General features: G+C 66.6%; 53 protein-coding genes and 1 tRNA gene (1 of these 54 running past the window's edge). 28 read left to right on the plus strand and 26 right to left on the minus strand.

Annotated elements, in window-relative coordinates; translation table 11 throughout:
• Positions 1-837, minus strand: an 837-nt coding sequence (gene sseA / locus AC07O0_RS24955; RefSeq protein ID WP_494626709.1) for a 3-mercaptopyruvate sulfurtransferase, incomplete at its 3' end; no start/stop codon positions are given.
• 50 nt (positions 838-887) lie between these two features.
• Positions 888-1,604 (minus strand): alanyl-tRNA editing protein, encoded by a 717-nt coding sequence (locus AC07O0_RS24960; RefSeq protein WP_494626711.1) that lies wholly within the window; start codon positions 1,602-1,604, stop codon positions 888-890.
• A gap of 158 nt (positions 1,605-1,762) precedes the next feature.
• Between AC07O0_RS24960 and AC07O0_RS24965 the strand changes: the two genes are divergently transcribed.
• Complete coding sequence (locus tag AC07O0_RS24965) at positions 1,763-2,572, plus strand: SDR family NAD(P)-dependent oxidoreductase (protein WP_494626713.1); 810 nt, start codon at positions 1,763-1,765, stop codon at positions 2,570-2,572.
• Positions 2,573-2,611: 39 nt separating this feature from the next.
• Here AC07O0_RS24965 and aac(3) read toward each other — a convergent pair whose 3' ends face one another.
• Positions 2,612-3,442, minus strand: a complete 831-nt coding sequence (aac(3), locus tag AC07O0_RS24970; RefSeq protein ID WP_494626715.1) for an aminoglycoside 3-N-acetyltransferase — start codon at positions 3,440-3,442, stop codon at positions 2,612-2,614.
• A complete protein-coding gene (locus AC07O0_RS24975; RefSeq protein WP_494626717.1) occupies positions 3,439-4,908 on the minus strand; it encodes a cryptochrome/photolyase family protein in 1,470 nt (489 codons plus the stop codon). The genes aac(3) and AC07O0_RS24975 overlap by 4 nt, the downstream gene beginning before the upstream one ends.
• A 143-nt stretch (positions 4,909-5,051) precedes the next feature.
• Between AC07O0_RS24975 and AC07O0_RS24980 the strand changes: the two genes are divergently transcribed.
• Positions 5,052-5,642 carry a DUF2345 domain-containing protein gene (locus tag AC07O0_RS24980; protein ID WP_494626719.1) on the plus strand — a complete coding sequence of 197 codons (591 nt, stop codon included), beginning with the start codon at positions 5,052-5,054 and terminating at the stop codon, positions 5,640-5,642.
• 8 nt (positions 5,643-5,650) lie between these two features.
• Here the strand turns inward: AC07O0_RS24980 and AC07O0_RS24985 are convergent, their stop codons facing one another.
• The 3 genes from AC07O0_RS24985 to AC07O0_RS24995 form a co-directional block, all read right to left on the minus strand.
• Entirely contained in the window at positions 5,651-6,337 is a 687-nt protein-coding gene (locus AC07O0_RS24985) for a glycine-rich domain-containing protein (protein ID WP_494626721.1), read from the minus strand.
• Positions 6,338-6,351: 14 nt separating this feature from the next.
• On the minus strand, positions 6,352-9,537 hold the full coding sequence (locus AC07O0_RS24990; RefSeq protein WP_494626723.1) for an efflux RND transporter permease subunit: 3,186 nt from the start codon (positions 9,535-9,537) through the stop codon (positions 6,352-6,354).
• 73 nt (positions 9,538-9,610) lie between these two features.
• Positions 9,611-10,744 carry an efflux RND transporter periplasmic adaptor subunit gene (locus tag AC07O0_RS24995; RefSeq protein ID WP_494626725.1) on the minus strand — a complete coding sequence of 378 codons (1,134 nt, stop codon included), beginning with the start codon at positions 10,742-10,744 and terminating at the stop codon, positions 9,611-9,613.
• A 257-nt stretch (positions 10,745-11,001) separates the two neighbouring features.
• Between AC07O0_RS24995 and gatB the strand changes: the two genes are divergently transcribed.
• From gatB to AC07O0_RS25020, 5 genes are all read left to right on the plus strand, one after another.
• On the plus strand, positions 11,002-12,480 hold the full coding sequence (gene gatB / locus AC07O0_RS25000; protein ID WP_494626727.1) for an Asp-tRNA(Asn)/Glu-tRNA(Gln) amidotransferase subunit GatB: 1,479 nt from the start codon (positions 11,002-11,004) through the stop codon (positions 12,478-12,480).
• Between the two features lie 265 nt (positions 12,481-12,745).
• Complete coding sequence (locus AC07O0_RS25005) at positions 12,746-13,252, plus strand: GNAT family N-acetyltransferase (protein WP_494626729.1); 507 nt, start codon at positions 12,746-12,748, stop codon at positions 13,250-13,252.
• Entirely contained in the window at positions 13,249-13,641 is a 393-nt protein-coding gene (locus AC07O0_RS25010) for a hypothetical protein (protein WP_494626731.1), read from the plus strand. The genes AC07O0_RS25005 and AC07O0_RS25010 overlap by 4 nt, the downstream gene beginning before the upstream one ends.
• A gap of 1 nt (position 13,642) precedes the next feature.
• Complete coding sequence (locus AC07O0_RS25015; protein WP_494626733.1) at positions 13,643-14,104, plus strand: GNAT family N-acetyltransferase; 462 nt, start codon at positions 13,643-13,645, stop codon at positions 14,102-14,104.
• A 113-nt stretch (positions 14,105-14,217) separates the two neighbouring features.
• On the plus strand, positions 14,218-14,925 hold the full coding sequence (locus AC07O0_RS25020; RefSeq protein ID WP_494626915.1) for a glutathione S-transferase N-terminal domain-containing protein: 708 nt from the start codon (positions 14,218-14,220) through the stop codon (positions 14,923-14,925).
• 143 nt (positions 14,926-15,068) lie between these two features.
• On the opposite strand, the gene AC07O0_RS25025 is transcribed toward AC07O0_RS25020, so the two are convergent.
• Positions 15,069-15,443, minus strand: coding sequence for a DUF2147 domain-containing protein (locus tag AC07O0_RS25025; protein ID WP_494626735.1), 375 nt, complete (start codon positions 15,441-15,443; stop codon positions 15,069-15,071).
• A gap of 362 nt (positions 15,444-15,805) precedes the next feature.
• On the opposite strand from AC07O0_RS25025, the gene AC07O0_RS25030 reads away from it, so the two are divergent.
• Positions 15,806-16,075 (plus strand): sel1 repeat family protein, encoded by a 270-nt coding sequence (locus AC07O0_RS25030; RefSeq protein WP_110492436.1) that lies wholly within the window; start codon positions 15,806-15,808, stop codon positions 16,073-16,075.
• Between the two features lie 90 nt (positions 16,076-16,165).
• Entirely contained in the window at positions 16,166-16,588 is a 423-nt protein-coding gene (ndk, locus tag AC07O0_RS25035; RefSeq protein WP_326873968.1) for a nucleoside-diphosphate kinase, read from the plus strand.
• A gap of 74 nt (positions 16,589-16,662) precedes the next feature.
• Here the strand turns inward: ndk and AC07O0_RS25040 are convergent, their stop codons facing one another.
• Entirely contained in the window at positions 16,663-17,487 is an 825-nt protein-coding gene (locus AC07O0_RS25040) for a MipA/OmpV family protein (protein ID WP_494626737.1), read from the minus strand.
• A gap of 226 nt (positions 17,488-17,713) precedes the next feature.
• Between AC07O0_RS25040 and AC07O0_RS25045 the strand changes: the two genes are divergently transcribed.
• A complete protein-coding gene (locus AC07O0_RS25045; protein WP_494626739.1) occupies positions 17,714-19,804 on the plus strand; it encodes a molybdopterin-containing oxidoreductase family protein in 2,091 nt (696 codons plus the stop codon).
• A 124-nt stretch (positions 19,805-19,928) separates the two neighbouring features.
• Positions 19,929-20,288: a hypothetical protein gene (locus tag AC07O0_RS25050; RefSeq protein WP_494626740.1), complete on the plus strand. Its 360-nt coding sequence runs from the start codon at positions 19,929-19,931 to the stop codon at positions 20,286-20,288.
• A 12-nt stretch (positions 20,289-20,300) separates the two neighbouring features.
• Here AC07O0_RS25050 and AC07O0_RS25055 read toward each other — a convergent pair whose 3' ends face one another.
• Positions 20,301-20,957 (minus strand): glutathione S-transferase family protein, encoded by a 657-nt coding sequence (locus tag AC07O0_RS25055; RefSeq protein WP_494626742.1) that lies wholly within the window; start codon positions 20,955-20,957, stop codon positions 20,301-20,303.
• Between the two features lie 184 nt (positions 20,958-21,141).
• On the opposite strand from AC07O0_RS25055, the gene AC07O0_RS25060 reads away from it, so the two are divergent.
• Positions 21,142-21,888, plus strand: coding sequence for a helix-turn-helix transcriptional regulator (locus AC07O0_RS25060; protein WP_494626744.1), 747 nt, complete (start codon positions 21,142-21,144; stop codon positions 21,886-21,888).
• Positions 21,889-21,915: 27 nt separating this feature from the next.
• Here AC07O0_RS25060 and AC07O0_RS25065 read toward each other — a convergent pair whose 3' ends face one another.
• The 3 genes from AC07O0_RS25065 to purM all read right to left on the minus strand — a co-directional run bounded on the left by AC07O0_RS25065 (position 21,916) and on the right by purM (position 25,154).
• The gene (locus tag AC07O0_RS25065; RefSeq protein ID WP_494626746.1) at positions 21,916-23,316 is read right to left on the minus strand and encodes an SEL1-like repeat protein; all 1,401 of its coding nucleotides are present in this window, start codon (positions 23,314-23,316) and stop codon (positions 21,916-21,918) included.
• Positions 23,317-23,466: 150 nt separating this feature from the next.
• On the minus strand, positions 23,467-24,087 hold the full coding sequence (gene purN, locus AC07O0_RS25070) for a phosphoribosylglycinamide formyltransferase (RefSeq protein WP_494626748.1): 621 nt from the start codon (positions 24,085-24,087) through the stop codon (positions 23,467-23,469).
• Positions 24,084-25,154 (minus strand): phosphoribosylformylglycinamidine cyclo-ligase, encoded by a 1,071-nt coding sequence (gene purM, locus AC07O0_RS25075; protein ID WP_494626750.1) that lies wholly within the window; start codon positions 25,152-25,154, stop codon positions 24,084-24,086. Before purM ends, purN begins: the two co-directional genes overlap by 4 nt.
• Before the next feature lie 183 nt (positions 25,155-25,337).
• Between purM and AC07O0_RS25080 the strand changes: the two genes are divergently transcribed.
• From AC07O0_RS25080 to AC07O0_RS25090, 3 genes are all read left to right on the plus strand, one after another.
• The gene (locus AC07O0_RS25080) at positions 25,338-25,868 is read left to right on the plus strand and encodes a CDP-alcohol phosphatidyltransferase family protein (protein WP_494626752.1); all 531 of its coding nucleotides are present in this window, start codon (positions 25,338-25,340) and stop codon (positions 25,866-25,868) included.
• 74 nt (positions 25,869-25,942) lie between these two features.
• Complete coding sequence (locus tag AC07O0_RS25085) at positions 25,943-27,037, plus strand: AI-2E family transporter (RefSeq protein WP_494626754.1); 1,095 nt, start codon at positions 25,943-25,945, stop codon at positions 27,035-27,037.
• On the plus strand, positions 27,024-27,722 hold the full coding sequence (locus tag AC07O0_RS25090) for a P-loop NTPase family protein (protein ID WP_494626756.1): 699 nt from the start codon (positions 27,024-27,026) through the stop codon (positions 27,720-27,722). Before AC07O0_RS25085 ends, AC07O0_RS25090 begins: the two co-directional genes overlap by 14 nt.
• Positions 27,723-27,726: 4 nt before the next feature.
• Here AC07O0_RS25090 and AC07O0_RS25095 read toward each other — a convergent pair whose 3' ends face one another.
• Together AC07O0_RS25095 and AC07O0_RS25100 are read right to left on the minus strand one after the other, a co-directional pair.
• Positions 27,727-28,953, minus strand: a complete 1,227-nt coding sequence (locus tag AC07O0_RS25095; RefSeq protein WP_494626758.1) for an acyl-CoA desaturase — start codon at positions 28,951-28,953, stop codon at positions 27,727-27,729.
• Positions 28,954-29,034: 81 nt separating this feature from the next.
• Positions 29,035-29,664 (minus strand): hypothetical protein, encoded by a 630-nt coding sequence (locus AC07O0_RS25100; RefSeq protein ID WP_494626760.1) that lies wholly within the window; start codon positions 29,662-29,664, stop codon positions 29,035-29,037.
• A 160-nt stretch (positions 29,665-29,824) separates the two neighbouring features.
• Here AC07O0_RS25100 and AC07O0_RS25105 point away from each other — a divergent pair, with 160 nt between their 5' ends.
• The 3 genes from AC07O0_RS25105 (at position 29,825) to ppx (ending at position 34,371) form a co-directional block, all read left to right on the plus strand.
• On the plus strand, positions 29,825-30,511 hold the full coding sequence (locus AC07O0_RS25105) for a TetR/AcrR family transcriptional regulator (RefSeq protein ID WP_494626762.1): 687 nt from the start codon (positions 29,825-29,827) through the stop codon (positions 30,509-30,511).
• Between the two features lie 145 nt (positions 30,512-30,656).
• A complete protein-coding gene (locus AC07O0_RS25110; protein ID WP_494626764.1) occupies positions 30,657-32,873 on the plus strand; it encodes an RNA degradosome polyphosphate kinase in 2,217 nt (738 codons plus the stop codon).
• The gene (gene ppx / locus AC07O0_RS25115) at positions 32,809-34,371 is read left to right on the plus strand and encodes an exopolyphosphatase (protein WP_494626766.1); all 1,563 of its coding nucleotides are present in this window, start codon (positions 32,809-32,811) and stop codon (positions 34,369-34,371) included. Before AC07O0_RS25110 ends, ppx begins: the two co-directional genes overlap by 65 nt.
• 15 nt (positions 34,372-34,386) lie before the next feature.
• Here the strand turns inward: ppx and AC07O0_RS25120 are convergent, their stop codons facing one another.
• Together AC07O0_RS25120 and rnd are read right to left on the minus strand one after the other, a co-directional pair.
• A complete protein-coding gene (locus tag AC07O0_RS25120) occupies positions 34,387-35,190 on the minus strand; it encodes a bestrophin-like domain (RefSeq protein WP_494626768.1) in 804 nt (267 codons plus the stop codon).
• 98 nt (positions 35,191-35,288) lie between these two features.
• Complete coding sequence (rnd, locus tag AC07O0_RS25125; protein ID WP_494626769.1) at positions 35,289-36,428, minus strand: ribonuclease D; 1,140 nt, start codon at positions 36,426-36,428, stop codon at positions 35,289-35,291.
• Positions 36,429-36,570: 142 nt separating this feature from the next.
• Between rnd and aspS the strand changes: the two genes are divergently transcribed.
• The 5 genes from aspS to AC07O0_RS25150 are packed head-to-tail and all read left to right on the plus strand — an operon-like array spanning position 36,571 to position 41,032.
• The gene (gene aspS, locus AC07O0_RS25130) at positions 36,571-38,349 is read left to right on the plus strand and encodes an aspartate--tRNA ligase (RefSeq protein ID WP_494626917.1); all 1,779 of its coding nucleotides are present in this window, start codon (positions 36,571-36,573) and stop codon (positions 38,347-38,349) included.
• Positions 38,350-38,356: 7 nt separating this feature from the next.
• Positions 38,357-38,728, plus strand: coding sequence for a hypothetical protein (locus AC07O0_RS25135; protein WP_494626771.1), 372 nt, complete (start codon positions 38,357-38,359; stop codon positions 38,726-38,728).
• Between the two features lie 6 nt (positions 38,729-38,734).
• The gene (locus AC07O0_RS25140; protein WP_494626773.1) at positions 38,735-39,037 is read left to right on the plus strand and encodes a hypothetical protein; all 303 of its coding nucleotides are present in this window, start codon (positions 38,735-38,737) and stop codon (positions 39,035-39,037) included.
• A gap of 43 nt (positions 39,038-39,080) precedes the next feature.
• Entirely contained in the window at positions 39,081-39,977 is an 897-nt protein-coding gene (locus AC07O0_RS25145; protein WP_494626775.1) for a glycosyltransferase family 2 protein, read from the plus strand.
• Positions 39,974-41,032: an acyltransferase family protein gene (locus tag AC07O0_RS25150; protein WP_494626777.1), complete on the plus strand. Its 1,059-nt coding sequence runs from the start codon at positions 39,974-39,976 to the stop codon at positions 41,030-41,032. The genes AC07O0_RS25145 and AC07O0_RS25150 overlap by 4 nt, the downstream gene beginning before the upstream one ends.
• Here AC07O0_RS25150 and AC07O0_RS25155 read toward each other — a convergent pair.
• Positions 41,004-41,612 carry a CatB-related O-acetyltransferase gene (locus AC07O0_RS25155; RefSeq protein ID WP_494626919.1) on the minus strand — a complete coding sequence of 203 codons (609 nt, stop codon included), beginning with the start codon at positions 41,610-41,612 and terminating at the stop codon, positions 41,004-41,006. The two genes, AC07O0_RS25150 and AC07O0_RS25155, sit on opposite strands and share 29 nt — an antisense overlap.
• Positions 41,613-41,718: 106 nt before the next feature.
• The gene (locus AC07O0_RS25160) at positions 41,719-43,557 is read right to left on the minus strand and encodes an aq_1923 C-terminal domain (RefSeq protein ID WP_494626779.1); all 1,839 of its coding nucleotides are present in this window, start codon (positions 43,555-43,557) and stop codon (positions 41,719-41,721) included.
• 280 nt (positions 43,558-43,837) lie between these two features.
• Between AC07O0_RS25160 and AC07O0_RS25165 the strand changes: the two genes are divergently transcribed.
• The 4 genes from AC07O0_RS25165 (at position 43,838) to AC07O0_RS25180 (ending at position 46,180) form a co-directional block, all read left to right on the plus strand.
• Positions 43,838-44,326, plus strand: a complete 489-nt coding sequence (locus tag AC07O0_RS25165; protein ID WP_494626781.1) for a DUF192 domain-containing protein — start codon at positions 43,838-43,840, stop codon at positions 44,324-44,326.
• A 95-nt stretch (positions 44,327-44,421) separates the two neighbouring features.
• Positions 44,422-45,582 (plus strand): patatin-like phospholipase family protein, encoded by a 1,161-nt coding sequence (locus AC07O0_RS25170; protein ID WP_494626783.1) that lies wholly within the window; start codon positions 44,422-44,424, stop codon positions 45,580-45,582.
• 84 nt (positions 45,583-45,666) lie between these two features.
• Positions 45,667-45,855: a hypothetical protein gene (locus AC07O0_RS25175; RefSeq protein WP_494626785.1), complete on the plus strand. Its 189-nt coding sequence runs from the start codon at positions 45,667-45,669 to the stop codon at positions 45,853-45,855.
• A 248-nt stretch (positions 45,856-46,103) separates the two neighbouring features.
• A tRNA-Pro gene (locus AC07O0_RS25180) sits at positions 46,104-46,180 on the plus strand.
• Between the two features lie 304 nt (positions 46,181-46,484).
• Here AC07O0_RS25180 and AC07O0_RS25185 read toward each other — a convergent pair.
• The 7 genes from AC07O0_RS25185 to AC07O0_RS25215 form a co-directional block, all read right to left on the minus strand.
• Positions 46,485-47,465, minus strand: coding sequence for an ABC transporter ATP-binding protein (locus AC07O0_RS25185; RefSeq protein WP_494626787.1), 981 nt, complete (start codon positions 47,463-47,465; stop codon positions 46,485-46,487).
• Positions 47,462-48,502 (minus strand): ABC transporter ATP-binding protein, encoded by a 1,041-nt coding sequence (locus AC07O0_RS25190; protein WP_494626789.1) that lies wholly within the window; start codon positions 48,500-48,502, stop codon positions 47,462-47,464. The genes AC07O0_RS25185 and AC07O0_RS25190 overlap by 4 nt, the downstream gene beginning before the upstream one ends.
• Positions 48,503-48,505: 3 nt before the next feature.
• Positions 48,506-49,405 carry an ABC transporter permease gene (locus AC07O0_RS25195; protein ID WP_494626791.1) on the minus strand — a complete coding sequence of 300 codons (900 nt, stop codon included), beginning with the start codon at positions 49,403-49,405 and terminating at the stop codon, positions 48,506-48,508.
• The gene (locus AC07O0_RS25200) at positions 49,405-50,358 is read right to left on the minus strand and encodes an ABC transporter permease (RefSeq protein WP_494626793.1); all 954 of its coding nucleotides are present in this window, start codon (positions 50,356-50,358) and stop codon (positions 49,405-49,407) included. The genes AC07O0_RS25195 and AC07O0_RS25200 overlap by 1 nt, the downstream gene beginning before the upstream one ends.
• A 27-nt stretch (positions 50,359-50,385) precedes the next feature.
• Complete coding sequence (locus AC07O0_RS25205; protein WP_494626795.1) at positions 50,386-51,984, minus strand: ABC transporter substrate-binding protein; 1,599 nt, start codon at positions 51,982-51,984, stop codon at positions 50,386-50,388.
• A gap of 203 nt (positions 51,985-52,187) precedes the next feature.
• Complete coding sequence (locus tag AC07O0_RS25210; RefSeq protein WP_494626796.1) at positions 52,188-53,840, minus strand: ABC transporter substrate-binding protein; 1,653 nt, start codon at positions 53,838-53,840, stop codon at positions 52,188-52,190.
• A gap of 682 nt (positions 53,841-54,522) precedes the next feature.
• On the minus strand, positions 54,523-55,176 hold the full coding sequence (locus AC07O0_RS25215) for an isochorismatase family protein (protein ID WP_494626798.1): 654 nt from the start codon (positions 55,174-55,176) through the stop codon (positions 54,523-54,525).
• A 145-nt stretch (positions 55,177-55,321) separates the two neighbouring features.
• Here AC07O0_RS25215 and AC07O0_RS25220 point away from each other — a divergent pair, with 145 nt between their 5' ends.
• A protein-coding gene (locus AC07O0_RS25220; RefSeq protein WP_494626800.1) for a LysR family transcriptional regulator crosses the window boundary here: on the plus strand, positions 55,322-55,595 show its beginning. The gene runs 620 nt beyond the window's last position; only the first 274 of its 894 coding nucleotides appear in the window; the start codon lies at positions 55,322-55,324; the stop codon falls past the right edge of the window.

A 55,595-nucleotide genomic window follows, 5' to 3' on the forward strand; every position in this document is an offset into this window, starting at 1 on the left:
GGTCGCGACCGGGCGCTCGCTCGCGCCCCATTCGGCCCAGGAGCCGTCATAGACGGCACGCGCCGGCTTGCCGAGCAGCTCCAGCGCCGTCGACAGGACCACCGCCGAGACGCCCGAGCCGCAGCTGGTCAGCAACGGCTTGTCGATGTCGACGCCGGCCTCGCGGAAGGCTGCGGCGAGCGCTTCCGGCTCCTTGAGCTTGCCGTCGACCACCAGCGCCGAGGAGGGCAGGTTGAGCGCGCCCGGCATATGGCCCGAGCGCAAGCCGGGGCGCGGCTCCGGCGCCTCGCCGCGGAAGCGGTCGGCCGGGCGGGCATCGACGACCTGGATCGCGCCGCTCTCCAGCGCGCGCGCCACATCGTCGATATCGGCGACGGCGGAATGGTCGAGCCTGGCGGTGAAGCTGCGCGGCGCGCGCTGCCGCGGCGCGCCATCCCTGACGGGCCGGCCTTCGGCCAGCCATTGCGGCAGGCCGCCGTCTAGGATGACCACGTCCTTGGCGCCGAATGTCTGGAAGGTCCAGCGCACGCGCGGCGCCGAGAACAGGCCGAGCCCATCATAGACGACGATGCGCATGCCGTCGCCGATGCCCATGGCGCCGACGGTGGCGGCGAAGGCATCGGGCCGCGGCAGCATATGCGGCAGGCTGGAGCTCTCGTCCTTGATCACGTCGACATCGAAGCGGACCGCGCCGGGGATGCGCTGCTGCAGATATTCGGCACCCGCATCGCGCTTCTGGGCCGGCAGATAATAGGAGCCGTCGACCACGACGATGTCGGGCGCGTCGAGCCGCTCGGCCAGCCATTGCGTGGAGACGAAGATGTCGTTGCGAGCCATGGACTGCGTCCTCGAAGGGAGTCTGTTTTCAGGATGTTATGACGGAAAGTTCAAGCGAGCGCGATGCGCACGCGCCGGTTCTGTTTGCCCTTCTTCTCGACATCGGTGATGGCGACCGCACCGATCTCGGAGGTGTTGCGCACATGCGTGCCGCCGCAGGGCTGCAGGTCGATACCCTCGATCGAGACCAGCCGGACCCGGCCCGAGCCGCGCGGCGGCTTGACCGACATCGTCTTGACCAGGCCCGGATTGGCGTCGAGCTCCTCGTCGGTGATCCAGCGTTCCGTGATCGGGGCATTTTTCGCCACGAGCGCCGAGAGCTTCTCGGTCAGCTCCGCCTTGTCGAGCCCGCCTTCGGGAATGTCGAAGTCGAGCCGCCCGTCGCCGTCCCCGATCGCGCCGCCGGTGACGGGATAGGGCAGGATGACGCTGAGCAGATGCAGCGCGGTGTGGATGCGCATGCGTTTCAGCCGGCGCTCCCAGTCCAGCCTGGCGAGCAGCGCCTCGCCAATGGCGGGCGCCGCCTGGCCTTCGAGCGGGACATGCAGGATGCGGCTCTTGTCCTCGGGATTGTAGATCGCCATGCCGATCGTGATCTCGGTACCGTCATTGCGGACGAGGATGCCGGCATCGCCCGGCTGGCCGCCGCCGGTGGCGTAGAATACGGTCCGGTCGAGCTCGATGCCGCCGCGCTCGTTGATCGCGACGACGGTTGCGGGGGTCTCGGCCAGATAGGCGTCGTTTCGGAACAGCAACTCGGTCGGCATCGCGATCTCCTTCATCGCCCGAACTATCGCAGGCGAGGCCGGCGCGGAAAAGACGGTGGGTGGCCACGCGGGTGCGCTACCGGCGGGGCTTCCGCTGCGGGCTTCCCATCACTAGGGTCCGGCGCAGGACTGCCGCGGCAAGGAGGCCCGACCGAGACATGACCATGCCGCGCATCGAGCCGCAGGACGGTGTCGCCTGGGTGACCGGGGCGAGTTCCGGCATCGGCGCGGCCGTGGCGCTCGAGCTGGCCCGGCGTGGCTGGACGGTCGCCGCAACCGCGCGCCGGCTCGACAGGTTGGAGGCGCTGGCGCTCAGTGCGGATGGGCTCGCGGGGCGGATCGTCGCCCATGCCGGCGATGTCGCCGATCCGGCAGCGATGGCAGCGGTCGTCGACGGCATCGAGAGCGTGCATGGGCCGATCGCGCTGGCCTTTCTCAATGCCGGCATCGCTCCGCGCAATGGGCCGGGTTTGGTCGACGTCACGGCTTTCGAGCAGGTCTTCGCCGTCAACTTCCTCGGTGTCGTGCGTGGCGCTGCGGCTGTCGCCGAGCGCATGGCGGCGCGCGGCAAGGGACAGATCGCGGTCAACGCCTCGCTGGCTGGCTATCGCGGTCTGCCGGGCGCAGCGGCCTACGGCGCCTCGAAGGCAGCTGCCATTCACCTCTGCGAGGCGCTGAGGTTCGATTGCGAGCGGCGTGGCATCCGCCTGCAACTGGTCAATCCCGGCTTCGTCGACACGGCGATGACCCAGCGCAATAGTTTCCCGATGCCGTTCATGGTCTCGCATGAAGAAGCGGCGGTCCGTATCGCCGATGGTTTCGCCCGGGGGGGCTTCGAGATCGCCTTCCCCCGCCGTCTCGCCTGGCTGATGAAGGGGATGCGGCTGCTGCCTTACCCGGTCTATTTCTGGGCGATGCGCAGGCTCGCCGGCGATCACCGCGGCGGTCGCCGCGACGGGGCGGTGTAGCCGGGGGCGACTCTTTTCCAACGGCTTGGGCGATGAACCTCAGATTCGAGGTGAGGGCGATCCGAACCGTGTCTGGAGCCAGTTGACACCAAAGGCGGTGATCGCCGCCGCATCGACCAGCACGGATGGAGCGGCGCCGATCAGTCCCCGCCGGCCCTGGCCGCCGGCGAGGAACTCCGTCACGATCTCTGCGAAATAATCCTCCGACAGCCCGTCCACGATCGGGTCGCCGGTATCGAACTCCTCGATCATGCGCCATTGGACACCCGTCGCCGTCGCCAGCGGCACCTCGATCCGCCGGACGCGCTTGCCGGGGATATCAGCCAGATGCTCGGCATGGTGCAGCAGGGTCAGCGTATCGAGCGGGGCGCCGAGCATCAGCACCTTGCCGCCGGCCTCGACCAGCTTGGCGAGCGGCGAGCCCTCGCCATAGCCGTAGTCGAGCGGGTGCTCGGCGGTGAACCACGCCGCCTTCGCCCCCAGTGCGACAATGGAGGCGCCAGGATTGCCGCTGCGCAACGCGCCGGGCGTCGTCCGCAGGAACTCCGGCAGAACGCCGTTGTCGCGGATGGCGCGCGAGCGCAGCGGGTCGAAGGGCGGGATATGGTCGCGCCAGCCCGGCGGCACGCGGCCTTCTTCGTCGACGAGGTCCTCATAGCGCGCTTCCCAATCGGCATAGGCGAGGACGGTGCCGCTCGTCCCGACGGTTTCGGACAGGGCGGCAATGATCGTGTCGGGGCCATCGAGCAGGCGGCCGACCCTGCTGACAGCGGCATGGACCATGACCGCGTCGCCCGAGGCGAGGCCGAGTGCGGCGAGATCGGAGGCGAGCGAGGTGCGGGTCACGAAGGAGGCGGTGGCGGACGTCATTGTGGAGGCTGTTCCGATCGAAGGGTGGCAAAGGTGTCGAGGGCGCGCCGGCGACCGAAATCGAGCGCGACGACCGGTTCCGGATAGTCCTGGCCGAGCGCGATCCCAGCCTGCTTCAGTGCACTCGCCGGTGCTTCCCACGGACGATGGATGAATTTGTCGTCGAGCCCTGCCAGTTCGGGGATGAAACGCCGCGCGTAAGCGCCTTCGGGATCGAATTTCTCGCCTTGGGTCACTGGATTGAACACGCGGAAATAGGGGGCCGCATCGGCGCCGGAGCCGGCGACCCATTGCCAGCTCGCCGGATTGTTCGCCGGGTCGGCGTCGACCAGCGTGTCCCAGAACCAGGCTTCGCCGACGCGCCAATCGGTCAGCAGGTGCTTGATCAGGAAAGAGGCCGCGATCATCCGCACGCGGTTGTGCATCCAGCCTGTCTGCCAGAGTTCGCGCAGGCCGGCATCGACGATCGGATAGCCGGTCATCCCCTTCTGCCAGGCCGCTAGGCCGGCTTCATCCTGCTCCCAGGACATCGCATCGAAGCGGCGATCATAGTTGACGCTAGCGAGGTCGGGATTGTGGAACAGCAGATGGTAGGAGAACTCGCGCCAGCCGAGCTCACTGAAGAACTTCTCGGCATCGGCAGCCGAACCCGGCGTGGCGCCTCCCTCCAGCGCCGCTTTCGTCGCATGCCAGATCTGGCGGGGGCTGATCTCGCCGAAGCGCAGATGCGGCGACAGTCGCGAGGTCGAGAGCTTGTCAGGGCGGTCGCGCCCGTCGCGGTAGCCTTTGAGCGTCTCATCGAGGAAGGAGTCCAGTCGCTCCTGCGCCCCGTCTTCGCCCGGCATCCAGGTCTCGCGCAGCCCGCCGGCCCAATCGGGCGCCGTCGGCTCCAGGGCGAGATCGGCAATCGTGAGTGCCTGCTGGCGCAACGCGGCCGGGAGGCTCGCCTTGCTCAGCCTGGCAGGCGCCGAAAGTGGCGCCGACGGCTCGCCAAGTTCGCGCACCGCACGCCAATAGGGCGTGAACACCTTGAACGGGCCGTCCGCCTTGGTCTTCACCTGCCATGGCTCGTTGAGCAGGCTGGCGTTGAAACTCTCGACTTCGATGCCGGCCCCGGTGAGAGCCGTCTTCAGCGCCTTGTCGAGCGCGATCGCAGAGCCGTCATAGCGCCGGTTCCAGGCGACATAGCCGCTGCCTGTCAGCTCCACGACATCGGGCAGCAGCTCCGCCGGATCGCCGCGCAGGATCAGGAGCTCGCCGCCTTTCGCCGCGATCGCCTCGGACAACGCCGTCAGTGAGCGCGACAGCCACCAGCGCACCGCACCGCCGAGCGGCCGGCGCTCCGTCGACGTGTCGAGGATGTAGAGGCAGATCAGTGGGCCACGGTCGATCGCAGCTCTCAGGGCCGGGTTGTCGGACAGGCGCAGATCGTCGCGGAACCAGAGCAGGGCAGGGCGTAGGGTCACTCGGTGAGGCCTTGTCGATGCGATGCTCTGATACGCCGATGGAACCGGTTTGGTTGCATGGCGCAAAGGGATAGGGCCGCCGCGAGCCGCAGCGGTTCGTGATAGATTGGATCGGCTGCGCGCAAAAGAAGAGGGGTGAGGTCATGGCGGCGCCGGAAGTCGAGGCCCTGAGCCGGCGGGTCGCCGCGCTCGAGGCGCAACTCACCGCCCTGCTGCAGGCGTTCAATGTCGGACGGGGCGGTTCGGTCGCGATCACGGCTCCGGCTGGATTGTCGATCACCGTGGGTGGCACCTGCACCGTCAATGTCGGCGCCGAATTGGCGCTTTCGGTCGGGAGCAACTTCCGGACGGCGGTCGGCTCGAACTATGTCGTCAATGTCGGCTCCGGCATGCGCACGGCCGCAGGCACAAGCATCGGCATCATCGCAGGGACCGCGCTCAGCATGAACGCCAATCGCGAGATCAGCCTGGCGACGCGCGCCTTCGAGGTTGCAGCCGCCGTCAGCATCGATCTCGACAGCAGCAAGGATTTCGAGATCGCCAGCGGCAAGGCGCTGGTGGTGAAGGCTGCCGACGGCATCATGCTCGATGCGGGCTCTGCGGATCTCAACCTGAAGAAGGACGGCTCCATCGACCTCAAGGGCAAGGACGTCACGATCAGGGCGAGCGGCAAGATCACTGCGACGGCAAGCTCCGACGTCGTGATCAAGGGCTCGAAGATCAAGCAGAACTGAGCCGCGGCTCAATCGCCGCCGCCACCGCAGCCGCCGCCATCGCCCCCGCCGCTGTCGGAGCCGCCGCTGCAGCCACCGCCACTGCAGCTGGAGTCGGAGGATTGCCGCGAAAAGTCGCCGGCGCATTGGACGCCCCGATCACCGTTGCGGCGCAATTCCTCGCAATCCGGCACGTAGACGAAACCGTTGGCGATCTTGAGCTTGGCATCGAGGGCAAAGAGCAGCGGCAGCCGTGTCGGCCGCTCCGGGTCGATGTTTTCGTCCTGGCAGCATTGCCACCAGACCCGGCGCAGAGCCGCATTGTCGCGGCGCTGACCGTCCCGCAAGGCGATGGCGGGGGTGTGATGCATGAAGTCCCCGAACGCAGCCTTGCAGAACCGGCCATAGTCGCGGGTGTAGAGGATGAACTCGTGCCAGAGGTCGTCAGCGACCTGCGAGGGCATCGCGACCTCGCGCCGCCCCGAGTTGAGATAGGCCAGGAAGAACTGCCGCAGGCCCTCCGAAACCAGCGCGGTCTCCTTGCGCGTAAAACCGTCGCGCTGAGCCGCCAGCTTGTCGAGCAGGCCGCGCGGCCAGCGATAATGTCGGATGAATTCAGCTCGGCGCAGGCGCCGATCCTCGATCCAGACGTTGTAGCCACCGAAACAAGCGATGACCCCCACCACGCCGATCAGGATGGTGAGGGTCATCATCATTGTGAGGCTCTATGTCAGTGCGCCTGCGGCGTGGCCTGCTTCGGCTCGGCTGGCTTCTTCTTGCTACCGAGCCCGGCAAGCCAGCGCACCACGACGTAGAACACCGGGGTGAACAGCAGACCGAACAGGGTGACGCCGATCATGCCGGAGAACACCGCGATGCCTAGCACCTGGCGCATTTCCGCGCCGGCGCCGATCGAGATCGTCAGAGGCAGCACGCCGAGGATGAAGGCGAGCGAGGTCATCAGGATCGGCCTGAGCCGGGTCCTGGCCGCGGCGATCGCGGCGTCACGCCGGCTCATGCCCTCGTCCTCGGCCTGCTTGGCGAACTCGACGATCAGGATCGCGTTCTTCGCCGCGAGGCCGACGAGCACGACGAGGCCGATATCGACCAGCACGTTGCGGTCGAAGTCCTTGTAGCCGACGCCGATCATCGCCGCGAGGATACACATCGGCACGATCAGGATGACCGCCAGCGGCAAGGTCCAGCTCTCGTACAGCGCCGCCAGCAAGAGGAAGACGAAGACGACAGCGAGGCCGAAGGCGATGATCGCGGTGTTGCCGGCGAGCTTCTCCTGCAGCGCGATCTCGGTCCATTCGAAGCCGAAGCCGGCCGGCAGGACCTTCTGAGCGATCTGCTCGACCGCTGCGATGCCCTGGCCGGTCGAGTAGCCGCGCGCCATCGACAGCTGCACTTCGGCTGCCGGATAGAGGTTGTAGCGCGGCACGCGATAGGCACCCGTCGTGTCCGAGAAGGTAGCGACCGAACCGATCGGCACCATCTCGCCATCGGCGTTGCGCGTCTTCAGGTCGGCGACGTCGCGGATGTCGAGGCGATTGGGGTTGTCGGCCTGGGCCGTGACGCGGAAGGTGCGGCCGAGGATGTTGAAGTCGTTGACATAGGCCGAACCCATATAGACCGAGAGGGTCTCGAAAATACGGGTCACGGGAACGCCGAGCATCTCGGCCTTGGTCCGATCGATGTCGGCATAGACCTGCGGCGTCTTGGTCGAGAACAGCGTGAAGGGCTGCTGGATGCCGGGCGTCTGGCCGGCCGTCCCGGCCACGGCCCAAGTCGCGCCTTCCAGCGCCGCCAGGCCCTTGCCGCCACGATCCTGGACATAGCCCTTGAGACCGCCGCCATTGCCGATGCCGGGAACCGCCGGGGGCTCGATGATCAGGGCGAAAGCCTCTCCGATCGAGAACAGCTGGGTGCGCAGGTCGTTGAGGATACCTTGGGTGGTCAGCCCCTGCTTCGCCCTTTCCTTGAAGTCCGTGAGGGTTACGAACGCCACGCCGGCATTGGGCGCCAGCGTGAAGGTCGCGCCGTCGAGGCCGGCGAAGGCGACGGCATGGGCGACGCCCGGCCGCGACAGCAGGATGTCGGTCGCCTTGCGGATAACGGCGTCGGTGCGCGGCAGCGACGAGCCCGCCGGCAGCTGGAAGACGGCGATGAAGTAACCGCGGTCGAGCTGTGGCACCAGGCCGGTCGGAATTGCAGCCAGGCGCTGGCCGGCGACCGCGATGAGCGCGGCATAGACCAGCAGCATGATCACGCCGAAGCGGATCAGGCGCGAGGTCACCGAGCCATAGGCGTGCGAGAGCCAGTCGAAGCCCTTGTTGAAGTACTTGAAGAACCAGCGCAGCGGCGCGCTCAGCATCGCCAGGAAGCCCTTCGGCTCCTCATGGCTGTGCGGCTTCAGCAGAATCGCCGCCAGGGCCGGCGACAGGGTCAGCGAGACGAAGCACGAGATCGCCGTCGAGGCCGCGATCGTCACCGCGAACTGCTGGTAGAAGGTTCCCTGCAGGCCGGTGATGAAGGCCGTCGGGATGAACACGGCGCAGAGCACGAGGGCGATCGCCAGCAGCGCGCCGCCGACCTCGTCCATGGTCTTGTGCGCGGCGTCGACCGCGCTCATCCCCTGCGCGAGGTAGCGCTCGACGTTCTCGACCACGACGATCGCGTCGTCGACGACGATGCCGATCGCGAGCACGAGCGCCAGCAGCGAGATCGTGTTGAACGAGATTCCGACCGCGCTCATGATCAGGAAGGTGCCGACCAGCGAGACCGGGATCGCGATGATCGGGATGATCGCGGCGCGCCAGGTCTGCAGGAACAGGATCACCACGATCACGACCAGCACGATCGCCTCGAGCAGCGTCGTGACCACGGCCGAAACGGATTCCCTGATGAACTCCGTTGGGTTGTAGACGATGGTGTGCTCGACGCCGGCCGGGAAGTTCTTCGACAGCTCCTGCATCGTCTTGATGAGGGCCTCCGAGGCCGCGAGCGCATTCGTGCCCGGGCGCTGGAAGACACCGATCGCGACAGCTTCCTTGTTGTCGAGATAGGAGTTGGAGAGATAGTCCTGCGCGCCGAGCTCGACGCGCGCGACGTCGCGCACGCGGATCGTGCCGCCATCGGCATCGGAGCGGACGACGATGTTGTAGAACTCGTCGATGCTGGTCAGGCGCCCGAGTGTGTTGACCGAGAGCTGGAAGGCGCCGTCAGACGTCGCCGGCGGCTGGTTGATCGCGCCCGCCGCGACCTGGATGTTGGCGGCGCGGATCGCGGCGACGACGTCGCCCGCGGTCAGGTTGCGCGCCGCGACCTTTGCCGGATCGAGCCAGACGCGCATCGAATAGTCGCGCGCGCCGAAGACCTGCACGTCGCCGACGCCTTCGACACGGGTCAGCACGTCCTTGACGTTGAGCGTTGTGTAGTTCGAGACGTATTGCTGGTCGCGCGAGCCGTCCGGCGACAGCATGTGGATGACCATCAGGAAGTCCGGCGAGGCCTTGCGGACCTGCAGGCCGAGCGTACGCACCTCCTGCGGCAGGCGCGGCTCGGCCGCCGAGACACGATTCTGCACGAGAACCTGGGCCTGGTCGACATCGGTGCCGGCCTTGAAGACGACGTTGATCGTCACGCGCCCGTCGCCGGTCGACTGCGACGAGATGTAGAGCATGTCGTCGACGCCGTTGACCTCCTGCTCGATCGGCGCGGCGACCGTCGAGGCCACGACCTCGGCCGAGGCGCCCGGATAGTTCGCAGTGATCGTGACGGTCGGCGGCGCGATCTCGGGATATTCGGCGATCGGCAGGGTGCGCAGGGTGATGGCGCCGGCGATCGTCAGCAGCACCGAGAGCACGGTCGCGAAGATCGGCCGGTCGATGAAGAAATGGGCGAAGCGGAACATGCTTTGGTCCTGGCCAAAGAGGGCAGGGCGGACGGAATATGCCGTCCACTCTTGAAGCGGCCTATTGAGGCCTTCAGTTAGCTGCGGCGGCCTTGATCTCGGTCGGCTGCGGCGTCACCGCGACGCCTGGCCGCACCATCGGATTGGCGATGCCATTGACGATCACCTTGTCGCTCGCGCTGAGGCCGCTGGTGATGACGCGCAGCCCGTCGCTGATCGCGCCGAGCTGAACCGGCTTCGGCACCACCTTGTTGTCCGCGCCGACCGTCAGCACGATCTTGTTGGCCTGGTCGGAGACGATGACGGCATCCGGCACCAGCAACGCGTCGCCCTCGCCGGCGAAGAGCCGCAGGCGCCCGAAGGTTCCCGGCGTCAGCTGCCCGTCGGCATTCGGGAAGACGGCGCGGGTGCGGATCGTCGCCGAACGAGCGTTCAGTGCGTTGTCGACGAAGTCGATCTTGCCTTCGCGGTCCCATTTGGTTTCGCTCGAAAGCCGCACGCGCACCGGGGTGCCGGGCTTCCGCAGATCCTGCGACTTCGCATAGCGAAGATAGTCGGCCTCGGAGGTGTCGAAGACGAACTTGATCGGATCGACCGCCACGATCGTGGTCAGCAGCGTCGCACCCGACTGGCCGCCGGCGATCAGGTTGCCCTGGTCGACGCGCCGGTTCGAGACGCGGCCGGCGAGCGGTGCACGAACTTGCGTCCATTCCAGGTTGAGCTCGGCCGTCTTCAGGTTGGCTTCGGCCGCCTGCTGGCTGGCGATCGCGCCGTTGAGGTTGGCGCGGCGCTGGTCGATGTCGCGGGCGGTGATGGTGCGGTTCTGCGTCAGCGCCTCGGCGCGCTCGACCTCGTTCTGGTTAAGGTCGACCTGTGCCTTGGCGCGCGCGACCTCGGCCCTGGAGGCGTCGACGGCGAGCTTGTAGGGCCGTTGATCGATGGTGAATAGCAGGTCGCCAGCCTTGACCAGGTCGCCGTCACGAAAATGCACCGAATCGAGGAAACCGGAGACACGGGCCCGGACCTCGACCTGGTCGCTGGCCTCGAAGCGGCCGGTGAACTCGTCCCAGTTGGTGACGCGCTTGGCGAGCGGATTGGCGACGGTCACCGGTGGTGCCGGCGGGGCACCCTGGGCGAGGGCCTCGGCGGACAGGGCCGGGAGCAGGACCGCCAGGGCGGCGAGGGCCCGGCTGGAGCGGCGGATCATGTGAAACTCCGAAAATGCGGGCGCGGCGCAACCTTCACGGTTTCCGGCCGAATGCGCAACAACTCCATCCCGCTGACGATTGTCAAGTTTCTTCACTCGACATTTCGGTACTAATTTCAACGGCAACCGGGGATTGTCGCTTCCAGGCCACGTTCGCAAGCGTCGTGAGCATCAGACGCTTGCTGGCGGCTGGTTGAAGCTCTACCTGAAGAACGCGCGCGCCCGCGTCAGTAGCAACACCGCACGGAAGTCGTCTCATGAATGCGCATGTCCGCCCCGCCGACCCCAAGAAGCTGATCAAGGGTGCGACCGGCGACTGGGAGATCGTGATCGGCCTCGAGATCCACGCGCAGGTCACCTCGAACGCCAAGCTGTTCTCCGGTTCCTCGACCGCCTTTGGCGGCGAGCCGAACGCTCATGTCAGCCTGGTCGACGCGGCGATGCCGGGCATGCTGCCGGTGATCAACGAGGAATGCGTGCGACAGGCGGTCCGCACCGGGCTTGGCCTCAACGCTGCGATCAACAAGCGCTCGGTCTTCGACCGCAAGAACTATTTCTACCCCGATCTGCCGCAGGGCTACCAGATCAGCCAGTACAAGCATCCGGTCGTCGGTGAGGGCGAGATCGCGGTCGATCTCTCGCCGACCGAGCAGATCAGCGTCGGCATCGAGCGCCTGCATCTCGAGCAGGACGCCGGCAAGTCGATGCACGATCAGCATCCCACCATGAGCTTCGTCGACCTCAACCGTTCGGGCGTGGCGCTGATGGAGATCGTCTCCAAGCCTGATCTGCGCTCGGCCGACGAGGCCAAGGCCTATGTCTCCAAGCTGCGCACCATCCTGCGCTATATCGGCTCCTGCGACGGCGACATGGAGAAGGGCAACCTGCGCGCCGATGTCAACGTCTCCGTCCGCAAGCCCGGTGATCCTTACGGCACGCGCTGCGAGATCAAGAACGTCAACTCGATCCGCTTCATCGGCCAGGCGATCGAGGTCGAGGCCCGCCGCCAGATCGGTATCATCGAGGATGGCGGCACGATCGACCAGGAGACCCGGCTCTACGATCCCGGCAAGGGCGAGACCCGCTCCCTGCGGTCGAAGGAAGAGGCGCATGACTATCGCTACTTCCCCGATCCGGACCTGCTGCCGCTCGAATTCGACGATGCCTTCATCGCCGGGCTGAAGGCCGGTCTGTCCGAATTGCCGGATGCCAAGAAGAGCCGCTTCATCGCGCAGTACGGGCTCTCGCCCTATGACGCCTCGGTGCTTGTCGCCGAACGCGAGCAGGCCGACTACTTCGAGGCGGTGGCGAAGGGCCGCGACGGCAAGGCCGCAGCCAACTGGGTGATCAACGAGCTGTTCGGCCGCCTCAACAAGGAAGGCAAGGACGTTTCGGCCTCGCCGGTCTCGGCTGCGCAGCTCGGCGGCCTCGTCGACCTGATCGGCGAGGGCGTGATCTCCGGAAAGATCGCCAAGGACCTCTTCGAGATCGTCTGGACCGAAGGCGGCGATCCGCGTGAGATCGTCGAGGCCCGCGGCATGAAGCAGGTCACCGACACCGGCGCGATCGAGAAGGCGGTCGACGAGATCATCGCCGCCAATCCGGACAAGGTCGAGCAGGTCAAGCTGAAGCCGACCATGCTCGGCTGGTTCGTCGGTCAGGCGATGAAGGCCTCGGGCGGCAAGGCCAACCCGCAGGCGCTGAACGAGATCCTGAAGAAGAAGCTGGGGATCTAGAGCTCCTAGCAGAACCTGGATGGGCCTCGATGGGCTTTGGAGGAGCCGAATGCCAGGAGGAGCGCGCAGCCGATATCTTTCGATATCGGCAAGTCGATCCGACGCCGCAGTCGGCCCTCCAAAGCCCACCTTTGGCGCCGGGAATTCGCCCGCCCGCGGCGTCGCGACGCTTGCCGATACTCAGCGTATCGGCTGCGCATCGCTCCTGGCGGATCGAACGAATTGCCGGCGTCGAGACCCATCCAGGTTCTGCTAGGAGCTCTCGGTGACGCCAAAGGACTTGATCATCCGCGATGCGCTCGCCGCCGATCTGCCGGCGGTCCGCTCGCTGTTGGTCGAGACCTGGCACGATGCCTATGACGGCATCTATGGCTGGCAGCGGGTCGCGCAAATCACCAATGCCTGGCATTCGCTCGATGCGCTCGCGGCCCAGCTTGGTCGCGACAGCGGTGTCTTCCTGGTCGCGCTCCTGGGCGAGGAGCTCGTCGGCACCGCCTCGGCCCGCCGCGAGCCCGACCGGGCGGCGATGCTGACACGGCTCTACGTCTCGCCGGCTCGGCAAGGTGAAGGCATCGGGCGCACACTGCTGCAGGTCGCGCTCGCCTGTTTTCCCGAAGCGCCGGTGGCGCGGCTGGAGGTTGAGAGCCAGAACGAGCTCGCCATCGCCTTCTACGAGCGCATGGGCTTCTTCCTGCAGCGCCAGGCCCGCTTCGACGGGCGCGAGGATACGCCCAACACGCTGATCATGGCGAAACGGCTCTTCGTCGTATGAAAACCTACGACGTGATTCCCTTCGGTGAACGGCAGTTCCTGCTTCACTTTTGGCCTGTCACGGGCTTCCTGAAGCAGTTCGACGCCGGGAGATATTACGCGACCACCTGCAAGATCGCACTCTCGGACGGCCATGCGGACTCGCACGATTGCATCGTTCGCAGAGAACGCGGGCCAAATTTTGCTAATACGCTGGTCGACAGTGTCTACGTCCTTGTGAAGTCGGACCGCGTTGCAGGGGCGCTTTCTTCTGCAGCCTATCAAATGACGGATGTCGGTAGGATAATCAGCGAGACTGAGGCTATAGCTTGGAAAAGCGATCCACGATCGCAAAGCTCTGACTTCGCGAGCAAAACGAAGAAGCCTACCGATGACCACCTTGGACAATAATATGATCCAGATTCGTCCGGCGCGCCGCGACGATGCCGCGCGTATCGCCGCCCTGATCATGCTGGGGGCCGCCAAGCAGACGCGCAGCGATGACGAGATTGCGCAGGAGGCGGCTCACCCCTCCTATCTCGACGCCTTCGATGAGGTCGCCGCCAGCCCGCACAACACGCTCTTCGTTGCCGAGCTCGACGGCAAGGTGGTCGGCACTCTGCAGGTCACGCTGATCCCCGGCCTGATCAGTCGCGGCCGCAAGCGCGCCAAGCTTGAAAGCGTCCATGTCGATCCGGCCCTGCGCGGCCGGCGCATCGGCGAGGCTATGGTCGCTTATGCGGTCGACTTCGCCCGTAAGAATGGCGCCGGCCTGGTCGAGCTGACCTCGAACAAGTCGCGCGAGGCGGCGCACCGCTTCTATCGCCGCCTCGGCTTCGACCAGAGCCACGAGGGCTTCAAGCTGGAGCTGTGAGCGCGCTGCCCGCATGCCGCGCCCGCGCCGGGCGCGCAGGCCGGGTTCTTACAGGAGCACCGCCCGAGGCCTAGATGTCCCGACGACCCGCAACAACCCGCGAGGACTGGGACATGGCAGCAGTGCAGGGCAAGTCGATCGATCTCCATTACTGGCCGACACCGAACGGCTGGAAGATCACCATCATGCTCGAGGAAACCGGGCTGCCCTACACCATCATCCCGGTGAACATCGGCAAGGGCGACCAGTTCAAGCCGGAGTTCCTGGCGATCTCGCCGAACAACCGCATGCCGGCGATCGTCGATCCCGACGGGCCGGACGGCAAGCCGATCTCGGTCTTCGAATCCGGCGCGATTCTGCAATATCTCGGCCGCAAGACCGGAAAGTTCTACCCGGCGGACGAGCGCGGCCGTGTCGCTGTCGACGAATGGCTGTTCTGGCAGATGGGCGGCTTCGGCCCGATGCTCGGACAGACCCACCATTTCCGCATCTACGCGCCGGAGAAGGTGCCTTACGCGATCGACCGCTACACCAACGAGGCCAACCGCCTCTACGGCGTGCTGAACAAGCGCCTCGAAGGCCGCGACTACATCTGCGACGCGTATTCGATCGCCGACATGGCCTGCGTCGGCTGGGCCCGCGGCTGGGAGCGTCAAGGCCAGGACATCAAGCAGTTCCCGAATGTCGCGCGCTGGCTCGACACCATGCTGGCGCGCCCGGCGGTGCAGCGCGGGCTCAAGGTCGCCGAGGAACTGCGTAACCCGGCTGGGATCAGCACGCCGGAGGAAAAGGCTGTTCTGTTCGGCCAGAAGGCGCGCTGAGGCGCCGGCTTGCCACTGCCGTCATGCTCGCCCTTGTGGCGAGCATCCACGTCTTGAACACCGCATTCGCGGATTGAAGCGGAGACGTGGATGGTCGGGACAAGCCCGACCATGACGAATGGCAGAACCTGAGGCGCGCTGGATCAGTTGCTGCGCGACCACTTTACCGAGCGGCAGATCAGCCCGCCCATGACGCAGCCGGCGGTGGTCAGCGTGTCGCCGGAGAGCGACATCGTGCCGGAATAGGTCTTGCCGTCCTCAGGGTTGAAGGCGCTGCCGTTCCATTTGCCGGCGCTGGCCGGCTTCATGTCGTAGAAGATGCGCTGGCCGAGCTTGGCCGGTCCGCTCGCATCCTTGAGCCAGGAGATCGTGCCGCACATCGCCTCGCCGCATTTGCTGAAGCGGACCTTGGATGCGCCGCTGTCGCGCAACCAGGTGCCGGTGACGTCCTGCGCCGAAGCGGGCATGGCGAAAGCGAACAGTAGGCTGGCGGCAGTCAGGGGCAGGCGAATGGCCATGGCGTTCCTCCTCGTTGCTGGCGATCTTCGTCGCTCAGATGGTTCAGATGTAAACCATATCCGAAGCCGCGCCAGCTTCCAAGATGGCTCTTCGTGAAGGCTCGCTAGCCGTGCTGACCTTGGGCAAGGTGAATCGCAAGTTGACGCACAAGTTGGCGGCGAATTCGGAATCGCTTGAAATCATTGCCGGATTCGGCGCGGGAGCCTGAATCGAATCTTGCTTTAACCCCTCGTTTGCGACTCGTTGAGCTTCGATTCATCTCAAAATTTAGCGGGTTGTTTTACCGCTCGGCCCGAACCTCTCCTCACAAGCCGCGGCCTCCAAACGGGCTGGCATCGAAGGAAAACAGGGAGAGTTTGTCATGGCACGCATGGAAATGAGCGCGATCCCGGCCTCGCTGGCGATCCCGATGGAAGCCTCGGCGGATGCGTATTACGAGCTCGGCCTGATGCATGCGTCCGGTCGCTCCGGCCCGGTCGACCTGGTTGCTGCCCAGACTTGGTTCAACGTCGCCTTCGCCAAGGGCTGCGCCCGTGCCGCCGCTCACCGCAGCGAGCTGGCACTGGAGATGAGCCGCGACGAGACTGCCGAGGCCCTGCGCGAGGCGCGCCGCTTCCTGACCCGGCATTGAGGTTCAGGCCGGCCATCGAGCCTTGTGGCCCGGGGAGGGCGCCGCTATAAGCGCGCCGCATTCCCCGATTTTCCCGCAAGGATCACAACGATGGCTGTCCAGCGTACCTTCTCCATTCTCAAGCCCGATGCGACGAAGCGCAATCTCACCGGCGCGGTCAACGCGGTCATCGAGAAGGCCGGCCTGCGCATCGTCGCGCAGAAGCGCATCCAGATGACCACGGCGCAGGCGCAGACCTTCTACGCCGTCCACAAGGAGCGCCCCTTCTTCGGCGAGCTCGTCGAGTTCATGACCTCCGGCCCGGTCGTCGTGCAGGTCCTCGAGGGCGAGGACGCGATCGCCAAGTACCGTGAGGTGATGGGCGCGACCAACCCGGCCAACGCCGCCGAGGGCACCGTCCGCAAGCTCTTCGCCCAGTCGGTCGGCGAGAACACCGTGCACGGTTCGGATGCGCCGGAGACCGCCGCGATCGAGATCGCGCAGTTCTTCTCGGGCAACGAGATCGTCGGCTGAGCCGGCTTTCCTTCCCAGACATGAGAAGGGCGGGTCCGACGGACCCGCCCTTTTTCTATGCCTGGCCGCAGCGCTCAGAAGCCGAGGTCGAAGGCGTAGCTCGCGGAGATGCCGAAGGTGAGCGAGTCGCGGTCGCCGAAGGCCTTGACGATCGGCGCGCTGGCCGCGTCGCCCATCAGGCGCTTGTACTCGACATAGGCGGTGGTCTGCAGCTTGTCCGACCAGTGATAGGTCGCCTGCGCGATCGCGCCGACCGAAAGCACGCCGGCATTGTAGCGGCGCAGGAGCCCGCCATTGCCGGCGACGGTGCCGCCGAAATAGGTGCGGACATAGTCTGAGCTGACGACCGTCATGCGCGGGCCGATGCCGAGCGACCAGGCGCCGATGCGCTGGAAGACATCGACCTTGGCTTCGGCCACCAATCCCTCATGGGCGACGATGCCGCGGCGCAGATCGACGCGGGTGCGCAGCCAGGATGTCGGGTAGAATTCGACGAAGGCGCCGGCCTCGGCGCCGAACTTGGTGTTCGGCACGCCCATGGCGAGCAGTGCCGGATTGGTGTCGGCCTTGCGCTCCCAGAGCAGGTTGCCGGAGAAGCCGACGCGCCAGGCCTTGCCCGAGAAGAAGCCGATGCTGATCGCGTCATCCTCGGAGGTCCACCAGGTGCTCTTGGTGCCGCGTGCCAGCGAGATGATCGGTCGCGGCCGGAAGACATAGTCGTTCGAGCCCATATAGTCGGGCTGGTAGCGCAGGCCGGCGCCGAGCGTCAGATGCCAGTTCTGCACGGGCTCCGGCGAGGTGTACTGGCTGTACTGCGAGGATTGGGCCTTCGCCGGCGCGCCCAGCGCCAGGGAAAGACAGGCGGCTGCAAGGCCGGCAAGGAACGCAACGCAACGCATCGTCAGAACTCCGGCGCCAGAGCGCCTTGGACTACTCGGATACGTGCAAACTGAATCATTAGTCTTAACCCGGAGTTGACGGGCAGCTGCCTGCGACAACGCTACCCGTATGGCTGATGGCCCGGCCGAATCCCCAGCCGCCGGATGCCGGCACCTTGCCTTGCCGCAGCTGGGCAATGCAACCGCACCGCTTCCGCCGACCCTGGACCTGTTCTAGGAAGGGGATATGACAGAGCTTCCCCTCATCGCGCGCCGGCCTTCCGTCTGCCCGCATGACTGCCCCTCGGCCTGCTCGCTTGAGGTCGAGGTCATCGACGGCAAGACGATCGGCCGGGTCCGTGGCAACAAGCGCCAGAGCTACACGGACGGCGTGATCTGCGCGAAGGTCGCCCGCTACGCCGAGCGCATCCATCATCCCGACCGGCTGCTGCACCCGCTGCGCCGCACCGGGCCGAAGGGCTCGGGCGCCTTCGCGCGGATCTCCTGGGACGAGGCGCTGGACGAGATCGCCACACGCTTCCTGGCGATCGAGGCCGAACACGGCGCCGAGGCGGTCTGGCCCTATTACTACGCCGGCACCATGGGGCTGGTGATGCGCGACGGCATCAATCGCCTGCGCCACGCCAAGCGCTATTCCGGCCAGTATTCGACGATCTGCACCACCACGGCCTGGACCGGTTTCATTGCCGGCACTGGCAAGCTCGCCGGGCCCGATCCGCGCGAGATGGCGAAGTCGGATTGCGTGGTGATCTGGGGCACCAACCCGGTGCACACCCAGGTCAACGTCATGCACCACGCCATCAAGGCGCGGAAGGAGCGCGGTGCCAAGATCGTCGCGATCGACATCTATCGCAACGCCACGCTCGACCAGGCCGATCTGCCGCTGGTGCTCAAGCCCGGCACGGACGGCGCGCTCGCCTGCGCCGTCATGCATGTGCTCTTCCGCGACGGCAATGCCGATCGCGACTATCTCGCCCGCCTCGCCGATGCCCCGGAGGAGCTCGAGGCCCATCTTGCCACCCGCACGCCGGAATGGGCGGCGGCGATCACCGGCCTCAGCGTCGGCGAGATCGAGGAGTTCGCCGCCCTCGTCGGCACGCGCAAGAAGAGCTTCTTCCGCCTCGGCTATGGCTTTGCCCGCCAGCGTAACGGCGCAGTCAACATCCACGCCGCTTCCTGTATCCCGACCGTTACCGGCGCCTGGCAATATGAGGGCGGCGGCGCCTTCCATTCGAACAGCGGCATCTACAAATGGCGCAAGGGCCTGATCGAGGGGCTCGACAAGATCGACCGCACTGTCCGCCAGCTCGACCAGTCGCAGATCGGCCGCGTCCTCACCGGCGATGCGCAGGCGCTGCGCCAGGGCGGCCCGGTCAAGGCGCTGTTCATCCAGAACACCAATCCGGTCTCGGTCGCACCCGAGCAGGAACTGGTAAAGCGCGGCTTTGCCCGCGACGACCTCTTCACCGTCGTGCACGAGCAGTTCATGACCGAGACCGCGCGCATGGCCGACATCGTGCTGCCGGCGACGCAGTTCATGGAGCATGACGACCTCTACCAGGGCGGTGGCCACCAGCACATCATGTGGGGCGGCAAGCTCGTCGACCCGCCGGGCGAATGCCGCTCGAACCACGAAGTGATCTGCGCCCTGGCCCAGCGCCTCGGCGCCGAGCATCGCGGCTTCGGCATGACCCCGCGCGAGATCGTCGACTGGACCTTGCAGGAGACCGGCCGCGGTACGCTCGAAGAGCTGGTCGCCAATGATTTCATCGACATCCAGCCGGATTTCGAGACGGCGCATTATCTCAAGGGCTTCGGCTGGCGGGATGGCAAGTTCCGCTTCAAGCCGGATTGGACCAAGGTGCCGAACAGCAATGCCGGCCTGGTCGGCCCGCACGAGACACTGCCCTCATTGCCCGATCATTGGGCCGTGATCGAACAGGCTGATGCCGAGCATCCGTTCCGGCTCGCCACCAGCCCGGCGCGCAATTTCCTCAACTCCAGCTTCACCGAGACGCCGACCTCGCAGAAGAAGGAGGGCGTGCCGACGCTGATGCTGCATCCGGCGGATGCAGTGGCGCTCGGCATCGCTACCGGCGACCATGTCACGGTCGGCAACCGGCGCGGTACGGTCGAGCTTGATGCGGTGCTGTTCGACGGGCTGGTGCGCGGCGTCGTTATCGCCGAATCGATCTGGCCGAACAGCGCCCATCGCGGCGGGCGCGGCATCAACACCATCACCGGCGCGGATTCACCCGCGCCCTATGGCGGCGCCGCCTTCCACGACAATAAGGTCTGGATTCGCAAGGCGGTGTGACCTTTGCGTCATTGCTTTTTCACCGGGCCTATGGACCATCCGGGCCCGGGCGACGGCATGGCCTGTCGAGGGGAGATTCGGGTCTCCCGGGCTCGAGCCGCGGAAACGGACAGTGCGAACAATGATGAAGCGGCGGGTTGGTGCGGTCGTCTGGGCCGCTGGGTTGTCCTTGTTGATGTCCGCCGGTGCGGCGCTGGCCGCCGGCAGCACGAGCGCGCTGCCGCCGCCGGATCCGACGGCGAAGAACCTGACGCCCTATATGATCCAGCTGCGCGCCTTCGACGCTTGCCTGATCACCCAGTCGCGCCTGATGAACACGACCCGCGAGGCCGTGCACACCCCGTGCAGCTGCTACGCCAAGGGCACGGTCAACGCCATGACCAAGGACGAGCTTCAGGCCTTCCGCGACACCGGCTACTTCAATGACTCGGCTCGCGAGAAGGGCTACGACTTCATCGATCGCTGCAAGCTGAAGCGGCCTTGAGGGAAGGGCGGTTCACGCCGCCTTTGCTGCCTCGTCCTTGAAGTAGCGCGAGCGCATTCGCTCCGCATAGGCCACGAGGTTGGCGTGCTCCTGCAGCGCGCCCCGGATCGGCGAATCGAAGATCTCGCAGAGCCCGGCGATCATGAAGGCGCCGAGGGTCGCATCGGCGCCGCTCGGGTCGGGGCCTGTGAGATAGGGATTGCCGCCGAGGATACCGGCGAGCGCATCGAGCGCCCGCCGCGCCAGCACGAGCCGCTCGGCATCGCTGTGCCGGCCGATGCCGTGGCCATGCAGATTGCGCTGAATCTTGCGCCTGATCATCGCGACGACCAGCGGCCGGAGCGGCGCCGGTACGGCGTCGAAGAATTTTCGCGGTCCGCGGTCGAAATTGGCGGGGTTGGCCCAGCGCTCCTGCACAACCATCCAGTACATGTGGTCTTCGAGCATCTTCTCGACTGCCCAGGCGGTGCCGCGCTGCTCGGCCGAGAGCCCCTTGTCGAAGTCGATCCCGTGCGCCTGCTCCAGATGCATGCGGATGAAGGTCGTGTCGGGTACGACCTTGTCGCCGTCGCGCAGCACCGGGAACTTGCCCTTCGGCGCCTTCTGCAGATTGCCGCGTACGCGGCGATAGGGCAGGCCGGACATCTCCATCAGGATGATGCCTTTCATGCAGAACGGGCTCGGGTCGGGTTGACCGAAAGCGGGCCCGAACACGTGAAGCTCCAGCATTTTTCCTCCCCCAGCCAATGCTTTCGGTATGCAGCATGCACTGCTGCCACACTCCTGACATTTGATGTCAGGGCGAGTAGAGCAAGATCACTCTACGCCATCTTCCTATAAGCGGAACCACGCCATGCAGCGCGCTGAACGCTTGCTCGATCTGATCCAGGGACTGCGCCGCCGGCGCCGTCCCGTCACCGCCGAGACGCTTGCCTCCGAGCTCGACGTCTCGGTCCGTACCGTCTATCGCGACATCGCCGCCTTGCTGCGCCAGGGCGTACCGGTGCGCGGCGAGGCCGGCATCGGCTATGTCCTCGACGCCGGCTTCGACCTGCCGCCCCTGATGTTCTCGCCCGACGAGATCGAGGCGGTGCTGGTCGGCATGCGCTGGCTCTCCGAGCGCGCCGACCCGACGCTGGCGCGCGCCGCCGAGGACGTCGTCGCCAAGGTCGCGGCAGTGCTGCCGCCGCATCTGCGCCCGATCCTGCTCGACGGCGCCCTGTTCGCGCCGGCCTATTGCAAGGATTCCGCGATCGTCGACCAGGTCGACGCCGCCGCGATCCGGGCAGCGATCCGCAATGGCCGCAAGCTCGATATCGCCTATCGCGACGAGGCCGGCGCCGAATCGCGGCGGATGATCTGGCCGATCGGCATGACCTTCTTCGACCGGGTCCGCGTCGTCATCGCCTGGTGCGAGCTCCGGCAGGCCTTCCGCCATTTCCGCACCGACCGCATCGCCGAGCTCACCGCCCGCGAGGAGCGCTACCCGGCCCGCCGCGCCGATCTGTTCCGGCGCTGGCAGAAGGAGGAGCAGGAGGCCGCCGCGCGCCGCGCGATGGAGCAGCAAGCTATGCAGGGCGAGACGGTGACGGTGCAGTAGCAAGGCGGCCACGCTCCGTTCCGCCTTCTAAGGTTTCGGGGCGTCCAAGGCGCGGAGACTTTCCGCCGCTTGTGCGAGGCCGGCCTGAGCCGCCCGCTCATACCAGCGCCGTGCCTGCGCCAGATCCCGGGCGCCGCCCTGGCCTTGCTCCAGCATGATGCCGAGATTGTACATCGCGGTCCGCTCGCCGCCTTGTGCGGCCTTCTCGAACCAGCGCCGTGCTTCTGGCAAGTCCGTCGATCCGCCCATTCCGCCCTCCAGCATGGCGGCGAAATTGCTCATCGCCCGGATCTCGCCGGCCTGCGCACCCGCTTCGTACCAGCGCCGTGCCTGCGGCAGATCCTCCGGCCCGCCTGCGCCCATACGCAGCATGTCGGCCAGATTGTTCATTGCGCCCGAATGGCCGGCCTGGGCGCTTCGCTCGAACCAGAGCCGGGCCTGAGGTCGGTCCTCCGGCCCGCCGCGCCCCTGGGCCAGCATGATCGCAAAAATGTTCATCGCGTCGCGAGCGTTGTCTCGAATGTGCTCTGCATGCCAGCGCCGCACGCCAGGTAGATCGCGGGGCATGTCCGGGCTTTTGATGCGGTCGAACCAAAGCATCACGCTTCGCTCGCCCTCATTCGCGGCCTTTTCCACCCAGTGCCGTGCTTCTGGCGAATCCTGCGGGCCGCCAAGCCCGCCGTCCAGCATGCGAGCCAGGTGATACATGGCGTCGTCGTTGCCGGCCTTCGCGGCGGCGTCATACCAGTGCCGCGCGTCCGGCAAGCTCGGAGGGCCGCCGAGTCCACCCTCCAGCATCCGGGCGAAGTCGTACATCGCCCAGGCATAACCGGCTTTCGCGGCCTGCTCGTACCAATGCCGCGCCTGCGGCAGGTCTTGTGGCCCTCCCTGGCTCCTGTCGAGCATGAGGCCGAAGAAGTACATCGCCTCCGGATTGCCGGCCTGAGCGCCCTTCTCGAACCAACGCCGGGCCTCCTGCCGGTCCTCCACGCCATCAAAGCCAAGCCTCAGCGACTTGCCGGCCTTGACCATGGCCGCGATGTGACCTGCTTCGGCTGCTTGGCGATAGGCCGCGAGCGCCTCTTCACGACGCCGTGCACGATCATAGGCACGGCCGAGTTGGTAACGCAGCCGGCGAAGGTCCAGCCGCTCCTCTACGGCGGCCAAGCAGACGACAATCGCGTGATCGTTGCGGCGTGAAAACGCCCTGCCGATCATGCCCGCTATATCCGGGACTGCGCGAACTCGCTCCGGGTCATCCGGGTCACCGGCGAGTGTATCGCAGCTGCGCACATTCGCCGTGTCCGCGGAGGACGAGCCGTCAGGAGAACCGTACGCCAGCACCGCACTGACATAGTCCGAGATTGGCGCCCACAGCGCGAATCCGATCCAGCCGAGCAACAAACCGATGGAAATCCAACGAAGCATTACGAAGCCCGCCCCCGATACAACGCTCGGTTGCGGTGATTGCCTCGCCCAATGTCGGCTGTCGAGGCGACTTTGCCGGGATAGTTAGCGGCGAAGCGGTGAGGTGGCTCCGATCCGCTCAGCTTGAATTAATCCGGCGGTAACGGGCTCCTAAGCGTTGACCACCACCCCGTCGTCCAGCCTGGCCGCCCCGGACGCCACCAGCGCCAGCGCCTGCGGGTAGATCCTGTGCTCCTGCTCGAGCACGCGGGCTGACAGGCTCGCCTCGTCGTCGCCGGGCAGGACCGGCACTTTCGCCTGCAGGATGGTCGGGCCGGCATCGAGTTCGGGTACGACGAAATGCACAGTGCAGCCATGCTCGGCGACGCCGGCTTCGAGGGCCCGCGCATGGGTGTGGGTGCCGCGGAAATCCGGCAGGAGCGAGGGATGGATGTTGATCATCCGGCCCTGCCAGCGCGTCACGAACCAGGGGGTCAGCACCCGCATGAAGCCGGCAAGCACGACAAGTTCGATCCCGTGCGCCTGCAGCTCGGCGTCAAGTGCCCGCTCGAAAGCCTCGCGGTCCTTGCCGAAGGGGCGGTGGTCGACGCTGGCCGTGGCGATGCCGGCCGCGGCCGCTCGCTCCAGTCCGCCGGCATCTGGCAGATTGGCGGCGACCAGCGCGATCTCGGCCGGGAAATCAGCAGTTTTGGCCGCTTCGATCAGCGCGATCATGTTGGAACCGCGCCCGGAGATCAGGATCGCGGTCCGCACCCGCCTTGCCGTGCTCACAGTGCGAGCTTCCCGCGATAGGTCACGGCCTCGTCGGCGCCACGCGCCGTGACCTCGCCGAGCCGCACCGGTTTCTCGCCGGCGTCGGTGAGCGCCGCCATGACGGCCTCGGCCTGCGCCGCCTCGGCGACGACGATCATGCCGATGCCGCAGTTGAAGGTGCGCAGCATCTCGCGCTCGGCGACGCCGCCGACCTGTGCCAGCCAGCCGAACACCGCCGGGACAGCGATCGCCGGCAGGTCGATCGCGACGCCGAGGTCGTCGGGCAGCACGCGCGGGATGTTGTCTGGGAAGCCGCCGCCGGTGATGTGGGCGAGGGCCTTGATGCCGGGCGCTGCCTTCAGCGCTTGCAGCAGGCTCTTCACATAGATCCGGGTCGGCTCCAGCAGCGCCTCGGCCAATGTCTTGTCCGCCGCGAAGGGAGCAGACGCCTCCCAGGTCAGGCCCGAGAGGGCGACGATGCGGCGGACGAGCGAATAGCCGTTCGAATGTACGCCGGAGGAGGGCAGGCCGAGCACGACGTCGCCGGCGACGACGTCGGCGCGCGGCAACAAGGTGCCGCGCTCGGCGGCACCGACGGCGAAGCCCGCGAGGTCGTAGTCGTTGCCGGCATACATTCCCGGCATCTCGGCCGTCTCGCCACCGATCAGGGCGCAACCGGCCTGGCGGCAACCCTCGGCGATGCCGCGGACGATCTCGACGCCGGCCTGCGGGTCGAGCTTGCCGGTGGCGTAGTAGTCGAGGAAGAGCAGCGGCTCGGCGCCCTGGACGACGAGATCGTTGACGCACATGGCGACGAGGTCGATGCCGATGGTCGAATGCCGGCCGCTCTCGATCGCGATCTTGACCTTGGTGCCGACGCCGTCATTGGCCGCGACCAGGATCGGATCGCTGAAGCCGGCGGCCTTCAGGTCGAACAATCCGCCGAAGCCGCCGATCTCCGCATCGGCGCCGGGCCGGCGCGTCGAGCGCACCAGCGGCTTAATCGCGTCGACCATGGCATTGCCGGCATCGATGTCGACGCCCGCCTGCGCATAGGTCAGCCCATTGGCGCCCGGTTTCGTCATCGGCTTCGCTCCTTAGAGCCTGTTTTACCGATCAGGTCGCTTCGATCTGATCAGATACTGCTCATGCTGCGCGAGCGAATAGGCAAGGGCAGCGCTGCGGGCAAGCCCTTCCGCGAAAGCGTTTCGCACTTCTCCCGCCCATGTTCTACCTTGAGATGCGATTCTGTCGGCAGGTCTCCCGCGATGACGCTACCGAACTTGATCACTATCGCCCGGCTGATCCTGGTGCCGCTGGTGATCGTCATGATCGTCAATGCCCGCTGGGACGAGGCCTTCTTTCTCTTCGTCGCGGCCGGGGTCTCCGACGCGATCGACGGCTTCATCGCCAAGCGCTTCGACATGAAGAGCGAGCTCGGCGCCTATCTCGATCCGCTCGCCGACAAGGCACTGATCGTCTCGATCTACATTACCCTCGCTATCGTCGGCATCATCCCAATCTGGCTGGTCATCGTGGTGGTCTCGCGCGACCTGATGATCGTTGCGGCGGTGATCCTGTCCTGGCTGATGGAGAAGCCGGTGACGATCGCGCCGATCGTCGTCAGCAAGCTCAACACCGCTGCCCAGCTCGTCTTCGCAGCATTGGTGCTCGGCTCGAAATCCTTCGAGATCGATGCCAGCGCGGTGATGCCGGCGGCGCAGATCATCGTCGCGGCCTTGACGCTCGCCTCCATGGGCGCCTACCTCGCCCTCTGGCTGCGGCACATGGCAGGCTGAGCCGGTACCTTGGATGATCCCTGGCGGATCACCATAATCAGGACGCCGTGCGATCCGGCTCTAGAGGCGAGTGCATGAGTCTTCAGCGTCAACTGCTCTTCTGGCTGCTCGCCCTTGCCGCCCTCGTGCTCGCGTTGATGCTGTTCCGGGACGTGCTGCTGCCCTTCATCGCGGCATTGGCGCTGGCCTATCTGCTCGATCCGCTCGCCGATCGGCTGGAGCGCTGGGGGCTCAGCCGGCTCACCGCGACGATCGCGATCCTCTGCCTCTTCCTGCTTGTCTTCATCGTCGGGCTGGTGCTGCTCGCGCCGCTGCTCAGCCAGCAGCTCGCCGGCCTGGTGGCGCGCCTGCCGGCCGATGCCGCCAAGCTGCAGGCGCTGATCATGGAGCGCGGCGCGCCGCTGATCGAACGCTTCGGCGGCGCCAAGCTGGCGCAGGATGCGCAGAGCTCGCTCGGCAATCTCGTTGGCGAGGCGACGAGCTGGGCCGGCAAGCTCCTGGGATCGCTCTGGTCCGGTGGCACGGCGATCATCGGCGTGTTCTCGCTCCTGGTGCTGACCCCCGTCATCGCCTTCTACTTGCTCGCCGACTGGGACCGCATGGTCGCGACGGTCGACAGCTGGCTGCCGCTCGACCATCGCGAGACGATCCGCGGTCTGCTGCATGAAATGGATGTCGCCATCGCCGGCTTCCTGCGCGGGCAGGCGCTGGTGTGCCTGCTGCTCGGGACGTTTTATGCGGTCGGCCTGTCGCTGGTCGGCGTCAATTTCGGCGCGCTGATCGGCATCATCAGTGGCTTCCTCTCCTTCATCCCCTATGTCGGCTCGCTGACCGGGCTCGTGCTCTCGGTCGGCGTCGCCACCGTGCAGTTCTGGCCGGACTGGACGATGCCGCTGCTGACGCTCGCCGTCTTCGCCGCCGGCCAGTTCATCGAGGGCAATATCCTGCAGCCCAAGCTCGTCGGCGACTCGATCGGTGTGCATCCGGTCTGGCTGATGTTCGCTCTGCTCGCCTTCGGCTCGCTCTTCGGCTTCGTCGGCCTGCTGCTCGCCGTGCCGCTGGCGGCGATCATCGGCGTGCTCGCCCGCTTCGTGCTGCGGCAATATCTCGCCAGCCCCTATTACCGCGGGCGCTCCGGCCAGGTTCCCGCGCCCCATGTCGAGCCGTGAGCCGCCGGTGAAACCGCGTCAGCTCGCCTTCGATCTGCCGGTCGACAGCCGGCACGGCGTCGAGGATTTCCTCGTCGGTCCATCGAACGAGCAGGCCTATGGCCTGATCGAGAGCTGGCCAGGCTGGCCGGCGTCCTGGCTGCGCCTGGTCGGGCCGGAAGGGGCGGGCAAGACCCATCTCGCTGCGATCTGGGCGGCGCGCGCCCATGCCTGGACGCTGTCCGCAGACGAGCTTGACGAGGCCAAGGTGCCGCATCTGGCGTCCGGCGGCGCGCTGGTGATCGAGGATTGCGACCGCGCTCCGCTCGACGAGCCGGCCCTGTTCCATCTGCTCAACGCCACCAAGGCGCGCGGCGCCTCCGTGCTGCTGACGGCGCGGACGGAGCCGGGGCAATGGGGTTTGAAGGTGCCGGACCTGCTCTCGCGCCTGCGCCTGGCGCCGCAAGCCGAGATCGCGCCGCCAGACGACGCGCTTTTGCGCGCGCTGCTGGTCAAGCTCTTCGTCGACCGCCAGCTGATCGTCGACACCGGCACGATCGAGGCGCTGGCGCTCAGGATGGAGCGTTCCTTCGCCGCGGCGCGCGACCTCGTCGACGCTCTCGACAGGCTTTCGCTCGAGCGTGGCCGGCGCGTCACTCGCGCCATGGCCACCGAGGTGGTCGCCTCGCTCTTCCCGGAGGAATAAGGCCTTAGGCCTTCGCGGTAGCAGCGGCCCCGGTCAGGCGGGCATGGATCGTCTCGATCAAGAGGTCATGCGCCCGCGCCGCGATCGCGTCGAGCGACGGCGTCTTGACGAACATCGCCGCGGCCTTCTCGGTGAGCTCCTCGCGGCTCGGCAGGGCCGGCATGTGCCACTGCGCGATCGCGTCCTGCGCCTGCGTCTGGACAGCGTGCAGGCGCTCGCCGGCGCGGGCCTGCAGCGCGGTGAGTGCCTCGCGGAACTCGGGCAGCGTCAGCGTCGGCAGGTGCAGCTCGGGCAGGCCGGGCGCGTTGGCATAGGCGTCACGCAAGGCCTGGACGATGCGCTCCACCGGGACGGAGGCTGCGAGCCGCTCGGCGGAGCGCTCGATCACGCGCGGCGGCAGCGCCTGCGAACGCTCGACCACTGCCTGCGGCGGCGCCTTCAGGTCCCAGACCAGACGCAGCTTCGACAGGCCGAGGATGAGATAATAGGTCGGATCCCACTGCCACCAGCGAAAACCCTGGCGGACGCTGTACTGATAGGCGTGGTGATTGTTGTGCCAGCCTTCGCCCATGGTGATGATCGCCAGCCACCAGTTGTTCCGGCTCTCGTCGCCGGTGACATAGTCCTTGTCGCCATGCACATGCGCCAGCGAGTTGATGCAGAAGGTGCCGTGGTAGACCGCGACCGTCGACCAGAAGAAGCCGACGAACAGGCCGCTCCAGCCGTCGATGGCAAAGCAGATCAGCGCCAGCGCGACCGCCGGCAGCAATTCGAACCGGTGCAGGAAGTTGAGCTCGGGAAAGCGCGTCAGGTCGGTGACGGTCGAGGTATCGCAGCGGTCGTGGCCATTGCTGAAGATCCAGCCGACATGGGAATAGAAGAACGAGGTCAGCACCGGCGAGTGCACGTCGTGCTCGGTGTCGGAGAAGCGGTGGTGGTGCCGGTGCTTCGAGGCCCACCAGATCACGCTCTTCTGCGCCGTCGACTGGGCGAGGAAGGCGAGCACGAACTGGCCGACCCGGCTGGTCTTGTAGGTCCGGTGCGAGAAATAGCGGTGATAGCCGCCGGTCACCGCGAACATGCGCAGCCAGTAGAGGCCGAAGGCGAGCCAGAGCGAGGTCGCGCTGACGCCGCTCCAGAGTGCGCCGAAGCAAGCAAGATGGGCCAGCACGAAGGGGATGGCGGAGGGATAGACGATATCGCCATGGTCGGCGTGCTGGTGCTCGGACAAGTTGGCTCTCTGGACCGGTTCGAAGGCATGCGGGATTCGCATGCCGACCAAACAGCAGGGGCGGGGCTGGCGCAAGCGCCCTCAGCGCCGCAGCACAGGAAATGACAGGCGGTTGACGATGAGGCGCAACGCGCAGGCGCCGAGCAGTGCGGCCATGAAGGGCCAGTAGGCCATGTCGAGCTGGGCGCGCTTGCCGAAGGTGACCATGAAGCTCAGCCAGAGGTACCAGGCGCCGAACAGATGCAGCCGGCGCCAGGCGATCGGGCCGATCAGCGCAGCCGTCCGGTCGAAGGAGGTCGCTGCCATTGCCGCGATGACGAGATAGGCGCTGCCGCCGGCGACGAGCATGCTCGATCCGCCCAGCGCTGCGAACAGCGTCGGGTCGGTGACGGCGAGCGCGATGATGGCGATGGCGTGCAGCAGGTGCGAGACTGCGAAGCCGAGGCCGAGCTGCCGCCGGTTGCGCAATTGCCAGCGCGTCCACGGATTCGGGCAGATCCGGAACAGGGCGGAGGCAGTGAAGGCGAGGAGGAAGAGGGCGAGCGAGGTCCGCGCTGTCAGCCGGATCGCCATGCGGATGCCATCGCTGCCGCCGGTGGAGGCGAAGGCGGCGAGGGTTGCGACGGTCAGGATCGCTGCGAGCGTGCCCAATAGCGGCCAGCCTTCCGGGCCGGCCGGAAGAGCCGGACTGCGCCTGTTTTCGTTCGGCATCACGCTTCTCCTGTTGAATGGCCCTTACATGTAATCAGTGATTACATTTCAAGGGTGGCAGGGCAATGAAATGTAATCGGCGATTACATGATCGTGATGACGATGCTTGGCGGCCCGGCTCGGCTGCAGCGGGACGGGAAACTGGTCTAGGCTCGCCGCAATGAGCACGACGAAAGCGAGTCGGACGGGATCGGGAGGGAGCGCGGCGAGCGCCTCGACCTATCATCACGGTAATCTGCGCGAGGTGCTGATCGCGGAAGGCTTGGCGCTCGCGGCCGAAGGCGGGCTCGACGCCGTCAGCATCCGGGAGGTGGCGCGCCGTGCCGGGGTCTCGCCTGCAGCCCCGTTCCGCCACTTTCCCGACAAGGTGGCGCTGATGACGGCGGTGGCCGAGGAGGCAATGGCACGCTTCAGAGCCGAGATCGCCGCTTCGCTCCAACGCGAGACCAGCGACGATCCGATCCGGCGGATTCGCGCCATTGGCAAGGCCTTCCTCGACTGGGCGCGGCGCAATCCGACGCATTTCGAGATCATCTCCTCGCGTCGCGCCATCGATTTTGCCGGATCGGCCTCGCTGGGTGCGGACAATGCCCAGATCCAGGCGCAGATGGTGAGTTTGCTCGAGGAAGCGGCGCGGCGTGGGCTTCTGCGCGTCGACGATCCCGCTCTGATCCAGATCACCGGTCGCGCGTTGGTCTATGGCCTGGCGCGGATGCTGATCGATGGCCAGTTCCCGAGTTGGGGTGTGATGGAAGACGAGGCCGAGAACGTAATGGAGCGGTCGCTCGATCTTTTCCTTGCCGGCCTGCTGAAGGCCCCGGCATCCGCTGACCCGGGTCGTTCATGACGTTTCGGCCTCGCTTGTCATCGAACCGTCACGCTACGGTGGCTTCAAGATCGGCGCGGCCACTGCGGCTGCAAGCAAAACGACACAGAGCAGAGCTACAGGATCGGCAGTGGCACGAGCAGCGTCGACAGCGAGAGCAAAGCGCATGACCCAGGATGTGGCGGAAGCACCGGTCCTCAAGGCTGCGGCCCCGGTGGCGGCAGAGGTGGTCCTTCATCTCGACGAGGCGCTGCGGCAGTCGCCGAAGCGCTTCATGAATCGCGAGCTGTCCTGGCTGCAGTTCAACCGGCGCGTGATGGAGGAGGCTTCCAACCGCAACCATCCGCTGCTCGAGCAGCTGCGCTTCCTCTCGATCTCGGCGAACAATCTCGACGAGTTCTTCATGGTCCGCGTCTCCGGCCTGCGCGAGCAGCTCAAGGCCGGTGTCGTGACGCCGAGTCAGGATGGCCTGAGCCCGGCCGAGCAGCTCACGGCGCTGGGCGAGGGCGTTGCCGCCCTGACGAGCGACCAGCAGACCCGCTGGACCGAGCTCAAGCACGATCTCGAGGCGAACCGGATCGTGCTGCTGCGGCCGGCCGATATCGGCGCGCAGGATCGCATCTGGCTGGAAGACCGCTTCCTGCATTATGTCTTCCCGGTGCTGACGCCGCTGGCGATTGACCCGGCCCATCCCTTCCCGTTCATCCCCAATCTCGGCTTCACCATCGCGCTCGCGCTGGAACGCGTCAGCGACGGGCGCGCGCTCGACGCGCTGATCCGTGTCCCGGTGAAGATGGACCGCTTCATCGAATTGCCCGATCTCGCCCGCGAGGGCGTCCAGCGCTTCATCATGCTGGAGGACCTGGTCGCGCTCTTCATCGGCAAGCTCTTCCCCGGTTATGAGGTCAAGGGCACCGGTTCCTTCCGCATCATCCGTGACTCTGATCTCGACATCGAGGAGGAAGCGGAGGATCTCGTCCGCGTCTTCGAGACCATGCTGAAGCAGCGCCGCCGCGGCGTCGTCATCCGGCTCGAGCTCCACGCCGACATGCCGGCGCATCTGCGCGACATGATCATCCGCGAGCTCAAGGTCGATCCCGACGAGGTCGTGGTCGTCGACGGCATGATCGCCCTGAACGAGCTCTCCCAGCTCGTCGGCGCCGATCGGCCGGACCTGAAGTTCAAGCCCTACAATGCCCGCTTTCCCGAGCGCATCCGCGAGCATGGCGGCGACTGCTTCGCCGCCATCCGCCAGAAGGACCTGATCGTCCACCATCCCTATGAGAGCTTCGACGTCGTCGTGCAGTTCCTGCAACAGGCGGCGCGCGATCCCAACGTCGTCGCGATCAAGCAGACGCTCTACCGTACCTCATCGAACTCGCCGATCGTCCAGGCGCTGGCGGAAGCCGCCGAGGCCGGCAAGTCGGTGACGGCGCTGGTCGAGCTCAAGGCGCGCTTCGACGAGGAAGCCAACATCCGCTGGGCCAAGGATCTGGAGCGCGCCGGCGTTCAGGTCGTCTACGGCTTCATCGAGCTCAAGACCCACGCCAAGCTCTCGATGGTGGTGCGTCGCGAGGCCGGCCAGTTCGTGACCTACTGCCACATCGCCACCGGCAACTATCACCCGATCACGGCGCGCATCTACACCGACGTCTCCTTCTTCACCGCCGATCCGGTGATGGCGCAGGATGTCGCCCGCATCTTCAACTTCATCACCGGCTATGCCGAGCCGGCCGAGCTGGAGCGCATGGCCGTCTCCCCGGTGAATCTGAAGAAGCGCCTGCTCGACGACATCGCCGAGGAGGTCGCGCACGTGAAGGCAGGCCGCAAGGGCGCGATCTGGGGCAAGTGCAACTCGCTGGTCGATCCCGAGATCATCGACGCGCTCTACGACGCCAGTCAGGCCGGCGTGCAGATCGATTTCGTCGTGCGCGGCATCTGCTGCCTCAGGCCAGGCGTGCCGGGTCTCTCCGACAACATCCGCGTCAAGTCGATCGTCGGGCGCTTCCTTGAGCACACCCGCGTCTACGCCTTCGGTGCCGGCCACGGCATGCCTTCGGCCAAGGCCAAGCTCTACATTTCCTCGGCCGATCTGATGCCGCGCAACCTCGACCGCCGCGTCGAGGCACTGACGCCGATCCTGAACCCGACGGTCCACCAGCAGCTGCTCGAACAGATCATGCTGGCGAACTTTCTCGACAACGAACAGAGCTGGACCATCTTGCCCGATGGCGGCTCGCGACGCATTGTCCCGCCATCGGCCGAAGAGTCGTTCAACGCCCACAAGTATTTCATGACGAATCCGAGCCTGTCTGGTCGTGGAAAATCTCTCTCGAGTTCGAGCCCGCGAAGCCTCTCCCGTCGCGCCGGCAAGAAGGCCTGAACAAGCGTCGGGCCGGCTGAGCGTCGGCGACACCGTCGCGATCATCGACATCGGCTCGAACTCGGTCCGTCTCGTCGTCTATGAGGATCTGTCGCGGGCCCCCGCGCAGGTCTTCAACGAGAAGGAGATGGCGGGCCTCGGCCGGCAGGTCGCCTCGACCGGCATGCTGGCTGAGGATGCGATCGACAAGGCGCTCTCGGCGCTGGTGCGCTTCCGCATCCTCTGCGAGGCGATGCATGTCGGGCAGCTCAGGGTCATCGCCACGGCAGCGGCCCGCTATGCCTCGAATGGGCCCGACTTCATCGCGCGCGCCGAGGCCGCGGTCGGCCAGCCGATCGAATTGATCTCGGGTGATCGCGAGGCCTATCTCTCGGCGCTCGGCGTGATCTCCGGCTTCGATCAGCCGCATGGTGTCGTCGGCGATCTCGGCGGCGGCTCGCTCGAACTCATCGCGGTCGACGGCGGCAAGGTCGGGGAGGGGATCAGCCTGCCCCTCGGTGGCCTCGCTCTGATCGACCGCTCCGGGAATTCGATGAAGGCGGCCGAGAAGATCGTCCGCGACGATCTCGACCACCATCCGCAGCTCGGCGCCATGCGCGGGCGCGATTTCTATGCTGTCGGCGGCACCTGGCGTGCGCTCGCGACCCTGCACCAGCGCCAGTCCGGCTACCCGCTCAACGTCATGCATGGCTACATCGTGCCGGCGCGCGAGGCGAGCGACTTCGTCCGCCTGGTCGAACGCGCCGACGCCTCGATGCTGGAGGCGATCGAGGCGGTCTCCTCCGCCCGCCGCCCGCTGCTCGCCTATGGCGCGCTGGTGCTCGACCAGATCATCAAGCGCGGCCGCCCGCGCAATGTCGTGATCTCAGCCAATGGCGTGCGCGAAGGCCTGTTGCACGAGCAGCTCGACGAAGGCGAGCGCTCGGCCGACGCGCTGTTGCGCGGCGCCGAGGACTACAACCAGCTGCGCGCCCGCGACCCGCGCCATGCCGCCGATCTGATCGCCTGGACCGACAAGCTCGTCGCCGGCGCCTATCCGCATGACGATCCAGCGCTGAAGCGATTGCAGCTCGCCGCCTGCCTGCTCTCGGATATCGGTTGGCGCGCCCATCCCGATTATCGCGGCGAGCAGACTCTCAACGTCATCGCCCATGCCTCGTTCAGCGGTGTCGACCATGCTGGCCGCGCCTTCCTCGCGCTGATCGCGTTCTACCGCTATGCCGGCCTGAAGGCTTCGGCCCCGGCGGCGGAGGGGTTGCGACGGCTCCTGACGACACGCCTGCTCGAGCGCATCCACATCCTCGCAGCGGCCTTCAGGGTCGCCTATCTGATCTCGGCCGGCATGCCTGGCATCCTGCCGCGGGCACCATTGACCTGCATCGACAGCCGGCTCGTCCTGCGCCTGCCCGACGATCTGAAGTCGCTGGCGAGCGAGCGTGTGACCGGGCGCCTGAAGCAGCTCGCCAAGCTGCTCGGGCGCGAGATCGATATCCGCTGAGCGGCAGGGCCCGATCTAGCGTGGTATCAGCTGCTGGAACGCCGTCGGCTGGATCGAGATCCGGCCCACGAACGGCCGGTCATGCGCCAGGATGACGAAATAGGCGGCCGAGACGACCAGCACATAAAGATGCGCGGCCACGATCTGCATGCGCAAGGCGTGGCTGTTGCAGATGATGATCGAGAGCAGCGTCGTCGTCGAGATCAGCCACATCGCGCACCATTGCGCCCAGGTGACGCCGGCGACCGAAGCGGACAGCCGCGCGAGCCGGGCGTGGCGGATCTCCAGCAGCTGGTTGAGCAGCGGTGAGTAAGCGGCGGTGGCATTCAGCCGCGAGACCAGCTGGATCGCGCCGAGCAGGTGCTTCTCCGACTGGTCGAAAACCGCATCGCTGAGCGGCATGCTCCTGGCCATCGCCGGCCAGTCGACCGCGACGACCTCGCGCAGATAGGCCTGCAGCCCGCTGGTCAGCTCGGACCGGATCTCCTCCGGCAGCACCACGGACAAGGTGAGCGCGGTCTCGACCGCATCTGCTTCGCGCTGCACGGCGGTTCGCGCCGAGACGGCGTCATTCCAGATGCCGGCGGCGGAGAAGGCGACGATCAGCGCGAACAGCGCTCCGCAGGTGTTGATGATCGAATCGCGGATCGGCAGCGGCTCGCCGAGCCGGTAGCCGAGACGCGGAACGGCGAAGCGCACGAGGCCGATCAGGAGCCAGCAGGCCGCGACGCTCAATGCCAGAACGGCGAGGAACATCGCCGTCAGCGGCAATTGATGGAACAGGATGAACACGTCGCCCCCGAAAAATCGGCCAGCCATCTGCCAGCGCTCAAACGACCGCAGCAGACCCCAGCTCCCTCCCGGCGGACAAGTCCAGCTTGCGGAATAGCCTAGGACAATCGCCGCTGCAGCGGTCCCTAGCCGACCGTCACCCGCCCGCGCACGATCCTGAGCGCCAGCGAGCCGTTTTTCAGTGCCAGCGCCTTCTCGCCGAAGATCTCGCGGCGCCAGCCGTGCAGCGCGGGGACATCCGCTTCGTCGTCGCTGGCGATCTCCTCGAGATCGTCGGTCGAGGCAATGATCTTCGGCGCGACGCGCTCGGCGTCGGCGGTTGCCTTGAGCAGCACCTTGAGCAGGTCGAGCACGGCGCCGTTGCTCGGCCGGCCGCGCTCGCGCTCCAGCCGGGGCAGGTTGCGCGGGTCGATGGCCAAGGCGCGTTCGACCGCGGCCAGCACCTCGCCGCCGGCGCGCGAGCGCTCGAAACCGTTCGGCACCGAACGCAATTCGCCGAGCGCCTCGGCCGAACGCGGGGCGCGCTGGACGATGTCCATCAGTGCATCGTCCTTGAGCACACGCTGGCGCGGCACGTCGCGATGCTGGGCTTCGCGCTCGCGCCAGGCGGCGAGCTCCATCAGCACCGCCAGCTCCTTCGGCTTGCGCAGGCGTCCCTTGAGCCGCTGCCAGGCGTTCTCGGGCTTGACCTCATAGGTTCCCGGCGAATTCAGAACCGCCATCTCTTCGGCGACCCAGCTCTCGCGGCCGCTCGCGGCGAGGTCGGCCTGCAGGGCCAGATAGATGTCGCGCAGATGGGTCACATCCGATTCGGCATAGACCAGCTGCGCCTCGCTGAGCGGGCGGCGCGACCAGTCGGTGAAGCGCGACGACTTGTCGATGCGCGCCTTGGCGAGGTCGTTGACGAGCTGCTCGTAGCCGACCGAGTCGCCGTAGCCGCAGACCATGGCCGCGACCTGCGTGTCGAACAGCGGCGTCGGCAGCACGCGGCCGAGCATCCAGACGATTTCGAGGTCCTGCCGGGCAGCATGGAAGACCTTGACCACGTTCTGGTCGGTCATCAGCGTCATGAAGGGTGCGAGATCGAGCCCTTCCGCCAGCGGATCGACCATGACGGCCTCGTCCGGCGAAGCGATCTGGATCAGGCAGAGCTTCGGATAATAGGTCGTCTCGCGCAGGAACTCGGTGTCGACCGTGACGAAAGGGTGCGCGGCGAGGCGGGAGCAGGCCAAGGCCAGCTCTTCGGTCGTGTTGATCAGGTTCATGGCCGGCGCTCATAGCAGATCAGCGCGCGCCATGTCGCGGGCGTTCTTGACAACCGCGCCGCGCGCGTGTGGTTACGGCGCCAAATCGCTTGCGCGCCCCGACCACGGCCGCATGGACGCCCGGAAAGCTGAACCCGTGACCCTGCATCGCTACCGTTCCCACACCTGCGGCGCGCTCCGCGAGAGCGACATCGGCGCCTCCGTGCGCCTCTCCGGCTGGTGCCATCGCATCCGCGACCATGGCGGCGTGCTCTTCATCGATCTGCGTGACCATTACGGCCTGACCCAGGTCGTGGTCGATCCGGATTCGCCGGCTTTCGCCGATGCCGAGAAAGCCCGCTCGGAATGGGTCATCCGCATCGACGGCAAGGTGAAGCCGCGCCTCGCCGGCACCGAGAACGCCAACCTCGCCACCGGCGCGGTCGAGGTCTTCGCCACGGCGATCGAAGTGCTGGGGCCGTCGGCAGAGCTGCCGCTGCCGGTCTTCGGCGATCTCGAATATCCCGAGGACACCCGCCTGAAATACCGCTTCCTCGATTTGCGCCGGGAGAAGTTGCACAACAACATCATGCTCCGCGGCAAGGTGATCGACTCGCTGCGCCGACGCATGCAGGCGTCTGGCTTCTCCGAGTTCCAGACGCCGATCCTGACCGCGTCCTCGCCTGAGGGCGCGCGCGACTTCCTGGTGCCGAGCCGTCTGCATGCCGGCAAGTTCTACGCCCTGCCGCAGGCGCCGCAGCAGTACAAGCAGCTCCTGATGATGGCGGGCTTCGACCGCTATTTCCAGATCGCGCCCTGCTTCCGCGACGAGGACCCGCGCGCCGACCGCCTGCCGGGCGAGTTCTACCAGCTCGACGTCGAGATGAGCTTCGTCGAGCAGGAGGATGTGTTCGCCACCATGGAGCCGGTGATCGCCGGGGTCTTCGAGGAGTTCGGCGAGGGCAAGTCCGTCACCAAGAACTGGCCGCGCATTCCCTATGCCGAAGCGCTTCGGAAGTATGGCTCCGACAAGCCCGACCTGCGCAACCCCATCGAGATGCAGGACGTGTCCGAGCATTTCCGCGGTTCGGGCTTCAAGGTCTTCGCCCGCATCCTGGAAGGCGAGAAGAACCGGGTCTGGGCGATCCCTGCGCCGGGCGGCGGCTCCCGCGCCTTCTGCGACCGGATGAATTCCTGGGCGCAGGGCGAGGGCCAGCCCGGCCTCGGCTATCTGATGGTCAAGGAGGGCGGCGAGGGGCAGGGTCCGATCGCCAACAACATCGGCCCCGAGCGCGTCGCAGGAATCGTCGAGCAGATGGGGCTCAAGGCCGGTGACGCCTGCTTCTTCGCTGCGGGCGATCCCGACAAGTTCTACAAGTTCGCCGGCAGCGCCCGCAACAAGGTCGGCTCCGAGCTCGGGCTGATCGACGAGAACGCCTTCGCCTTCGCTTGGATCGTCGACTTCCCGATGTTCGAGTACAACGAGGACGAGAAGAAGGTCGACTTCTCGCACAACCCGTTCTCGATGCCGCAGGGCGGTCTGAAGTCGCTGGTCGAGGATGATCCGCTCTCGATCAAGGCCTTCCAGTACGACATCGCCTGCAACGGTTACGAACTCGCTTCCGGCGGCATCCGCAACCACCGCCCCGAGGCGATGGTGAAGGCCTTCGAGATCGCCGGCTATGGCGAGGAGACGGTGATCGAGCGCTTCGGCGGCATGTACCGGGCCTTCCAGTACGGCGCGCCGCCGCATGGTGGCATGGCCGCCGGCGTCGACCGCATCATCATGCTGCTCGCCGGCGCGACGAACCTGCGGGAGGTCGCGCTGTTCCCAATGAACCAGCAGGCCGTCGACCTCCTGATGGGTGCGCCTTCGCCGGCGACGCCGAAGCAGCTGCGCGAGGCGCATTTGCGCGTGAACCTGCCCGAGAAGGAAGGCTGAGCGACCCATGGCCTTCCTGCCTGCCGGGCGAGCGCTGCTGCTCGCCTGCTTCGTCGCGCTGCCGCTAGGCGCCTGCGTCGCCGGTCATGCCGATTCCGCCGCGGGCCGCGCCTCCGTGCTGGCGACGACGGTCTCGCGCGCCATCGCCTGCAAGGCCGGTTCGCCCCAGCGCACGACGCTCGACCGTTTCCTCGCTGCCGAAAGGGAGCGCGGTGCGAGCGATGAGCAGCTCGCGGCGGCCCGCTCGGCCTATGTCTCCGTCTCGGAGGCCGAGATGATCAACCAGGACGTCCGTCCGCAGCCCTGTACCGCCGAGGAGCGGGCGGCACTGCGCGGCAAGATGAAGGATGTCCGCGCCGGTCGCTTCGAGGAACCTTGATCGTCCATGACAGCGTTGAAGCCCAGCCTCGTTGCGTTCGCGGCCGCGAGCCTTGCCGGCTGCATCGCCGCGGGGCCGATGCCAGGCACGCCCGAGTTCACAGCGGCGCAGGTCTCTCGCGCCTATGATTGCGGGCTGAGGGTCGATCGCAGCCGCATCATCGCGCGGCTGCCGGCCGAGCAGCGCGGCCGCTTCGTCTCCGCCAATGCGAGCTATGCGGTGAAGTCCTATAACGCACCGCGCGGCTGCGAGGCGCATGAGCGCGAACGGCTGCAGGCGGAGCTGCGTCTCGGCAGCACACGGCGCTGATCGCCTCTTGCCTCGGGCCGCTCATCCCGCGCAGATGCAGGCCATGAGCTTTTCTGCCGCCGACGTCACCGCCATCGTCGTCAGTTTCGACAGCGCTGGAGTGCTGCCGTCCTGCCTCGCCGCGTTGGCGGCTGAGGGCGTGAAGGCCATCGTCGTCGAAAACGCCAGCGGTGATACTTCAGCCGAGATCGCGGCGCAGCAGGGCGCGCAGGTTCTGCGTAATGCGCGCAACGAGGGCTATGGCCGCGCCAACAACCGTGGTGCGCGCGCCGCGACGACGCCCTTCGTTCTCATCGTCAACCCGGACCTCGAGGTGCAGCCGGGTGCGGTGGCGGCCCTGCTCACGGCGGCCGAGGCCTATCCGGATGCGGCTGCCTTTGCGCCGCGCCTCGTCGAGCCCTCTGGCCGTGTCTTCTTGCAGCCGCGCTCCTTGCTCTCGCCGGATCATCTCAACCAGGCGCCCAAGATCGTGCTGCCGGAGGGAGATGCCTGCTTGCCTTTCCTGTCGGGCGCCTGCCTGCTGCTGCGGCGCGAGGTCTTCCTGGCGCTCGGCGGCTTCGACCCGGCGATCTTCCTGTTCTACGAGGATGACGATCTCTGCCGACGCCTGCGCGAGGCCGGGCATGCGCTGGTCCATGTCGACGGTGCCGGCGCCCGGCATGGCCGCGGTCGCTCCAGTGCGCCGTCGCCGCAGCGGCGCTTTACGGCGCGCTGGCATCTCGCCTGGTCGGAATATCACATGGCGCGCAAATGGGGCTTGCCTGTGCCGGGCCTGGGCAAGACCATCGAAAACGCCGCCAAGGCAATCGGTTATGGCCTGATCTTGAATCAGGACAAGATGTATGCGCATGCCGGCTCGGTCGCCGGCGCGCTCGCTGCGCGCGCCGGCGGGAGCGCGCTCACCCGGCAGGGGCTGAACGAGGCGGAGATCATCGCGTGACGGGCTTCCTGCGTGCCGCCAGCGCCGCCGACGGGCTGAGCCTCCCACACAATCACTTCGGCCTGCTGCGGCTGTTGCTGGCGCTCGCGGTCGTGGTCTCGCATGCGCTCAGCGTCACCACCGGCAAGGTCGAGGACGAGTTGCTGGCGCATTCGACCGGCTTCACGCTCGGCGAGCACGCGGTCAACGGCTTCTTCGCCATCTCCGGCTTCCTGGTGACGATGAGCTACGAGCAGCGCGGCTGGCGCGACTATGTCGTCGCCCGCAGCTTGCGCATTGCGCCCGGGCTGATCGCGGCGACGCTCGTGGTCGCGCTGCTGATGGGCAGCGCACTGACCAAGCTCGACCTGCGCAGCTATCTCGCCGATCCGCAGCTCTGGCGCTTCATCAACGGCACGCTGACCAGCTTCAAGAGCTCGGCGCCCCTGCCGGGCGTCTTCTCGGACAACCCGCTGACATTTCCGATGGGGACGGTCTGGACGCTGAAATACGAGACGCTGTGCTATCTCGGCGTCCTCGTCGCCGGGCTGGTCGGCCTGCTGGCGCATCGCCGGATCGTGCTCGGCCTCTGGGCGGCGCTGGTCGTCGCGACGGTTCTGCGCGAGATCCTCACCCCGGACGGGTCGAAGGGTCTCGAGACGGCGCTGCGCCTGCCGCTGATCTTTTTCACCGGCGGCCTCATCTATCTCTGGCGCGAGAAGGTGCCGCTGTCGCTGCCGGGGCTCGTGGCGGCGCTCGTCGTCGTGGCCCTGTCCCAGGCGACGCCGGCCTACAAGGCGCTGCTCTATCTCGTCACCGCCTGGGGCGCGCTGGTGCTGGCGCTGGCGCCGCCGCTCGCCCGTTGGCGCAGCGAGCCGCCGGCGGACCTGTCCTATGGCGTCTATCTCTATGGCTGGCCGGTGCAGCAGGCCTTCGTCGCGCTGTTTCCGACGGTCGGGGCGCTGACGCTGTTCGCGCCCTCGCTTATCGTGACGCTGCTGATTGCGGCGGCGTCCTGGTACCTCGTCGAGAAGCCGGCGCTCGGCCTCAAGCGCCGCTTGCTGAAGCCGGCCTGACCGCCGCTGCGAGCTCATCGATGCGCTCGGACATCAGCAGCGGCAGAAGCTGGGAGACGCGCTCCGGCGGCAGCTCCCACCAGCGGCTCGCCAGCAGTGCCTCGACCTGCGCCTCCGGCAGGCGCAGCCGCACGACCCTGGCCGGGTTGCCGGCGACGATCGCATAGGGCGGCACGTCTCGCGTCACCACGGCGCGGGCTGCGACGACCGCGCCATGGCCGATCCTGACGCCGGACATGATCATAGCCTGCGAGCCGAGCCAGACATCATGGCCGATCGCGACGTCGCCGCGCGTCGCGTCGTGGCCGCCCATGCCCTGTGCCGCTGGCCAGAGGCCGGGAAGGGCGGGGAAGGGGTAGGTCGTCGCCCAGTCGGTGCGATGATTGCCGCCGAGAAGAATCTCGACACCGTCGGCGATCGAGCCGTAGCGGCCGATCGAGAGGCGCGCGCCGCTCTCGGGGAAGCGGACCTTGGGCCGGCCATAGGTGAAGGCGCCGATCGTGACCTGCCCGGAACGGCGCGCCAGGAGCTTCGCCAGATGGATGCGCGTCTGATTGTCCGGATTGACCCAGCGCCGCAGGAAGCTACGTGGGCCGGCCGGCAGGCCGGCCCACCAGATCGCGAGCGCACCCGGGCGCCAGTCGGCGTCCGGGCTCGATATGTCGCGGGAGCTCAAGCCGTCCGCCTCACTCGGAGGTGGCCTGCACGTCGATCTTCTCGAAGATCTCGTTTGGTTCGCCGAGCGTGATCACGTCGGCGAGGCCGAGCCCGGTCGGCGTCTTCGCCGTCGCCTTGACGGTGAGCGTGCCGGGCTTGGCGACGAAGCGGGCGACTGCGTTCGCCAGCGCCTTGGCGCCGTCCGACGGGCCGAGGATGGCGGCGAGGCCGAGGCTCGCCATCATGCCGTATTCGCGGCGCACGTCCTCGACCTTGCGCTTCGACTTCTTCGCCTCGTTCTCGATCAGCTTCTCGGCCAAGCCGAGATTCTGCAGCTTGAGCTCGACATTCTTGGCGGTCGCGCCGAGCAGCGCCACCTGGGCCAGGGCGATGTCGCCGGAGAAGACCTCCTTGCCGACATTGCCGAGCATGCCTGTGGCGTCGAGCCTGGCCATGCCGACCCCGCCGAGCGAGAGCGTGCGGATGGCGAACTCCTTGCTCGCCTCCTGCCAAGCGAGAGCGAGCTTCGCCGAGAGATCGAGATTGCGATAGCCCATCGCCAGCAGGTCCTTGGCGGCGGGATTGTCGGCGCTCTCGACGATCGGGAAGGTGATCTTGTCGAGGCTCAGCGCCATGTCGGTCGGGATGCCGTTGATCTGGTCGCCGGCCTTGAGCTCGAAGCTGCCGAGGCCGACCTGGATCGGCGCGCCGGCCGGGCGGCCGCGCTTGCCCTCCTGCGGCACCGTCATCTGCACGCCATTCATCTTGACCGTGCCGAGCTTCGGGATGAAGCGGCGGAAATCGAGGGTCTTGAGGTCGACGGCGGCATCGCCGAGCGCCTTGACCTCCCGCACCACCCCTTCGAACGAGAAGCCGGAATAGCCGAGCGAGGCGATCACGCCCTTGGCGCCGCCGCCTTCGAACTGCAGGCCCTCGATCACCACGCCCGATTTCTCCGGCGTGTCCTCGCCGAAGGCGACACGCGCGATGCGCATGTCGACGGCCTCGGCCTTGGCGCCGGGCTTCGGCGGCGTCTTCAGCGCCATCACGATGTCGCGGATCTCGCCGCTGCCATAGTCGAACGCGTCGAAGATCTCGGCCATCGCCAATAGCAGCTTGCGATCGCGCGCTTCGCTGATCGCCGGGTCTTCCTTGCTGTTGAGATTGCGTGCGGCTTTCTCCGATTCGTCGCTCAGCACGGCGATGCGCGTCATGAGCTCGCCCATCGGCTCGGAGGCGACACGTGCCTTGAAGCCGCGCAGCGAGGCCTTGCCGGCCGTCATCTTGCCCTGCTCGCCGAGGTCGAGCGAGTAGCCGTCCTGCTCGATCTTGCCGATGACCGGCTGCAGCGGCGCTGTCTCGCCGGGCTTGGCCTTTTCGGCGAAGACGCGCGCGATCTGCATCAGGTCGAGCGTCTCGAAGCTGGTGCGCTTGATCTCGCCGCTGACCGGGCCGGTGGCGCCGCCTTCGATCTTGATCGCGCCGTCGCTCGATTCACCGCGCCCGATCCGGCCCTCGCGGATGTCGGAGAACTTGATGTTGCGATAGGTCGTGATCTGCTTCTGCGGGCCGAAGTTCTGCTCCATCACCAGGGTCGGAGCGCTGATCTCACTGGCGTCGAGCTTGCCGAGCCGGGCGATTGCGCTGTCGCCGCTGCCCTGGAAGAGGGCGAGGAAGCCGTCGCGGTCGAGCGAGGTGCCCTTCACCTCCAGCTTCGGGATCGACAGCACGAACTTGCCGAGGTCGAGCTTGATGTTGTCGAGCTGAAGATCGGCAGCGGAGGCAGGGCCGGCCAGGAGGACGAGCAGCAGGGCTGTCGTGGACAACGGCCGGAAGCTGGCGAGGCGTCGGCCGGGCGAAATCGTCATGGTGATCTCCTGAAGCATGCATCGAGGCCCGCAAGGCGAAAATGGGGCCAAGCTCCGATTGGCGGCGCCAGAGCCGGATTCGCTGACGAGGCAGCAGACCCGTCCTTGGCCGGAAGTCGGCGCCGACCCTGCCGCAAGGCGATGACGAAAGAAAGATGGCGCAGGCGCGAGTTGGGCGAAAAGCTTGACGAAACGGTACCGCTTCGTGCCATTGGCCGCATAACCGCCACGAGGCCACGGCAAGGCTGGCGTCAGGGTGGCTTGTCTGGCGCGAGGCGCGATGATGTCTGTTGTGGAACGTTTCCTGCGCTTGGCCTCCGTCGTCGCGCTGGCCCTGGGTGTCCTTACGGTCGTGCCGAAGCCGGCGGAGGCGCAGAATGCGCCCGCGGCCGGCCTCGAGCCGCTCACCATCGTGACCGCCTCGGGCCGCCACGCTTTCCAGGTCGAGGTGATGCGCACGCCGGACCAGCGGGCGCGTGGGCTGATGCACCGCCAGTTCATGCCGGCCGATCGCGGCATGCTCTTCGACTTCAAGCAGGTCGAGCCGGTCGCGATGTGGATGCAAAACACCTACATCTCGCTCGACATGCTCTTCATCCGCGCCGACGGCACGGTCGCCCGCGTCGCCGAGCGGGCCGAGCCGCTCTCGACCCGGACCATTCCCTCCGGCGAGCCGGTGCTCTCGGTGCTCGAGGTCAATGCAGGCATCGCCGAGAAGCTCGGGATCAAGCCGGGCGACAAGGTCGAGCACCCACTATTCAAGCGCTGAGCGGCATCGCTCCGCGACCTGTCACATCGCAGCCGCAATTGCTTCGGACAACCGCATCCTGACGTTGTCAAGATGATCGCTCTCGGAGGCTGTCAATGGCGGACTGGACGAGGGCGCTCTTGCGACGTTCGGCCGTGTTGGCTCTGCTCGCCCTATCTGCCTGCCGCCAGGGCGACATCGTTCTCGACGCCGGCGCGCCGGTCGTCAGTGCCGGGCGCTACGTCTCCACCGCCTCGTCGCAGGTTGAACCGGCCAGGCGGGCGCCGGTCCGCAATGTCCTGGTCCTGACCAGCGGCGGCGCCGACGGCGCCTTCGGGGCTGGCGTGCTCCAGGCCTGGTCCCGGAGTGGCAGGCGTCCTGTCTTCGATGTCGTTACCGGGACCTCGACAGGCGCGCTGCAGGCGACTGCGGCGTTCCTCGGCCCGGCCTCGGACCATCTGCTGGAGCGGGTCTACACCACGACACGGACGCGCGACGTCTTTCGCTCCAACGGCTTGAAGACCCTGGTTGGCACCGGCCTCTACGATCCGGCGCCATTGCGCCGCCTGCTGCTGGAACTGATCAGCGACGACATGCTGGATCAGGTTGCGGCCGAGCATCGTAAGGGCCGTCGCCTCTATGTCGCGACCACGGACATGACGGCGGGCAAGTCCATGTTCTGGGACATGGGCGCGATCGCCGCCTCCGATGGGGATCGGCGCGGCCACTACGTCGACATCCTCGTCGCCTCGGCTGCGGTGCCGGGCCTCGTCGAGCCGGTGCGCATTCGCGACAGCCGAAGCGGCGCGGTTTCGATCCACAGCGACGGCGGCGTCAAGGCGCCGGTGCCATTCGAGAGCTTCATGCTCGGCAGGACAGGGCGCGGCAGCATGATATGGGTGCTCGCCAACGGTCATGTCAGCCGTGACGCCGCCGTCAGTAGCTCGGCTGCGACGACGCTGGCTCTGGCCCGCCGCGGCGTCTCCCAGCTCATCCGGCAATTGCTCTACAGCTCGGTGCAGGAGGCGCAGGCCAAGGCTGCGGCGGCGGGAGCGCGGTTTAGGCTGGTCGCGCTGCCCGAGACGGTACCGGAGGCGACGGATCCGCTGCGCTTCGATCCTGACGAGATGCGCCCTTTGTTCGAGGCGGGGCAGGCGGCAGGCACGCGAATCTTCGGGGCGTCGTCAGCGCCATCGTCGCCTGACGAAACCTTGCCGGGACGCTCAAGCGCAGCGGAACGTGCGGCATCGGCCAGTCGCGGGGAACCGGCGCTCTGACGGGCAATCGCCATTGCGAGCGGTCGCCTAGCGTCCTCGATACAGCTATGATCGCGCCGTGGGCGGCAGGACGGAGACCAGGACATGCCGGGAAGTGCTGAGCGGGCGGAGCTGGACGACCGAATCGCGATTGTCCGCAGGAACATTTCCGAGCTGATGGAGCAGGCGACTGGTGCGTCCGGCGCTGCCGTCGAGGAGAGCCTCGCCAACCGGCTCAACGAGCAGCAGGACCTGCTCAACGAGCTTTTGAAGCAGCGTGAGGCGCTGGGCTGAGACAGTCGTCGATCCCATTGGAACTGCGTGTTCCCAAAGCGGGCGGTTGGTGATATTGCGTTCCGCATCCGCCGGCTCGGAGATGGCTGGCGGAACCGATTTGCGAGTGATTGATTGCACTTGCGAGGCGGCGGGGTATAGCGCAGCCCGGTAGCGCATCTGCTTTGGGAGTTGTTCCCTCCGGCGTGCATATCAGGCCCGGAGATTGAATGGGTTAGCTGTGTGAAAGCTAACAGTTTGCGTAACATCGGGGCGTAGCTCAGCCTGGTAGAGCGGATGCTTTGGGAGCATCAGGTCGCACGTTCGAACCGTGTCGCCCCGACCACCTTGATGATCGAGTGCAGTAGGGCGCGGGAAGCGATTCGTTTTGCCCTCGGTCGCCGGCAAGGCTAGCTAGCCTCTCTGTGGAGAGGCATCTCGAGTATTCAGAATTCTTTCGTGCTGGACATGCTCTAGCTTAGGTCTTGTGGCCGTCTTGGATTCTGATTCGGAACGTTGTTTTAATCGAGCTTTTTCAAGTGGGCCTAGAATTAAAGCTTCCGTGAGATCCGGAACGTCTTCTGCCTCTCGCGGCAACGAGATTGCCTGAACAATTGCGCGCTTCCCGATGCGTCCTGCGCGACCGACAATCAGGCCGGAGCGAGCGCGGTTTCCACCCGGACGCAGCGCACGAGCCGGCCTTCGCCGAGCGCCACTGCCGGAGGCAAGGCCGTCCGGCAGGCATCCTCCGCCTGCTTGCAGCGCGGCGCGAAGGAGCAGGAGGAGGGCGCCTCGTTCAATGGCGGCGGCGCGCCGGGGATGGCCTCCAGCCGCTCGCCCTTCTTCGCCCCGTGTAGGTTCGCCGCGAGGAGGCCGCGGGTATAGGGGTGGCGTGGGTCCTTGAGCAGTTCGCGAACCGTGCCGGTCTCGACGATCTGCCCGGCATACATCACTGCGAGCCGGTCCGAGACCTCGACCGCGACGCCGATGTCGTGGGTGACGAAGATCACGCCCATGCCGAGATCGCGCTGGAGCTGGCGCAGCAGCAGCAGGATCTGGATCTGCACGGTTGCGTCGAGCGCCGTCGTCGGTTCGTCGGCGAGCAGTAGCTTCGGGCGGGCGGCGAGCGCGAGCGCGATCATGGCGCGCTGGCGCATGCCGCCGGACATCTCGTGCGGATAGGCCTTGAGGCGCCGTTCGGGGGAGGGGATGCGCACCAGCTCGAGCAGTTCGAGCGCGCGTGCCATCGCCTGCTTCGCCGAGAGCTTCTCATGGCGCATGATCGCTTCGGCGATCTGCTCGCCGACCGTGTAGACCGGGTCGAGCGCCAGCGCCGGATCCTGGAAGATCATCGAGGTGACGGCGCCGCGATAGTCGGAGAGTTCCTGCGGGCCGAGCGCCAGCACGTCCTTGCCGTCGACCATGACCTTGCCGCCGATCTCGGTGCGGCTCTCCGGCAGGAGGCGCAGCAGCGTCTTCAGCGTCACGCTCTTGCCCGAGCCGGACTCGCCGAGGATGCCTAGCACCTTGCCGGGTTCAAGCGTCAGCGAGACGCCGTTAACCGCATGCACGGTCTGCGCGCCCTTGAAGCGCACGGTGACGTTCTCCATCGCGACGAGCGGAGAAGTCATGCGGCATCCTCCAGCACGGGCGCGCGGCTATGGCCGGAGCCGGGGATTTCCATGTGGCAGGCGGCAAGCCGCTCGCCGCTGCCGACCGGGGTCAATGCCGGCTTGGCCTTGGAGCACACCGTCTGCGCCTGCGGGCAGCGCGGATGGAAGCGGCAGCCTTCGGGCGGGTTGATCGGGTTCGGCGGATCACCGGCGAGCGGCGCCTCCATCGTCCGGTTGTCCGGGTCCATCGACGGCATCGCCGAGAGCAGTGCCCGCGTATAGGGGTGGCGCGGATCGTCATAGAGCTCCTCGACCGGCCCGATCTCCACGACCTCGCCGAGATACATCACCATGACGCGGTCGCTGATGAAGCGGACGACGTTGAGGTCGTGGCTGATGAAGATGTAGGTCAGCCCGAACTCCTCGCGCAGGTCCATCAGCAGGTTGAGCACCTGCGCCTCGACCGATTTGTCGAGCGCCGAGACGGCCTCGTCGAGGATGACGAGGCGTGGCCCGAGCGCCAGCGCGCGGGCGATGTTGACGCGCTGGCGCTGGCCGCCGGAGAGCTCGTGCGGATAGCGCGCCGCGAAGCGGGCTGGGTCGAGCCCGACGCGGGCGAGCAGGTCGCGGGCCCGCAGGATCGCGCCGGACTTCGGGACGCCGTGCACGGTCGGGCCGAAAGCGATCGAATCCTCGATGGTGAGGCGCGGGTTGAGCGAGGCGAAGGAATCCTGGAAGACCATCTGCGCCTGGCGGCGATAATCCTTCAGCGACAGCGCGCTGCTGCCGACGGCCTCGCCGTCGAACAGCATCTGGCCCTTGTCCTGCGGGATCAGCTGCATCACGACGCGCGCCGTCGTCGACTTGCCGCAGCCGGATTCGCCGACGACGCCCAGCGTCTCGCCCTTCATCACCGTGAAGTCGACGCCGTCGACCGCGCGCACCACCGCGCCGCGCCCGAGCGGGAAATGCTTGGTCAGCGTCCGCGCCTCGAGCAGCGGGGTGCCGGCGCCGCCGCGGTCGAGTCCGTCTTCGGCATGGAGCGAGAGCGACATGGGTCAGCCTTTCACGTCCATGGCCGAGCGCAGCCCGTCCGACAGCAGGTTGAAGGAGATCGAGGTGATGAAGATCGCGACGCCCGGCAAAGCGGCGACCCAGGGCTGGACATAGATCGCGGTGCGCAGCGTGTTCAGCATCAGGCCCCATTCCGGCGTCGGCGGCTTGGTGCCGAGGCCGAGGAAGGACAGGCCCGAGGCCAGGATCATCGAGACCGAGATCAGGCTGGTGGCGTAGACGAAGATCGGCCCGAGCACGTTGCCGAGCACGTGCACGCGGATGATGGTGCCAGAGCCGGCCCCGGAGGCGCGCGCTGCCTCGACATAATCCATCGACCGGACCTGCGTCGTCACGCTCTCGGCGATGCGGGCGATCGGCGGGATGAAGACGATGGTGAGCGAGAGCAGCGAGTTGAAGATACCGGCCCCCAATGCTCCCGACAGCGCGATCGCCAGCAGCACCGAGGGGAAGGCGTAGAAGATGTCGACGGTGCGCATCGTGATCGTGTTGAACTTGCCGCCGAAGAAGCCGGCAGCGACCCCGATCAGCGAGCCGAAGCCGAAGGCGATGAAGACCGGCACCACGCCCATGAACAGCGACAGCCTGGCGCCGTGGATCAGGCGCGAGAGCATGTCACGGCCGAGCTCGTCTGCACCGAGCGGGTAGCCCGGCGTGCCGATCGGACGCAGGCGCCGCAGCATCGAGGAACGGGTTGGATCGGCCGGGGCGATATAATCGGCGAAGACCGCCATCAGGATGATCGCCAGCACGACGAGGCCGGCGCCGACCGCGACCTTGTCCTTGCGGAAGCGCCTGAAGACGCCGGACCAGTAGCCGGGAGAGCGTACCGGCTGGGGTATTGCCGCTGCCGGTGCTGCGGCCGGGGAGGTCACTGCACTCATCAGCGTCTCCTCACGCGCGGGTCGAGCAGGCCCTGGACGATGTCGACGAGGACGTTGAGGCCGACGAAGAACATGGCGAGCACCAGGATCGTGCCCTGCAGCAGCGGCAGGTCGCGCTGGAAGATGGCGTTGCCGAGCAGGAAACCGGTGCCCGGCCAGGAGAACACCGTCTCGATCAGGATCGAGCCGCCGAGGAGGTAGCCGAGCTGAAGGCCCATCACAGCGAGCGCGGTCGGCGCAGCATTCTTCACGACATGGCGGAAGACGCCGAAATCCATCAGCCCCTTGGCCCGCAGCGCCGGCACGAACTCCTGGTTCAGGATATCGGCGACGAGCGCGCGGACCGTGCGCGAGATGATGCCCATCGGGATCACCGACATGGTGACCGCCGGCAGGATCATGTGGCTGACATGCTCCCAGTCCCATTTCCAGGCGGCCGAGCCGCCAGGGCCGGCGCCGCCCGGCGGCAGCCAGCCGAGCTGCACCGAGAAGACGATGACCAGCACCATGCCGAGCCAGTAGTGCGGGACCGAGACGCCGAGGACGGCGAGCAGCGAGGCGAACTTGTCGAGGAAGGAGCCGCGGAAATAGCCGGCGACGAAGCCGAAGAAGCAGCCGAGCACGAAGCCGATCACGGTGGCGAGGCAGGCGATCAGCAAGGTGTTGCCGACCGCGCGCCAGACCTCGGCGGCGACCGCCCGCCCGGTCGCGATCGAGGTGCCGAGATCGCCCTGCACCGCCTTCCAGAGCCAGAGCCCGAACTGCACCGGCAGCGGCCGGTCGAAGCCGTAGAGCTTCCTGATCTCCTCCTGCATCTGCTGGGAGGCGTCGGGCGGCAGCACCGAGGTCAGCGGATCGCCCGGAGCGATATGCACGAGCAGGAAGCAGAACAGGCTGACGCCGAGCGCCACGGGCAGGACGTAGAGGATGCGCTTGGCGAGATAGGTCAGCATGGTCGGCGCTGCGCTTTCATCGCCGCCTCACTTGTCCATCGAGATCGGCGAGAAGTCCTGGAACCAGTTCTGCGCCTGGACGAAGCCCTTGACCTTCGGAGACAGCGCGCGCGGGTTGACGTCATGCGTCACCATCAGGAAGAGCGCGTCGTCGACGTATTTCTCATGCGTCTTCTGCAGGATCTTCGTCTGCTCGGCCGGATCGAAGGTGGTGCGGATCTGGTCGAAGAGCTTGTCCATCTCGGGGTCGCAATAGATGCCCCAATTGGTGCCCGCCGGCGGCTTCAGATCGCATTGCAGGTGGCGGATGAAGCCGGTGAACGGGTCCTGGATGAAATAGGTGTAGTTCATCCCCGTCGCCTTGCGCGACGAGTCATGGCTGGCGCCAGCGCGCCAGATGTTGATCAGCGTGTTCCACTCGACCACCTCGAAATCGACCTTGATGCCGACCTCGGCGAGATTCTGCTGGACGAACTCGTTCATCGGCAGCGGCTGCATCTGGCCCGAGCCGGAGGGCGAGATCAGGATGCGGGTCTGGAGCGGCTTGGCCGGGGAGTAGCCGGCCTCGGCGAGCAGCTTCTTCGCCGCCGCCGGGTCGTATTTCAGCTTGAAGCTCGGCTTGCCGAACCATTGGTGACCGGGCGGATAGAAGCCTTCGGCCGGGATCATCATGCCGCCGAGCAGTTCCTTCAGCCCGTCGCGGTCGATGGCGAGATTGGCGGCCTTGCGCACACGGATGTCGTTCCAGGGCGAGCCCTCGACGCGCGAGAGATGCCAGGTCCAGTTGTGCGGATAGGCGTTGGTGACGATCTTGTAGCCGGCACCCTTCAGCGACTCGACGAGATCGGGCGCTGGCGCCTCGATCCAGTCGACCTGGCCGGAGCGCAGCGCGGCGGCGCGCGCATTCGGCTCCGGCAGCGGCAGCAGCACGAGCTTGTCGAGCTTGGGGACGCGCGCCTTGTCCCAATAGTCCTTGAACGGCGAGAGCTCGGCCCGCTCGCGCGGCTGGAAGGCAGTGAGCTGCCACGGGCCGGTGCCGGACGGCGTCCTGGCGAAGGCTTCCCAGTTCCTGCCGAGCTTCTCCCACTGCGCGGGCGACGAGATCATGACCCAGGCGAGCTGGTAGGGCAGCGTCGCATCGGGCGATTTTGTGGTGATCTCGACCTTGTACTTGTCGATCACCTTGTAGGCGGCGACCGCCGGGATGCGCGAGCGGCCCTGCGCCGCCTGGCGCTGGTCGAATTGCGGGCTGTCGTTCTTGAGCAGCTTGTCGAGGTTCCAGACCACGGCCTCGGCGGTGAATTCGGAGCCGTCATGGAACTTCACGCCCTCACGCAAAGTGAAGGTCCATTTGGTCTTGTCGTTGGCGTCGACCGCCCAGGCCGTGGCGAGGCCAGGCTTGAGGTCGGAGGGCTTGTCGGCGCTGGAAAGGTCCCAGTTGATCAACGCGTCATAGACCGTATAGCCCATGAACCGCATGCCTTCGCCGCCCTGATCGGTCTGGCCGGTGGTCAGCGGAATGTCCGAGGCGGTCATGCCGATACGCAGCGTGCCTTGCGCCAGCGCCGGCTGGGCGAAGAGCGCGACGCCGGCGGCGAGCGAGAGGGCCAGGGCAGTGCGGACCATCGGGCACCTTTGATCTGGAAGGGTTCTGAACCGGCTCAGCAAGGGCCGTGCCATGTTGACGGCTGAAAGGACGCCGGCGCCTCGCCGTCATGCTCGCCCTTGCGGCGAGCATCCACGTCTTGAACACCGCACTCGTCGAAGGAAGACGTGGATGGTCGGGACGAGCCCGACCATGACGAGGAGGGGGCAGGCCTGTGGCCTCGTCACTCCATCGACATCGGCGCGAGGTCGATGAACCAGCTCTTGGGCTGGACCACGCCCTTGACCTTGGCGCTCATCGCGCGCGGGCCGACATCGTGCGCCACCCAGACGAAGGGCGCTTCCTCGACGATGCGGGCATGGAGCTTGGCCAGCGCCGCGTCGCGCGCCGTGCCATCGAAGGAGGTGCGGGCGTCGGCGATCAGCTTGTCGAACTCGTCATTGCCGAAATAGCCCCAGTTGTTGGAGACCGGCGGGAAGGTCTTGGTCGAGACGAAGCGGACCATGGCGAAGAACGGGTCCATCGCCGCATAGGTGACATTGGTGGCGTTGGCGCCGCGGGCATTGGCGTGCTTGGCGCCCTCGCGCCAGTTGGTGAAGACCGCGTTCCACTCGCCGACCTCGAGCGCGACGTCGAAGTAGCAGTCCTTCAGGGCCTGCTGCATGAACTCGTTCATCGGCAGCGGCTGCATCTGGCCGGAGCCCGAGGCCGAGGTCAGCACCTTGACCTTCGCCGGCTTGGAGGCCGAGAAGCCGGCTTCGGTCATCAGCTTCCTGGCGGCATCGAGATCGTATTTGATCTCGAATTTCGGATTGCCCCACCAGGGATGGCCGGGCGGCACCGTGCCCTTCGGCACCTCCATCAGTCCGCCGAGCAGCGTCTTCAGCTCCTCGCGATTGACGCAGAGATTGGCGGCATGACGCACCTTCTTGTCGAGCCAGACCGAGCCCTCGGCGAAGGAGAGCTGCCAGGGCCAGACATGCGGCTGGGCGTTGGTGTAGACCTTGAAGCCGCGGCTCTGGATCTGCGGCACGGCGTCGGGCGCCGGCGCCTCGATCCAGTCGACCTGGCCGGAAAGCAGGGCAGCGGTGCGGGCATTCGCCTCCGGCAGCGGCAGCAGGACGACCCGGTCGACCTTCGGCGTGCGCGCCTTGTCCCAATAGTCCTTGTTGGCCACCATCTCGAAGCGCTCGCGCGGCACGAGGCGCGTGCCCTTGAACGGGCCGGTGCCGGACGGGTCGGCCGAGAAGGCGACCCAGGCCTGCTTGGAGCGCTCGGCGGCATCGGTCACCGAGGCGGGCACGGCGGCGAGCTTGGCGGCCCAGTGCGCCGGCGAAGCCATGTAGAGATTGGTCAGGTTGATCGGCAGGAAGGCGTCGGGCTCTGAGGTGGTGAGCTCGACGGTGAGCGGATCGATCGCCTTGGCCGCCTTGAGGGTCGGCATGCGCGAGACGGTGACGCCCACCTGATCGGCAGCAAAATGCGCTGCCTCTTTGTTGAGCACCTTTTCGACATTCCAGACCACTGCAGCGGCATCGAAGGCCGCGCCATCCTGGAACTTCACGCCAGGCCTGAGCTTGAACACCCATTTGGTCTTGTCGCCGGCATCGACCGCCCATTCGGTGGCGAGGCCGGGGATGACGACGCTGGCCTTGTCGGATGAGGACAGGTCCCAGTTGGTCAGCCCGTCATACATCGGAATGCCGGTGAAGCGGTTGCCCTCAAAGCCCTGGTCCGGCTGGCCATGGGTGCGCGGGATATCGGCGGCGGTCATGCCGATGCGCAGGACTTTCTCCTGCGCCAGCGCGGCACCCGCGAGCGCGGTCGAGAACCCCAGCGCCAGCATGACGGCGCGCGTGATGGAAGTGGATGACATGACGGTGCTCCCCTCGAGGCCCGGCGTTGGTTCGCACGGATCGGGGAGGGACTAGCAACGGGCATGCCATTGCCCGGATGGCCGCGACGAGCAAAGAGAAAGAAGGCGTTCGCCGCAGCCCGAAACCAACCTGAAGCATCTCTTCGGAATGTCCGCTGCGGGGACCCGTACCAAGGTTCGCTATTGGCGCATGCCGTCTGCGAAACCGATCTGCGGTATTTTTCGTCCGTTATGGAGTCAGAACGACGTGTCCGAGACAGGCGTCTTGCGCTTGGGCACGCGCTTCGGCAGCCGCCGCGAGCGGGAAGGTGCAATCCACGATAACGTCGAGTTCCCCTCTGGCCGCCCGGTACAGCATTGTGGAAACCGTTTGATAGACACCCGGCTGTTCGAACGGCGTCCCCATGTACACACCGAGGAGCGACTGGTTTCTGTAAAGCGCAGGCCAGAGATCGAGTTGAGGGTTTGATCCACCAGCGTTGCCGACTAAAGCCCGTCGTCCCTCGGGCCGTAGCACAGCCAGGGAAGTCCGCAGGGGCGCGCCGACGAATATCCTCAGCAGCCTCGTCGATGTCGACATGACCTGGCGACATCGTCAGTGTTCTCTTCGGGGATGGCGAGCCGCGACATCAGCTCCGCCGTCTCGCAACGCATCTCGCCGCTTCTCGCCATCCCGGTTTGGTCAGCCAGCGGCGCTCGGCACCGGCGTGTTGAGCAGCTGCTGCTCCCACAGGAACGCGATGCCGCTGCCGGCCATATGATCCTTGAGGAGCTCAACGAATGCAGCGCCGGTCTCGGTTCGCGCATGATCGCGCTGCCATTCGGACGCAAGCGCCAGCCATGTCATCATGTTGCAGCCAGCCGCGATCATGCGCTGGATCGCCACCTGATGGGCCTCGACCGACACAGCGCCGCAGGCGTCCGTGATCACCGTCACATCCCAACCTTCGCCGGCAGCCTGAATCGCGGGCATTGCGACGCAGATCTCCGTGTACAGGCCTGCGATGATCAGCTGCTTGCGCCCGGTCGCCTTGACCGCGTCCACGACCTTCCGGTCCTCCCAGGTGTTGATCAATGTCCGGTCGATCACCTCCTGGCCTGGGAAGACGTCGGTGATCTGCGGGAAGATGAGACCGCCTCGGTCAGCGATCACGCTCGTGAGAATGGTCGGGACACGAAAGGTCTTGGCGGCCTTGGCCAGAGCTGCCGCATTGTTGACCGCCATATGCGGGTCGTGGCTGTTCAGGTTCGTGAGCTGGAAAGGCTGGTGGTCGATCAGGACGAGGACAGAATCGTCTGGGCGAAGAAGCGACTTCAGGCCGTTGCGAAAGGTCATGACTATCCTTTTCTGATGTCGTCGGTGAGCTCAGCGTGTTCCGAGGCGATTCCTTCGGAGCACGCCGCCTTGTTCTGCCGTTCCCTCAAGCGTTACGGTAGTGCCGCTGAGCGCGAAGCTGTGTCGCATAAATAGGAACGCGGACTTGGAAATCGAGGATCTGCAGACATTCGTCGAGATTGCGGATGCCGGGGGCGTTTCGGCTGCCGCGCGCCGGCTTGGCATCTCCAAATCCATCGTCAGCCGACGACTGATCCGCCTCGAAGCAGATGTCGGCGTGCAGCTTGTCGCGCGAACCACCCGCGGCGCTGCGCTGACGGAAGCCGGGGCGTTGTTCCGGGATTATGCAGCCAGGGCTTGCCTCGAGATCGATACCGCCAGGGAAACGATCGTGCCGGACGGCGACCTGCGCGGCCGTC

It is taken from the genome of Allobosea sp. GW821-FHT10B12 (assembly GCF_059415545.1).

Excerpts from the sequence above, each read along its gene's own strand:
- AC07O0_RS24960 (WP_494626711.1), bottom strand. The coding sequence starts at position 1,604 with ATGCCGACCGAGTTGCTGTTCCGAAACGACGCCTATCTGGCCGAGACC.
- AC07O0_RS24965 (WP_494626713.1), top strand. The coding sequence starts at position 1,763 with ATGACCATGCCGCGCATCGAGCCGCAGGACGGTGTCGCCTGGGTGACC.
- AC07O0_RS24980 (WP_494626719.1), top strand. The coding sequence starts at position 5,052 with ATGGCGGCGCCGGAAGTCGAGGCCCTGAGCCGGCGGGTCGCCGCGCTC.
- AC07O0_RS24985 (WP_494626721.1), bottom strand. The coding sequence starts at position 6,337 with ATGATGATGACCCTCACCATCCTGATCGGCGTGGTGGGGGTCATCGCT.
- AC07O0_RS24990 (WP_494626723.1), bottom strand. The coding sequence starts at position 9,537 with ATGTTCCGCTTCGCCCATTTCTTCATCGACCGGCCGATCTTCGCGACC.
- AC07O0_RS24995 (WP_494626725.1), bottom strand. The coding sequence starts at position 10,744 with ATGATCCGCCGCTCCAGCCGGGCCCTCGCCGCCCTGGCGGTCCTGCTC.
- gatB (WP_494626727.1), top strand. The coding sequence starts at position 11,002 with ATGAATGCGCATGTCCGCCCCGCCGACCCCAAGAAGCTGATCAAGGGT.
- AC07O0_RS25010 (WP_494626731.1), top strand. The coding sequence starts at position 13,249 with ATGAAAACCTACGACGTGATTCCCTTCGGTGAACGGCAGTTCCTGCTT.
- AC07O0_RS25015 (WP_494626733.1), top strand. The coding sequence starts at position 13,643 with ATGATCCAGATTCGTCCGGCGCGCCGCGACGATGCCGCGCGTATCGCC.
- AC07O0_RS25020 (WP_494626915.1), top strand. The coding sequence starts at position 14,218 with ATGGCAGCAGTGCAGGGCAAGTCGATCGATCTCCATTACTGGCCGACA.
- AC07O0_RS25025 (WP_494626735.1), bottom strand. The coding sequence starts at position 15,443 with ATGGCCATTCGCCTGCCCCTGACTGCCGCCAGCCTACTGTTCGCTTTC.
- AC07O0_RS25030 (WP_110492436.1), top strand. The coding sequence starts at position 15,806 with ATGGCACGCATGGAAATGAGCGCGATCCCGGCCTCGCTGGCGATCCCG.
- ndk (WP_326873968.1), top strand. The coding sequence starts at position 16,166 with ATGGCTGTCCAGCGTACCTTCTCCATTCTCAAGCCCGATGCGACGAAG.
- AC07O0_RS25040 (WP_494626737.1), bottom strand. The coding sequence starts at position 17,487 with ATGCGTTGCGTTGCGTTCCTTGCCGGCCTTGCAGCCGCCTGTCTTTCC.
- AC07O0_RS25045 (WP_494626739.1), top strand. The coding sequence starts at position 17,714 with ATGACAGAGCTTCCCCTCATCGCGCGCCGGCCTTCCGTCTGCCCGCAT.
- AC07O0_RS25050 (WP_494626740.1), top strand. The coding sequence starts at position 19,929 with ATGAAGCGGCGGGTTGGTGCGGTCGTCTGGGCCGCTGGGTTGTCCTTG.
- AC07O0_RS25055 (WP_494626742.1), bottom strand. The coding sequence starts at position 20,957 with ATGAAAGGCATCATCCTGATGGAGATGTCCGGCCTGCCCTATCGCCGC.
- AC07O0_RS25060 (WP_494626744.1), top strand. The coding sequence starts at position 21,142 with ATGCAGCGCGCTGAACGCTTGCTCGATCTGATCCAGGGACTGCGCCGC.
- AC07O0_RS25065 (WP_494626746.1), bottom strand. The coding sequence starts at position 23,316 with ATGCTTCGTTGGATTTCCATCGGTTTGTTGCTCGGCTGGATCGGATTC.
- purM (WP_494626750.1), bottom strand. The coding sequence starts at position 25,154 with ATGACGAAACCGGGCGCCAATGGGCTGACCTATGCGCAGGCGGGCGTC.
- AC07O0_RS25080 (WP_494626752.1), top strand. The coding sequence starts at position 25,338 with ATGACGCTACCGAACTTGATCACTATCGCCCGGCTGATCCTGGTGCCG.
- AC07O0_RS25085 (WP_494626754.1), top strand. The coding sequence starts at position 25,943 with ATGAGTCTTCAGCGTCAACTGCTCTTCTGGCTGCTCGCCCTTGCCGCC.
- AC07O0_RS25090 (WP_494626756.1), top strand. The coding sequence starts at position 27,024 with ATGTCGAGCCGTGAGCCGCCGGTGAAACCGCGTCAGCTCGCCTTCGAT.
- AC07O0_RS25100 (WP_494626760.1), bottom strand. The coding sequence starts at position 29,664 with ATGCCGAACGAAAACAGGCGCAGTCCGGCTCTTCCGGCCGGCCCGGAA.
- AC07O0_RS25105 (WP_494626762.1), top strand. The coding sequence starts at position 29,825 with ATGAGCACGACGAAAGCGAGTCGGACGGGATCGGGAGGGAGCGCGGCG.
- AC07O0_RS25110 (WP_494626764.1), top strand. The coding sequence starts at position 30,657 with ATGACCCAGGATGTGGCGGAAGCACCGGTCCTCAAGGCTGCGGCCCCG.
- AC07O0_RS25120 (WP_494626768.1), bottom strand. The coding sequence starts at position 35,190 with ATGGCTGGCCGATTTTTCGGGGGCGACGTGTTCATCCTGTTCCATCAA.
- rnd (WP_494626769.1), bottom strand. The coding sequence starts at position 36,428 with ATGAACCTGATCAACACGACCGAAGAGCTGGCCTTGGCCTGCTCCCGC.
- AC07O0_RS25135 (WP_494626771.1), top strand. The coding sequence starts at position 38,357 with ATGGCCTTCCTGCCTGCCGGGCGAGCGCTGCTGCTCGCCTGCTTCGTC.
- AC07O0_RS25140 (WP_494626773.1), top strand. The coding sequence starts at position 38,735 with ATGACAGCGTTGAAGCCCAGCCTCGTTGCGTTCGCGGCCGCGAGCCTT.
- AC07O0_RS25145 (WP_494626775.1), top strand. The coding sequence starts at position 39,081 with ATGAGCTTTTCTGCCGCCGACGTCACCGCCATCGTCGTCAGTTTCGAC.
- AC07O0_RS25160 (WP_494626779.1), bottom strand. The coding sequence starts at position 43,557 with ATGACGATTTCGCCCGGCCGACGCCTCGCCAGCTTCCGGCCGTTGTCC.
- AC07O0_RS25165 (WP_494626781.1), top strand. The coding sequence starts at position 43,838 with ATGATGTCTGTTGTGGAACGTTTCCTGCGCTTGGCCTCCGTCGTCGCG.
- AC07O0_RS25170 (WP_494626783.1), top strand. The coding sequence starts at position 44,422 with ATGGCGGACTGGACGAGGGCGCTCTTGCGACGTTCGGCCGTGTTGGCT.
- AC07O0_RS25175 (WP_494626785.1), top strand. The coding sequence starts at position 45,667 with ATGCCGGGAAGTGCTGAGCGGGCGGAGCTGGACGACCGAATCGCGATT.
- AC07O0_RS25185 (WP_494626787.1), bottom strand. The coding sequence starts at position 47,465 with ATGACTTCTCCGCTCGTCGCGATGGAGAACGTCACCGTGCGCTTCAAG.
- AC07O0_RS25190 (WP_494626789.1), bottom strand. The coding sequence starts at position 48,502 with ATGTCGCTCTCGCTCCATGCCGAAGACGGACTCGACCGCGGCGGCGCC.
- AC07O0_RS25195 (WP_494626791.1), bottom strand. The coding sequence starts at position 49,405 with ATGAGTGCAGTGACCTCCCCGGCCGCAGCACCGGCAGCGGCAATACCC.
- AC07O0_RS25200 (WP_494626793.1), bottom strand. The coding sequence starts at position 50,358 with ATGCTGACCTATCTCGCCAAGCGCATCCTCTACGTCCTGCCCGTGGCG.
- AC07O0_RS25205 (WP_494626795.1), bottom strand. The coding sequence starts at position 51,984 with ATGGTCCGCACTGCCCTGGCCCTCTCGCTCGCCGCCGGCGTCGCGCTC.
- AC07O0_RS25210 (WP_494626796.1), bottom strand. The coding sequence starts at position 53,840 with ATGTCATCCACTTCCATCACGCGCGCCGTCATGCTGGCGCTGGGGTTC.
- AC07O0_RS25215 (WP_494626798.1), bottom strand. The coding sequence starts at position 55,176 with ATGACCTTTCGCAACGGCCTGAAGTCGCTTCTTCGCCCAGACGATTCT.